This is a genomic window from Halorubrum sp. (assembly GCF_046498025.1).
In the GTDB taxonomy this organism is placed as follows: Archaea; Halobacteriota; Halobacteria; order Halobacteriales; family Haloferacaceae; genus Halorubrum.
On record NZ_JAWOBM010000005.1, the window covers coordinates 1 to 54,719 of the forward strand.

60 protein-coding genes, 1 other RNA gene and 1 pseudogene (1 of these 62 running past the window's edge) are annotated in these 54,719 nt (G+C 70.4%); 28 read left to right on the top strand and 34 right to left on the bottom strand.

All coding sequences use genetic code 11. The features are described from left to right. Window positions 1-235: 235 nt before the first annotated feature. Complete coding sequence (locus tag R6U01_RS00595) at window positions 236-517, top strand: hypothetical protein (RefSeq protein ID WP_410284518.1); 282 nt, start codon at window positions 236-238, stop codon at window positions 515-517. A 4-nt stretch (window positions 518-521) separates the two neighbouring features. Here the strand turns inward: R6U01_RS00595 and R6U01_RS00600 are convergent, their stop codons facing one another. The 11 genes from R6U01_RS00600 to btuC form a co-directional block, all read right to left on the bottom strand. Beyond that, on the bottom strand, window positions 522-1,061 hold the full coding sequence (locus R6U01_RS00600; protein WP_410284519.1) for a CBS domain-containing protein: 540 nt from the start codon (window positions 1,059-1,061) through the stop codon (window positions 522-524). 86 nt (window positions 1,062-1,147) lie between these two features. Further along, complete coding sequence (locus R6U01_RS00605; protein ID WP_410284520.1) at window positions 1,148-1,522, bottom strand: DUF555 domain-containing protein; 375 nt, start codon at window positions 1,520-1,522, stop codon at window positions 1,148-1,150. A 98-nt stretch (window positions 1,523-1,620) separates the two neighbouring features. Continuing rightward, window positions 1,621-2,619, bottom strand: a complete 999-nt coding sequence (locus tag R6U01_RS00610) for an isocitrate/isopropylmalate family dehydrogenase (RefSeq protein ID WP_410284521.1) — start codon at window positions 2,617-2,619, stop codon at window positions 1,621-1,623. After that, window positions 2,620-3,237 carry a 3-isopropylmalate dehydratase small subunit gene (locus R6U01_RS00615; RefSeq protein WP_410284522.1) on the bottom strand — a complete coding sequence of 206 codons (618 nt, stop codon included), beginning with the start codon at window positions 3,235-3,237 and terminating at the stop codon, window positions 2,620-2,622. It lies immediately after the preceding gene. Then, complete coding sequence (leuC, locus tag R6U01_RS00620; RefSeq protein WP_410284523.1) at window positions 3,237-4,697, bottom strand: 3-isopropylmalate dehydratase large subunit; 1,461 nt, start codon at window positions 4,695-4,697, stop codon at window positions 3,237-3,239. Before leuC ends, R6U01_RS00615 begins: the two co-directional genes overlap by 1 nt. After that, on the bottom strand, window positions 4,697-5,752 hold the full coding sequence (gene ilvC, locus R6U01_RS00625; protein WP_410284524.1) for a ketol-acid reductoisomerase: 1,056 nt from the start codon (window positions 5,750-5,752) through the stop codon (window positions 4,697-4,699). Before ilvC ends, leuC begins: the two co-directional genes overlap by 1 nt. A gap of 21 nt (window positions 5,753-5,773) precedes the next feature. Then, window positions 5,774-6,460, bottom strand: coding sequence for an acetolactate synthase small subunit (ilvN, locus tag R6U01_RS00630; RefSeq protein ID WP_410284525.1), 687 nt, complete (start codon window positions 6,458-6,460; stop codon window positions 5,774-5,776). Beyond that, window positions 6,457-8,283, bottom strand: a complete 1,827-nt coding sequence (ilvB, locus tag R6U01_RS00635; protein WP_410284526.1) for a biosynthetic-type acetolactate synthase large subunit — start codon at window positions 8,281-8,283, stop codon at window positions 6,457-6,459. The genes ilvN and ilvB overlap by 4 nt, the downstream gene beginning before the upstream one ends. A 424-nt stretch (window positions 8,284-8,707) precedes the next feature. Next, window positions 8,708-9,868, bottom strand: a complete 1,161-nt coding sequence (locus R6U01_RS00640; RefSeq protein ID WP_410284579.1) for a LeuA family protein — start codon at window positions 9,866-9,868, stop codon at window positions 8,708-8,710. A gap of 383 nt (window positions 9,869-10,251) precedes the next feature. After that, window positions 10,252-11,616, bottom strand: coding sequence for an ATP-binding cassette domain-containing protein (locus R6U01_RS00645; RefSeq protein WP_410284527.1), 1,365 nt, complete (start codon window positions 11,614-11,616; stop codon window positions 10,252-10,254). Further along, on the bottom strand, window positions 11,613-12,779 hold the full coding sequence (gene btuC / locus R6U01_RS00650; RefSeq protein ID WP_410284528.1) for a vitamin B12 ABC transporter permease BtuC: 1,167 nt from the start codon (window positions 12,777-12,779) through the stop codon (window positions 11,613-11,615). Before btuC ends, R6U01_RS00645 begins: the two co-directional genes overlap by 4 nt. 62 nt (window positions 12,780-12,841) lie before the next feature. Between btuC and R6U01_RS00655 the strand changes: the two genes are divergently transcribed. Beyond that, window positions 12,842-14,005, top strand: coding sequence for a PGF-CTERM-anchored ABC transporter substrate-binding protein (locus R6U01_RS00655; RefSeq protein ID WP_410284529.1), 1,164 nt, complete (start codon window positions 12,842-12,844; stop codon window positions 14,003-14,005). Between the two features lie 63 nt (window positions 14,006-14,068). On the opposite strand, the gene R6U01_RS00660 is transcribed toward R6U01_RS00655, so the two are convergent. The 3 genes from R6U01_RS00660 to ligA form a co-directional block, all read right to left on the bottom strand. After that, window positions 14,069-14,803, bottom strand: a complete 735-nt coding sequence (locus R6U01_RS00660) for an MBL fold metallo-hydrolase (protein ID WP_410284530.1) — start codon at window positions 14,801-14,803, stop codon at window positions 14,069-14,071. 58 nt (window positions 14,804-14,861) lie between these two features. Next, window positions 14,862-15,743, bottom strand: coding sequence for a hypothetical protein (locus tag R6U01_RS00665; protein ID WP_410284531.1), 882 nt, complete (start codon window positions 15,741-15,743; stop codon window positions 14,862-14,864). A 78-nt stretch (window positions 15,744-15,821) separates the two neighbouring features. After that, window positions 15,822-17,681 (bottom strand): ATP-dependent DNA ligase LigA, encoded by a 1,860-nt coding sequence (gene ligA / locus R6U01_RS00670; protein WP_410284532.1) that lies wholly within the window; start codon window positions 17,679-17,681, stop codon window positions 15,822-15,824. 115 nt (window positions 17,682-17,796) lie between these two features. Between ligA and R6U01_RS00675 the strand changes: the two genes are divergently transcribed. Further along, the gene (locus tag R6U01_RS00675) at window positions 17,797-19,365 is read left to right on the top strand and encodes a hypothetical protein (RefSeq protein WP_410284533.1); all 1,569 of its coding nucleotides are present in this window, start codon (window positions 17,797-17,799) and stop codon (window positions 19,363-19,365) included. 36 nt (window positions 19,366-19,401) lie between these two features. On the opposite strand, the gene R6U01_RS00680 is transcribed toward R6U01_RS00675, so the two are convergent. Beyond that, window positions 19,402-19,818: a thiol-disulfide oxidoreductase DCC family protein gene (locus R6U01_RS00680; RefSeq protein ID WP_410284534.1), complete on the bottom strand. Its 417-nt coding sequence runs from the start codon at window positions 19,816-19,818 to the stop codon at window positions 19,402-19,404. A gap of 226 nt (window positions 19,819-20,044) precedes the next feature. Here R6U01_RS00680 and R6U01_RS00685 point away from each other — a divergent pair, with 226 nt between their 5' ends. Next, entirely contained in the window at window positions 20,045-21,673 is a 1,629-nt protein-coding gene (locus tag R6U01_RS00685; protein WP_410284535.1) for an HTTM domain-containing protein, read from the top strand. Window positions 21,674-21,772: 99 nt separating this feature from the next. Here R6U01_RS00685 and ffs read toward each other — a convergent pair. Further along, an RNA gene (ffs, locus tag R6U01_RS00690) (signal recognition particle sRNA) lies at window positions 21,773-22,084 on the bottom strand. Window positions 22,085-22,134: 50 nt separating this feature from the next. Next, entirely contained in the window at window positions 22,135-22,542 is a 408-nt protein-coding gene (locus tag R6U01_RS00695) for a hypothetical protein (RefSeq protein ID WP_410284536.1), read from the bottom strand. A 141-nt stretch (window positions 22,543-22,683) separates the two neighbouring features. Between R6U01_RS00695 and R6U01_RS00700 the strand changes: the two genes are divergently transcribed. After that, window positions 22,684-23,142, top strand: a complete 459-nt coding sequence (locus R6U01_RS00700; RefSeq protein ID WP_410284537.1) for a hypothetical protein — start codon at window positions 22,684-22,686, stop codon at window positions 23,140-23,142. Between the two features lie 51 nt (window positions 23,143-23,193). Here the strand turns inward: R6U01_RS00700 and R6U01_RS00705 are convergent, their stop codons facing one another. Further along, complete coding sequence (locus R6U01_RS00705) at window positions 23,194-24,219, bottom strand: aldo/keto reductase (protein WP_410284538.1); 1,026 nt, start codon at window positions 24,217-24,219, stop codon at window positions 23,194-23,196. A gap of 46 nt (window positions 24,220-24,265) precedes the next feature. Continuing rightward, complete coding sequence (locus tag R6U01_RS00710) at window positions 24,266-24,544, bottom strand: ribonuclease P protein component 4 (protein WP_410284539.1); 279 nt, start codon at window positions 24,542-24,544, stop codon at window positions 24,266-24,268. Between the two features lie 168 nt (window positions 24,545-24,712). Here R6U01_RS00710 and R6U01_RS00715 point away from each other — a divergent pair, with 168 nt between their 5' ends. The 5 genes from R6U01_RS00715 to R6U01_RS00735 all read left to right on the top strand — a co-directional run bounded on the left by R6U01_RS00715 (window position 24,713) and on the right by R6U01_RS00735 (window position 27,889). Next, window positions 24,713-24,907 (top strand): methytransferase partner Trm112, encoded by a 195-nt coding sequence (locus R6U01_RS00715; protein WP_410284540.1) that lies wholly within the window; start codon window positions 24,713-24,715, stop codon window positions 24,905-24,907. Between the two features lie 48 nt (window positions 24,908-24,955). Beyond that, the gene (locus tag R6U01_RS00720; RefSeq protein ID WP_410284541.1) at window positions 24,956-25,537 is read left to right on the top strand and encodes a hypothetical protein; all 582 of its coding nucleotides are present in this window, start codon (window positions 24,956-24,958) and stop codon (window positions 25,535-25,537) included. A 123-nt stretch (window positions 25,538-25,660) separates the two neighbouring features. Beyond that, the gene (locus tag R6U01_RS00725; RefSeq protein ID WP_410284542.1) at window positions 25,661-25,849 is read left to right on the top strand and encodes a DUF1918 domain-containing protein; all 189 of its coding nucleotides are present in this window, start codon (window positions 25,661-25,663) and stop codon (window positions 25,847-25,849) included. A gap of 22 nt (window positions 25,850-25,871) precedes the next feature. After that, window positions 25,872-26,333: an RNA-binding protein gene (locus tag R6U01_RS00730; protein ID WP_410284543.1), complete on the top strand. Its 462-nt coding sequence runs from the start codon at window positions 25,872-25,874 to the stop codon at window positions 26,331-26,333. Between the two features lie 125 nt (window positions 26,334-26,458). Next, a complete protein-coding gene (locus tag R6U01_RS00735; protein ID WP_410284544.1) occupies window positions 26,459-27,889 on the top strand; it encodes an FAD-dependent oxidoreductase in 1,431 nt (476 codons plus the stop codon). Window positions 27,890-27,910: 21 nt separating this feature from the next. Here the strand turns inward: R6U01_RS00735 and R6U01_RS00740 are convergent, their stop codons facing one another. From R6U01_RS00740 to nth, 7 genes are all read right to left on the bottom strand, one after another. Beyond that, window positions 27,911-28,405 (bottom strand): hypothetical protein, encoded by a 495-nt coding sequence (locus R6U01_RS00740; RefSeq protein ID WP_410284545.1) that lies wholly within the window; start codon window positions 28,403-28,405, stop codon window positions 27,911-27,913. Then, a complete protein-coding gene (locus R6U01_RS00745) occupies window positions 28,402-28,896 on the bottom strand; it encodes a phosphopantetheine adenylyltransferase (RefSeq protein ID WP_410284546.1) in 495 nt (164 codons plus the stop codon). Before R6U01_RS00745 ends, R6U01_RS00740 begins: the two co-directional genes overlap by 4 nt. A 100-nt stretch (window positions 28,897-28,996) precedes the next feature. Continuing rightward, a complete protein-coding gene (locus R6U01_RS00750) occupies window positions 28,997-29,740 on the bottom strand; it encodes a winged helix-turn-helix transcriptional regulator (protein ID WP_410284547.1) in 744 nt (247 codons plus the stop codon). A 102-nt stretch (window positions 29,741-29,842) separates the two neighbouring features. Next, the gene (locus R6U01_RS00755) at window positions 29,843-30,922 is read right to left on the bottom strand and encodes a glutamate--cysteine ligase (protein WP_410284548.1); all 1,080 of its coding nucleotides are present in this window, start codon (window positions 30,920-30,922) and stop codon (window positions 29,843-29,845) included. 187 nt (window positions 30,923-31,109) lie between these two features. Continuing rightward, window positions 31,110-31,679 carry a hypothetical protein gene (locus R6U01_RS00760; protein WP_410284549.1) on the bottom strand — a complete coding sequence of 190 codons (570 nt, stop codon included), beginning with the start codon at window positions 31,677-31,679 and terminating at the stop codon, window positions 31,110-31,112. A gap of 210 nt (window positions 31,680-31,889) precedes the next feature. After that, complete coding sequence (locus R6U01_RS00765; protein WP_410284550.1) at window positions 31,890-32,447, bottom strand: DoxX family protein; 558 nt, start codon at window positions 32,445-32,447, stop codon at window positions 31,890-31,892. Between the two features lie 305 nt (window positions 32,448-32,752). Beyond that, window positions 32,753-33,436: an endonuclease III gene (nth, locus tag R6U01_RS00770; protein WP_410284551.1), complete on the bottom strand. Its 684-nt coding sequence runs from the start codon at window positions 33,434-33,436 to the stop codon at window positions 32,753-32,755. A gap of 123 nt (window positions 33,437-33,559) precedes the next feature. On the opposite strand from nth, the gene R6U01_RS00775 reads away from it, so the two are divergent. From R6U01_RS00775 to R6U01_RS00785, 3 genes are all read left to right on the top strand, one after another. Further along, a complete protein-coding gene (locus R6U01_RS00775; RefSeq protein WP_410284552.1) occupies window positions 33,560-33,925 on the top strand; it encodes a hypothetical protein in 366 nt (121 codons plus the stop codon). A gap of 108 nt (window positions 33,926-34,033) precedes the next feature. Next, window positions 34,034-34,582: a DUF2249 domain-containing protein gene (locus R6U01_RS00780; RefSeq protein WP_410284553.1), complete on the top strand. Its 549-nt coding sequence runs from the start codon at window positions 34,034-34,036 to the stop codon at window positions 34,580-34,582. Between the two features lie 55 nt (window positions 34,583-34,637). Next, entirely contained in the window at window positions 34,638-34,931 is a 294-nt protein-coding gene (locus R6U01_RS00785; RefSeq protein WP_410284554.1) for a transcriptional regulator, read from the top strand. Between the two features lie 121 nt (window positions 34,932-35,052). On the opposite strand, the gene R6U01_RS00790 is transcribed toward R6U01_RS00785, so the two are convergent. From R6U01_RS00790 to R6U01_RS00800, 3 genes are all read right to left on the bottom strand, one after another. Continuing rightward, window positions 35,053-37,230, bottom strand: coding sequence for an alkaline phosphatase PhoX (locus tag R6U01_RS00790; protein WP_410284555.1), 2,178 nt, complete (start codon window positions 37,228-37,230; stop codon window positions 35,053-35,055). 248 nt (window positions 37,231-37,478) lie between these two features. Continuing rightward, window positions 37,479-37,898: a hypothetical protein gene (locus R6U01_RS00795; RefSeq protein ID WP_410284556.1), complete on the bottom strand. Its 420-nt coding sequence runs from the start codon at window positions 37,896-37,898 to the stop codon at window positions 37,479-37,481. A gap of 183 nt (window positions 37,899-38,081) precedes the next feature. Further along, window positions 38,082-38,759, bottom strand: a complete 678-nt coding sequence (locus tag R6U01_RS00800) for a type 1 glutamine amidotransferase domain-containing protein (protein ID WP_410284557.1) — start codon at window positions 38,757-38,759, stop codon at window positions 38,082-38,084. A 173-nt stretch (window positions 38,760-38,932) separates the two neighbouring features. On the opposite strand from R6U01_RS00800, the gene tenA reads away from it, so the two are divergent. Genes tenA through R6U01_RS00825 form a run of 5 tightly spaced genes read left to right on the top strand, consistent with a single transcriptional unit; the run spans window position 38,933 to window position 42,216 of the window. Beyond that, a complete protein-coding gene (gene tenA, locus R6U01_RS00805; protein ID WP_410284558.1) occupies window positions 38,933-39,598 on the top strand; it encodes a thiaminase II in 666 nt (221 codons plus the stop codon). Beyond that, window positions 39,595-40,161, top strand: a complete 567-nt coding sequence (locus R6U01_RS00810; protein ID WP_410284559.1) for a TenA family protein — start codon at window positions 39,595-39,597, stop codon at window positions 40,159-40,161. The genes tenA and R6U01_RS00810 overlap by 4 nt, the downstream gene beginning before the upstream one ends. After that, window positions 40,158-40,322, top strand: a complete 165-nt coding sequence (locus tag R6U01_RS00815) for a hypothetical protein (protein WP_410284560.1) — start codon at window positions 40,158-40,160, stop codon at window positions 40,320-40,322. The genes R6U01_RS00810 and R6U01_RS00815 overlap by 4 nt, the downstream gene beginning before the upstream one ends. Then, on the top strand, window positions 40,319-41,644 hold the full coding sequence (locus R6U01_RS00820) for a divalent metal cation transporter (protein WP_410284561.1): 1,326 nt from the start codon (window positions 40,319-40,321) through the stop codon (window positions 41,642-41,644). Before R6U01_RS00815 ends, R6U01_RS00820 begins: the two co-directional genes overlap by 4 nt. Further along, window positions 41,641-42,216, top strand: coding sequence for a hypothetical protein (locus tag R6U01_RS00825; protein WP_410284562.1), 576 nt, complete (start codon window positions 41,641-41,643; stop codon window positions 42,214-42,216). Before R6U01_RS00820 ends, R6U01_RS00825 begins: the two co-directional genes overlap by 4 nt. Window positions 42,217-42,805: 589 nt before the next feature. Here the strand turns inward: R6U01_RS00825 and hpt are convergent. From hpt to R6U01_RS00840, 3 genes are all read right to left on the bottom strand, one after another. Continuing rightward, window positions 42,806-43,375, bottom strand: coding sequence for a hypoxanthine/guanine phosphoribosyltransferase (gene hpt, locus R6U01_RS00830; RefSeq protein ID WP_410284563.1), 570 nt, complete (start codon window positions 43,373-43,375; stop codon window positions 42,806-42,808). Between the two features lie 511 nt (window positions 43,376-43,886). After that, window positions 43,887-44,666 carry an enoyl-CoA hydratase/isomerase family protein gene (locus R6U01_RS00835; RefSeq protein WP_410284564.1) on the bottom strand — a complete coding sequence of 260 codons (780 nt, stop codon included), beginning with the start codon at window positions 44,664-44,666 and terminating at the stop codon, window positions 43,887-43,889. 60 nt (window positions 44,667-44,726) lie between these two features. Beyond that, complete coding sequence (locus R6U01_RS00840) at window positions 44,727-44,948, bottom strand: hypothetical protein (protein ID WP_410284565.1); 222 nt, start codon at window positions 44,946-44,948, stop codon at window positions 44,727-44,729. Window positions 44,949-45,129: 181 nt separating this feature from the next. Between R6U01_RS00840 and R6U01_RS00845 the strand changes: the two genes are divergently transcribed. From R6U01_RS00845 to R6U01_RS00860, 4 genes and pseudogenes are all read left to right on the top strand, one after another. Further along, window positions 45,130-46,260, top strand: a complete 1,131-nt coding sequence (locus tag R6U01_RS00845; RefSeq protein ID WP_410284566.1) for a S1C family serine protease — start codon at window positions 45,130-45,132, stop codon at window positions 46,258-46,260. A gap of 109 nt (window positions 46,261-46,369) precedes the next feature. After that, window positions 46,370-47,557, top strand: coding sequence for a chorismate synthase (aroC, locus tag R6U01_RS00850; protein WP_410284567.1), 1,188 nt, complete (start codon window positions 46,370-46,372; stop codon window positions 47,555-47,557). A 104-nt stretch (window positions 47,558-47,661) separates the two neighbouring features. Then, the gene (locus R6U01_RS00855; RefSeq protein WP_410284568.1) at window positions 47,662-47,985 is read left to right on the top strand and encodes a MarR family transcriptional regulator; all 324 of its coding nucleotides are present in this window, start codon (window positions 47,662-47,664) and stop codon (window positions 47,983-47,985) included. Next, window positions 47,982-48,313: pseudogene (locus tag R6U01_RS00860) on the top strand (hypothetical protein). Before R6U01_RS00855 ends, R6U01_RS00860 begins: the two are co-directional and overlap by 4 nt. A gap of 35 nt (window positions 48,314-48,348) precedes the next feature. Here R6U01_RS00860 and R6U01_RS00865 read toward each other — a convergent pair. Continuing rightward, window positions 48,349-48,558, bottom strand: a complete 210-nt coding sequence (locus tag R6U01_RS00865) for a hypothetical protein (protein WP_410284569.1) — start codon at window positions 48,556-48,558, stop codon at window positions 48,349-48,351. Window positions 48,559-48,707: 149 nt separating this feature from the next. Then, window positions 48,708-49,235, bottom strand: a complete 528-nt coding sequence (locus R6U01_RS00870) for a TIGR04206 family protein (protein ID WP_410284570.1) — start codon at window positions 49,233-49,235, stop codon at window positions 48,708-48,710. 128 nt (window positions 49,236-49,363) lie between these two features. Between R6U01_RS00870 and aglM the strand changes: the two genes are divergently transcribed. From aglM to R6U01_RS00900, 6 genes are all read left to right on the top strand, one after another. Then, window positions 49,364-50,704: a UDP-glucose 6-dehydrogenase AglM gene (gene aglM, locus R6U01_RS00875; protein WP_410284571.1), complete on the top strand. Its 1,341-nt coding sequence runs from the start codon at window positions 49,364-49,366 to the stop codon at window positions 50,702-50,704. 160 nt (window positions 50,705-50,864) lie between these two features. Continuing rightward, the gene (locus R6U01_RS00880; RefSeq protein ID WP_410284572.1) at window positions 50,865-52,268 is read left to right on the top strand and encodes a selenium-binding protein SBP56-related protein; all 1,404 of its coding nucleotides are present in this window, start codon (window positions 50,865-50,867) and stop codon (window positions 52,266-52,268) included. Between the two features lie 6 nt (window positions 52,269-52,274). Next, window positions 52,275-52,604 (top strand): 2Fe-2S iron-sulfur cluster-binding protein, encoded by a 330-nt coding sequence (locus R6U01_RS00885; RefSeq protein WP_410284573.1) that lies wholly within the window; start codon window positions 52,275-52,277, stop codon window positions 52,602-52,604. A 116-nt stretch (window positions 52,605-52,720) separates the two neighbouring features. Continuing rightward, on the top strand, window positions 52,721-53,620 hold the full coding sequence (locus tag R6U01_RS00890) for a hypothetical protein (protein WP_410284574.1): 900 nt from the start codon (window positions 52,721-52,723) through the stop codon (window positions 53,618-53,620). Window positions 53,621-53,705: 85 nt separating this feature from the next. Then, a complete protein-coding gene (locus R6U01_RS00895; protein ID WP_410284575.1) occupies window positions 53,706-54,473 on the top strand; it encodes a hypothetical protein in 768 nt (255 codons plus the stop codon). A gap of 33 nt (window positions 54,474-54,506) precedes the next feature. After that, window positions 54,507-54,719 carry the beginning of a M48 family metalloprotease gene (locus R6U01_RS00900; RefSeq protein ID WP_410284576.1) on the top strand. Its footprint extends 876 nt past the window's final position, so only the first 213 of its 1,089 coding nucleotides appear in the window; it begins with the start codon at window positions 54,507-54,509; its stop codon lies off the right edge, out of view.

The window sequence follows — 54,719 nt, forward strand, 5'->3', positions numbered from 1 at the left end:
ATCTCCGAGTTCACCGAATCTCTCGGTGAATAGGAGTAACGGCTGGTTGGCACAGCCATCGACGTTCCTGTTTGACAAGGAAACTGGTGCGTTTGCACCTCAAGAACAGGTCACGTCGTAAACCACAATATCCCAACCCAGCGGCACGGTGCCGTGGGAATCCTCGCGCTTCAGCGCGGGGAGGATGTCAATCGCGACCGCCGTCTTATGATCGCGAGGGGCGTAACCCACTTCGATGACCGACCGATCCGAGTCGACCGAACCGGGCGTCGCCGAGGGGGACGACGGGAGCGACGCGACCGGTCGCGAGCCGTCGGCCGACGGCGTCGACCGCGAGGTGCCGGCCGACGGCGACCGCGATCCGTCGAGCGACGGCGACGACGAGCCCGAACCCGACGGATCGGACGAGTCGGATCACTTGGCCGGCATCGAGGCCGGCGCGGGCTGTACGGAGATCTGGGAGCACCTCTCGGAGCGGCGGGAGGCCGAACGGAGGCGGACGGAGCGGAGCGAGTAGCCTCCTACGACAGGTGTGCGGCGATGTCCGCTTCGGTGATGATCCCGACCGTCTCGCCGCCGTCGGTGACCATCACGGCCTTGTAGTGGTCCAGCAGGTTCCGCACCTCGTCGACGGTCGCGCTCGGTGCGACCGTGGGGAACGACTCGCTCATCACCTCGCTGACCGGGTGGTCCCCGACGTTCTCGCCCGCGTGGACCACGTCGCCCTGACTGATCGAGCCGACCGGCACCCCGTTCTGCAGCACTGGCAGCTGCGAGTACGCCTCCTCTTCCATCAGGTCGACCGCCTCGCGCACCGCGTCGTCCGGCGCGACGCTGATCACCGTCTCGTTCATCAGGTCGCTCGCGCGCACCACTTCGCCTTCCGCCTCTTGGAGGGCGTTGACGATCCGGCGGAGCGTCGAGAGCCGCGGGTCGACGTCGCCGCCCTCGATCCGGGCGATCAGGGGCTGTGAGACGTCCGCCTCGTCGGCCAGCTCGCTCTGGGTCAGCTCCAGCGTTGTCCGCCGCTCGCGGAGGTCCTGTGGCGTCGGGAGTTCCATACACCGAATAACTCCGGGTTATTAGAAAAGGTTTCGGCGGCGACCGATATCGCGGCGGCGGTCGGGCGCCCCCCGACCCGCAAGCCTTACTCGCCGCCGCGGTCGTCGTCCTCGTCGCTCTCCGTCTCGATGATCTCGATGACCTCGAGGGGGACGTCCCGCAGCGCGCCGCCGACCTCGCTCTTCGCGATCCGCTCCGCGTGTTCCTCGCTGTCGGCGTTGAAGATGTCGATCTCCAAGAGGAGGCCGACCAGCGCCGTGTTCGCGGCGAGGAACGCCGCGTCGAACGGCTCGCCGCAGGCCGGACAGCCGGTGACGCCGGGTTCGACCTCGACGTACTGCTTGTCCGTCTCGTTGAGTCGCTTGCCGGCTTCGCTGACCGCGACGCCGATGGCGTCGTCGGTCTCCTCGACGTCACGGACCAACCAGGCTGCTTCCATCGCGACTTCGTAGTTGCTCATGTCCGGACGGACGGGCCGCAGGGTTTCCTTTCTTGTGGTTTGCGGACGATCGCTCGGGGCGGATCCTCGACTCGACCGGACGCGCGACGTGCTCGCGCCTACACCCGGTCGACGATCGCCGCGGTGACCTCCTCGGTCGTCGCCGACCCGCCGAGATCTCCGGTGCGGGGGCCGTCCGAGAGCACGCCCTCCACGGCGTCCCGGACCCGACCGCCCTCGTCGTCGTACCCGAGGTACTCCAACAGCATGGCCGCCGACAGGATCGCCGCCGTCGGGTTCGCGACTCCCTGGCCGGCGATGTCGGGCGCGGTGCCGTGAACCGGCTCGAACAGCGCGTTCTCGTGTCCGACGTTCGCCGACGGGAGCAGGCCGAGCCCGCCGACGAGCCCGGCCGCCAGGTCCGAGAGCACGTCGCCGGCGAGGTTCGGGCAGACGATCACGCCGTACTGGCTCGGGTCCAGCGGGAGCTTCGTCGCGAACGCGTCCATCAGCTCCTCGTCGGCGTCGACGCCGCGCTCTTGGGCGACAGAAAGCACCTCCGCTCGGAACCGCCCGTCCGTCTCGCGCATCACGTTCGCCTTGTGTGCGACCGTGAACCCGTCCTCGGGGCCGCCGGCGGGACCGCGTCCGTCCTCGACGAACTCGCAGGCGTACTCCGCCAGCTCGCGCGAGGCGGAGGACGTGACGACGCGCGTCAGCGTCGAGAGGTCCGCGGAGAGCCGGTCCTCGTGGCCGGAGTAGACCCCCTCGGTGTTCTCGCGCAGGAACACAACGTCCGTCTCCGGACGGAGCGCGTCGACGCCGGGATACGCCGTGGCGGGCCGCACGTTGACGAACGAGTCGACGGCGTCCCGCAGCGGGAGGATGACGTCGGCGGCGGTCTCCCCGGCCGCGCCGAACAGGGTGGCGTCGGCGTCTGCGGCCGCTTCGTACGTCTCCGCCGGAAGCGCCTCGCCGGTCGCCTCCTCCGTCGCGTCGCCGGCGTCGGCCGCGACGAACTCGAAGCCGAGGTCGAACGCCTCCAGCACTTCGACGGCCGCGGGGACGACCTCCCGGCCGATTCCGTCGCCCTCGATGACGGCGATCGCCTCGCCCATTCAGTCGTCACCCTCGACGTACGGGAGCCCGTCGACGGTCGCGTCGACCTTGCTCCGATTCGAGTACATCAGCGCGGTCGTGTCCCAGATTCCGTCGACCAGCGCCTCCCGCATCGCGTCGTCGACGTCGACGTCGATCGTCTCGCCGCCGTAGGTGACGGTCTTCGCCTCGACGTCGATCTCGATGTCGCCGTCGGGGTTGTCCTCGATCCACTTTTGCAGCGCCGTGACCGTCTCGTGGTCGGCGGTGACCGCCGGGATCCCGAGCGACTTGCAGTTGTCGCGGAAGATCTCGGCGTACGACTCGCCGACGACGCCGTCTATCCCCCACCGCATCATCGCCTGCGGCGCGTGCTCACGCGAGGAGCCGCAGCCGAAGTTGGAGTTGACGACCGCGATCGACGCGCCCTCGAAGCGGTTGAGCGGGTGGTCGTTGAACTCGCCGTCGTCGTCCCGCCGGGCGTCGAAGAAGAGGTAGTCCGCCATGTTGTCGAACGTGACCTCCTTCATGAACTTCGCCGGCAGGATCTGGTCGGTGTCGACGTCGTCGCCGGGGATCGGCACCCCGGTACCGGAGACCGCGGTGATGTGCTGTTCGCCCGCGTCGTTCGCGCTCATCAGTCCGCCACCTCCTCGACGCCGCCGGCGCCCCCCGTCGGCCCGTCGTTCAGGTACTCGCGGGCGTCGGCGACCTCGCCCTCGACGGCCGCGGCCGCGACCATCGCGGGACTCATCAGGACGGTGCGACCGTCCTTCGACCCCTGCCGCCCGATGAAGTTCCGGTTCGAGGAGGACGCACAGACTTCGTCGCCCTCCAGGGCGTCGTCGTTCATCGCGAGGCACATCGAGCAGCCGGCGCGACGCCACTGGAAGCCGGCGTTGATGAACACCTCGTCGATGCCGCGCTCCTCGCACTGCTGGCGCACGGTCTCGGAGCCGGGGACGGCCAGCGCGCGGACGCCCTCGTCGACCGTGTTCCCCTCCAGCACCTTCGCGGCCTCCTCGAAGTCGGAGAGGCGGCCGTTCGTGCAGGTGCCGAGGAAGGCCACGTCGACGTCGTAGCCGAGCATCGACTGGCCGGGTTCGATCTCCATGTGCTCGAGCGCCTGTTCGGCCGCCTCGCGGTCCGTCCGGGCGTCGAAGTCGTCCGGGTGCGGGACCGCCTCCGAGATCTCGATCACCTGTCCCGGGTTGATCCCCCAGGTAACCAGGGGGTCGATCCCGTCGGCGTCGATGGTGACGACGTCGTCGTACTCGGCGTCCTCGTCCGACGCGACCGACTCCCAGTACGCCTTCCGCTCCTCGAACGCGTCGCCCTCGGGGACGTACTCTCGGCCCTTCAGGTACCCGTAGGTCGTCTCGTCCGGGTTGATGTAGCCGGCGCGGGCGCCGCCCTCGATGGACATGTTACACACCGCGAGCCGGCCCTCCATGTCGAGCGCCTCGATCGCGGGGCCGCCGTACTCGTACACGTGGCCGACGCCGCCGTCGACGCCGAGCTCCTGGATCACCTTCAGAATCACGTCCTTCGCGTAGACGCCGTCGCCGAGCTCGCCCTCGACGTTGACGCGGCGGACCTTCTGTTTGTCCGCCGCGATACAGCCCGTCGCGAGCACGTCGCGGATCTGGCTCGTCCCGATGCCGACGCCGATGGAGCCGAACGCGCCGTGCGTCGCCGTGTGGCTGTCGCCGCAGGCGACGGTCATCCCGGGCTGGGAGAGCCCCAGCTCCGGGGCGACGACGTGGGTGATCCCCTGCTTGCCGGACTCGAAGCCGAAGAAGGTGATCCCGCTCTCGCTCACGTTGCGTTCGAGCGCGGAGAGCATCTCCTCGGCCTGGTCGTCGGCCAGCGGTCGCTCGCGCTTGTCGGCCTCCGTGGGCGCGATGTGGTCGGTCGTCGCGAACGTCTGGTCCGGATACGCGACGTCGAGCTCGCGCTCGCGCAGCATGCCGAACGCCTGCGGGCTCGTCACCTCGTGGACGAGGTGCAGGCCGATGAACAGCTGGTCCTGGCCGTTCGGGAGCTCGGTGACCTTGTGGCGCTCCCACACCTTGTCGTACAGCGTCCCCTCGCTCATCAGGCCGTCACCTCGGCCGACTCCTCTTCGTCGCCTTCTTCCTCCTGCCACGCGAACAGGCCGCGCAGCTCCTCGCCGACGGCCTCGATCTCGTGGTTCTTCTCGGCGTTGCGCAGCTGGGTGTACGCCGGCCGGCCGGCCTGGTTCTCGGAGATCCACTCTCGGGCGAAGGTGCCGTTCTGGACCCCTTCGAGGACCTCTTCCATGTTCGCGCGAACCTGATCGTCGATGATCTCGTCGCCGCGGGTGAGCCCGCCGTACTCCGCGGTGTGTGAGACGGAGTCCCACATGGCGCCGAGCCCGCCCTCGTACATCAGGTCGACGATGAGCTTCATCTCGTTCATGCACTCGAAGTACGCCATCTCCGGGGAGTACCCCGCCTCGACGAGCGTCTCGTACCCCTGCTTGATCAGCGAGGCGATGCCGCCGCAGAGGACGGCCTGCTCGCCGAACAGGTCGGTCTCGGTCTCCTCCCGGAACGTCGTCTCGACGACGCCGGCGCGGGTGCAACCGATCGCGGCCGCGTACGCGAGCGCCTCGTCGTGGGCCTCGCCCGTGGCGTCCTGGTACACCGCCAGCAGCCCGGGCGTCCCCTGGTCGTTCTCGTAGTTCCGGCGGACGATGTGGCCCGGCGACTTCGGCGCGATCATCGTCACGTCGACGTCCTCAGGCGGCTGGATCTGGTTGTAGTGGATGTTGAACCCGTGCGCGAACTGGAGCGTGTCGCCGGGTTCGAGGTTCGGTTCGATCGCGTTCTCGTAGACGTCCGCCTGGACCGTGTCGGGGAGGAGGACGCTCACGATGTCGGCGGTCTCGGCGGCCTCGGCGGGCGTCGCCACCTCGAGCCCGTCGCTCCGGGCGGCCTCGCGCGAGGAGCTGTCCTCGCGGAGCCCGACGATCACGTCGATCCCGCTCTCGTTGAGGTTCTGGGCGTGCGCGTGTCCCTGCGAGCCGTAGCCGAGCACGGCCACGACCTTCTGGGCGATCGCTTCGCCGTCCGCGTCTTCGTCGTAGTATACGTTGGATTCGACCGTCTGCATGTCGTTGTCGCTCATTGTGTATCGTGTGTAACTGCGTCAGCTGTCGTGGGTCGTCGGTTCGCCGGCCGTTCCGGGTTTCTCTCCTGGCGCGGTCGGGGTGTTCCCGCGCGCGAGCGCGGTCGGCCCCGTCCGCGCGATCTCGACGATGCCGAACCGCTCGAAGGCGGCGATCGCGTTGTCGATCGCGGACTTGTGTCCGGTGAGTTCGACGGTGACCGTCTCGGAGCCGGCGTCGACCGTCCGGCCGTCGTACATCTCCGTGACCGCCTGCACCGCGGCCGGGTCCTCGCCCCGCACTTTGAGGAGCACGAGCTCCGAGGTGACCGCGTCGCCGGCGACCTCGCCGACGGAGATGACCGGCTTCAGCTTCGCCATCTGCTTCTCGATCTGGTCGATGCCGGGGTCGGTCTCCTCGACGACCATCGTGATCCGCGAGTGGCTCTCGACGGTCGTCGGCCCGACGGTGAGGCTCTCGATGTTGAACTGCCGGCGGGAGACGAGTCCCGAGACGCGCGCGAGCACGCCCGGCTCGTCCTCGACGAGCGCCGAGATGACGGCGCGCCGCGAGTCGTGTTCGGCCTCGACGACGGGGTCGATCCGTATCCCCTCGAGGTTCCGGCGCCCCTCGGGGTGCGTCCGCTCCTCGGGGCCGGGCTGCTCGCTCGGCGCGGGCCGCGAGTCGGGCTCGGGCGCGCCGCCGGAGGCGGTGGAGTCACCGCTCATAGCTGGTCCTCCGCGGTGGCGAACTTGCCGTTCGCACCGCCGCTCGGCACCATCGGCAGGACGTTCTCCTCGGGGTCGATGTGGAAGTCGATCACCGCGGGGCCGTCGTATTCGAGGGCCTCCTCGACGGCGGGGGCGACCTCGTCGTAGTCGTCGACACGGAGCCCGAGGGCGCCGAACGCCTCGGCGAGCTTGTCGAACTCGGGCATCCACGTGTAGTCGGAGGCCATGTGCCGCCCCTCGTAGAAGGCGTCCTGCCACTGGCGCACCATGCCGATGTATTCGTTATTGAGCACGGCGATGGTGATATCGAGGTCCTCGCGGACGGCCACGGACAGCTCTTGCATCGTCATCAGGAAGGAGCCGTCGCCGTCGAAACAGACCACGTCGCGGTCGGGCTCGCCCATGTTGTTCGCGGCGACGCGCGCGCCGACCGCGGCGGGCACGCCGTACCCCATCGTCCCCAGACCGTGCGAGGAGACCCACGTCCGGGGCTCCGTGTACGTCCAGAACTGGGAGGCCCACATCTGGTGCTGGCCGACGCCCGTCGTGACGATGGTGTCGTCGTCGGTCGCCTCGTCGAACGCCTCGACGACGAACTGCGGCTTCAGCGGCTCGTCCTCGGGCGCCGTGTACGTGAGCGGGTACGTCTCCTTCCACTCCGCGCACCGCTCGCGCCACGACTCGGCGTCGGGCGCCTCGCGGACCGCCGCGGTCAGCTGGTCGAGGACGCGCCCCGCGTCGCCGATCAGCGCGTGGTCCGCGTAGACGTTCTTCGAGATCTCGGCCGGGTCGATGTCGACGTGGACGACCTCGGCCTCGGGCGCGAACGTGTCGATCCCCCCGGTGAGCCGGTCGTCGAACCGAGTGCCGACCGCTATCAGGCAGTCGGTGTGGGTGATCGCCATGTTCGCGTAGCCGGTGCCGTGCATCCCGGCCCACGAGAGGCAGAGGTCGTCGTCCTCGGGGAACGAGCCGATCCCGGGCATCGTCGTCGTCACCGGGATCCCGTACGTCCGCGCGAACGTCCGCGCGGCCTCGCTCGCCTCGGCCTTGATGACGCCGCCGCCGAACAGACACAGGGGCCGCTCGGCGTCCTCGATCGCGCGGGCGGCCGCCTCGACCGCGTCGGCGTCGGCGTTCGGGTCGGGGTCGGTCCCGGCCGGCGGCGCCGCCGGACCCGGCGTCCGGTCGGTCTCGTCCTGCGTGACGTCCTTCGGGAGGTCGACGAGCGTCGGTCCCGGGCGGCCCGCCCGCGACAGCTCGAACGCCTCGCCGACCGTGTCACCGACGGTGTCGGCGCCGCCCGCGAAGTAGTTGTGCTTCGTGATCGGGCGCGTGACGCCGACGGTGTCGGTCTCCTGGAACGCGTCGTTGCCGACGAACTCGGTCGGCACCTGCCCGGTCAACGCGAGCATCGCGTCCGAGTCCATATCGGCGTCGGCGATCCCGGTGACGAGGTTCGTCGCGCCGGGTCCGGACGTCGCCAGGCAGAGCCCCGGTTCCCCGGACACGACGCCGTACGCGTCGGCGGCGTGGGCGGCGCCCTGCTCGTGGGCCATGGTGACGTGGTCGATCGACGAACTGTACAGCGCGTCGTAGACGGGCATGATCGCGCCGCCCTGGACGCCGAAGGCGGTCTCCGCGCCGGCCGCTTCGAGGGCGGCGACGACCGACTCCGCGCCTGTCGAGACCGGTCCCGCGGCGGGCGTCTCGTCGGCCTCGTCGGCCTCGGCGGCGTGGGCGGCGTCGTCGACTCCCTCCGGCGGCTCCTCGGAGCCCTCGGGGTCGTCTTCTCGTGTGTGTGCTGCTGTGTCGCTCATTGTCGTGGTCGTGTTCGATGTGGCATCTCGCGCGCGTTGTGGTTCGGTCCGAACGCCGGCGCGGCGGGCGGACGGCGGTCCGCTCGCTGGCGTTCGTCGGTACGTCGAGTCGGTGAGGAAGGGGTTGTGTAGGGGCTCAGACCCCTACGATGATCGGCGCGGCGGCTCCGGCGACGTCGGCTGTCGTCGGAACTGCGGTGTGCCGTCGCATCTCGCCCGAACCAACGGAGTCGTGGTATAAATCCCTGTCGGGACGCTGACTCCGCCGAACGGCCGAACGTCCTGCACCGGGTCGTAGTCCCGCACCGGGTCCCGGTCGCGTACCGGGTCGTCCCTGACCGGGCCGTGACGAACCGGACCGCGGGGAGCGCCGCCGGTTGAGACGGCGGTCGCTCGGCGGGCTCCCCGGTCAGGGGAACGGCCATCAGACCCGGACCTCCTCCTCGCGGTCGACGCCGACCTCCTCGGCGAAGCGCTCGACGTCGCCGGCGGTCACCTGCCGCTTGCCGGCGCCGTACTCCTTGACGCGTTTGGTGACGTGCCGGACCTCGCCGTCGCTCGGGTCGAAGCCGGCCTCCACCATGTGCTTGCGCACGCTGTGGGTGCCGGTGTGTTTGCCTAAAACGAACTCGCGCTCGGCGCCCACCATCTCCGGGGTCATCACGCCCGTCTCGAAGGTGTCGGCGTTCTCGATGACGCCGGCGGCGTGGATGCCGGACTCGTGCGCGAACGCGTTCCGTCCCGTGATTGGTTTGTTCGCCGGGACCGGGATGTCCGAGGCCTCCTCGACGATCCGGGCCAGCTTCGTGATCTGGGTCGTGTCGATGCCGGTGTCGACGCCGTACACCGACTCGACCGCCATCACGACCTCCTCGTAGGCGGCGTTGCCGGCGCGCTCGCCGATCCCGTTGACCGACACCTGCGCCTGCTCGGCGCCGTTCTCGAAGCCCATGATCGCGTTGGCCGCGGCCATTCCGAAGTCGTCGTGGGTGTGGACGTCGACGCGCGCGTCGGTGGCGTCGACGACGGCCTTCACCGTCTGGCCGAAGCTGCTCGGCATCCCGACGCCGCAGGTGTCGGGGATGTTGATCCAGTCGGTGCCGGCGTCCGAGACCGCCTCGACGATGTCGATCAGGTAGTCGGGGTCGGTCCGGGTGGCGTCCATCGGCGAGAACATGCACTCGACGCCGGCGTCTTTCACCTGCTCGACGGCCTCGACGGCGCGCTCCTTCGCCTCCTTGCGGGTCGCGTGCATCGAGTCCTCCAGCTGCACGTCGCTGGTGGACACGAACACGTGGACCATTCCCACGCCCGAGTCGAGCGCGGCGTCGATGTCGCCCTCGACGACACGCGCCAGCCCGCAGACGGTGGTGTCCGTCGCGGCGGCGATGTCGCTCACGGCCTCGAACTCCGCGTCCGAGTTCACCGGGAACCCCGCCTCGATGACGTGGGTGTTCATGTCGTCCAGCGTCGCCGCTATGCGGCGTTTCTCGTCGTAGCTGAACGACGTCCGTGGTGACTGTTCTCCGTCTCGTAACGTCGTGTCGAAGATCCGTACAGGACCGATTTCGATGTTAGAAGCTATCGTGCCCTGGAAGAACTCGATCCGCCGGGGTGTCCGACGAAGCCTCCGTGATGTCTGTCATCGACTGACGACAGAACGGTCGAGGACTTAACGCTTGTGGAGATCACAAAAACGGTTCCTCGACGACAGGTTTAGCCGACTCCCGACGCCGAAAAATCGCCCGACATCAACGTCCTGGTACATCCTTATATTCATGATATGCACACGAACGCGCGGCGGGGATCTCGTTTCGAAACCACGTTAATAAGGGAAATACACGTTCGTTTCGTTTCGATCGCGGCCGGCGCGCGCCGTCCCGGCGGCGTCGCTTCGCCGGCCGGTCGCCGGAGACCTCGCTCGTCTGAGACCGGGGGCGACCGTCGCCAAATCGATTCCGACCGTTCTCAGTCCTCGCGCTGGCGATCCCGGTCGCCGAGTTCGCCGACCGCGTCGAGCAGATCGTCGGCGTCGACGTCGCCGTTGACCTCGACGAGTCGGTCGGCGGCCGCGAGGACGGCCGCGTTCGGGTCTGTCCGCTCGCCCGCGTCCCGACTCGCGCCGCCGCCGACCGCGACCGCCGCGTCGGCCTCTCGCGCGAGCCGGACGGCGGCCGCGCGCGTCTCCGCCTCGACCGGCTCGAACGCGGGGGCGGCGACGACCGCGGCGTCGGCGTCGCGGGCGGTCTCCGCGGTCGCGTCGCCCTCCGAGACCACGCCGACCGAGAGATCGTGCCCCGCGGCCGCCAGGCGGGCGACCACCCGGGAGCCGCTCCGACCCGTCCCGACGACGTGGAGGCGTTGCGAGTCGGAGTCGTCGCGACCCGCGTCTACGGCGTCGAAGGCGGTCACCGCGGGCGTCCCCGTCGCGGGATTCCGCCCGACGAACGCCTCGGCGTCGAAGGCCGTCCGCAGCGCGTCCGCGGTCAGCACCTCGGGCGGCGGGCCGGCGGCGTGGACGCCGCCGTTCGCGAGGACGACGACCCGGTCGCAGTACCGGGCCGCGGCGTCGAGGTCGTGGATCGCCGCGAGCGCGCCGCGGCCGTCGTCGACGAGGTCGCGGACGAGTTCGAGGGTGCGCACGGCGTGGTTCGCGTCGAGGCTCGCCGTCGGCTCGTCGAGCAGCAGCGCCGGGGTCCCCTGCGCCAGCGCCCGCGCGAGCAGGACGCGCTGGCGCTCCCCGCCCGAGACCTCGGTGATCGAGCGGTCGGCGAAGCGCGCGACGCCCGCCGCGTCCATCGCCTCCCGCACCGCGCGGTCGTCGGCGGCGCCGTGGCCGTCGAACCGCCCGAGGTGCGGGGTCCGCCCCATCTCCACCACGTGGCGCACCCGGAAGTCGAACGCGAGGCCCGTCTCCTGCGGGACGCTGGCGACGCGGCGGCCAGCCTCCCGCGCGGAGAGGTCGACGGCGCGATCGCCGGCGAGTCGGACCTCCCCCGAGTCGGGCGCGAGCGTCCCCTTGATCGCCCGGAGCACCGTCGTCTTCCCCGCGCCGTTCGGACCGACGAGCCCGACGAGCTCGCCGCGCTCGACCCGGAGGTCGACGCCGGAGACGACCGGCACGTCGCCGAACGACACCGACAGACCGCCGACCTCGACGAGGGGGTCGCCGTCGGTATCGGTGGTCGGAGGGCCGACGGTCGAGTCGTCGGCCGGGTCACCGCCCGGATCGCCCGTCGCGTCGTCTCCGCCCGGATCGCCGGTCGCGTCGTCTCCGCCCGGATCGCCGGTCGCGCCGTCCCCGTTTCCCTCCGCGGTCGGGTCCGCGCTCACAGCTCGTGCACCTCCCGGTTCGAGAGCAGGTAGATGAAGAAGGGCGCGCCGACCGCGGCGGTGACGATGCCGACCGGGAGCTCCGTGCTCCCGGCCCGGGCGACCGTGTCGGCGGCGACGAGGAACGACCCGCCCGCGAGCGCCGCGGTCGGCAGCAGCACCCGGTGGTCGGGCCCGACGACCAGTCGGAGCATGTGAGGGACGATCAGGCCGACGAAGCCGATGACGCCGGCGAAGGCGACGCCCGCGGCCGTGATCAGCGCGGAGGCGCCCAGCAGGACCCGCTTGGTGCGCTCGACCGCGATGCCGAGCCCGCGCGCCTCCTCCTCGCCCAAGAGGAGGACGTTGAGGTCACGGGCGTACACCAGCAGCAGGACGAAAAGCGGCGGCACCACGACCGCCGTCGCGGCGACCTCGCTCCACGACGCGCCGGAGAGGTGGCCCATCAGCCACGCGACGATCCGCCGGAGCGACTCGCCGGCCTGTAGTTGGAGGTACGAGATGACCGCACCGAGGAACGTCTGGACCGCGACGCCCGCGAGCAGGAGGGTCGCCACCGGCGTCCGGCCGTGCCGCGTCGCGATCGCGTACACGCCGAACGCGGCCGCGAGCGCTCCGACGAACGCGAAGAGGCTGACGCCGGCCCCGTACGAGAGCCCCACGTCGACCGCGCCGATCAGGGGGACGGTCACGGTCGCGGACAGCGCCGCGGGGAAGACGATGAACGCGACGGCGCCGACCGCCGCGCCGGAGGAGACGCCGATGATCGACGGGTCCGCCATCGGGTTCCGGAAGAACCCCTGCATGACGGTGCCGGCCGCCGCCAGCGCGAAGCCGACCAGCGCGGCCATCAGGATCCGGGGCAATCGGACGCCGACGACGATCTGGGCGTGGACGTCGTCGACCGGGTACGCGAACGGCGAGGTGTAGGTGAGATCGACTCCGGGCAGGGTCAGCGGGCCCACGCCGGGGAGTCGGAGGGTACCGACCGCGGCGCTCGTCGTCTCCACGCCGGCCGGCACGCTCACCGCGTTCAACACCGCCTTCGCGACTTCCGCGGGCGGGATCCGGACGGGACCGATCCCGGCGCTTACCACGATCACGCCGACGAGCGCGGCCGCTAGCCCCGCAGACCAGAGGGACGCCCGTGTCCAGGCACTCATTCGTTCTCCAACAAAACTTGTAGTAGGTAAATACTTATTGGACGAGATGCGTGGTCGATCCGATGCGAACCAGGTACGTGATCGCGGTGGCCCTGCTCGTGACGACCGCCCTCGTGGGCGGCGTCGCGGGCCCGGCCGCGGGCGCACAGCCGACGACCGAATCGCCGACGCTCGAGTCCCCGACAGCCGGGTCGAGCGTCCACCAGACGGACGACGCGTGCGGGTTCCCGCTGGAGATCACCGACGCGACCGGGACGACGGTCACGCTCGACGAGCGGCCCGACCGGATCACGACGACGAACCCGTCGGCCGCCCAGACCCTCTGGGAGATCGGCGCGCGCGACCGCGTGGTCGGCCTGACCCAGTACGCCGCGTACCTCGACGGGGCCGACGAGCGGGCGAACGTCTCGGCGGAAGGGTTCGGCGTCAGCGTCGAGCGCGTCGTGGACACCGAGCCGGACCTCGTGCTCGTCCCGAACGCGTCGTCGGCGAGCACGGCCGAGACCCTCCGCGACCAGAACCTCACCGTCTACCACTTCTCCGAGGCGACCTCCATCGAGGACATCGCGGAGAAGACCGAGACCACCGGTCGCCTCGTCGGGAACTGCGAGGATGCCGCCGAGACGAACGAGGAGATGAACGACTCCGTGGCTGCCGCCGAGGAGCGGACCGCCGACCTCGACCGCCCCGACGCGCTGTACCCGCTCGGCGACGGCTACGTCGCCGCGGACAACACCTTCATCAACTCGATCATGGAGGTCGGCGGCACGAACAACGTCGCGGCCGCGGAGGGCGACGGCTACCCGCAGCTCTCGAGCGAAGTGATCCTCCAGACCGACCCCGAGCTGATCCTCGTGACGACGTCCGACGCGGCGATCCTCGAGGAGGAGCCGTACGCCAGCACGACCGCCGGTACCGAGGGGAACTACGTCGTGATGAACGTCAACTACCTCAACCAGCCGTCCCCGCGGAGCGTGATCGAGTCGACGACCACGCTCTCGACCGCCGTCGAGGAGCTCCAGACCGAGAGCGACGGCGAGGACGGTACCGACGACGGAACGAACGAGACCGACACCGACGACGGAACGAACGAGACCGACACCGATGACGGAACGAACGAGACCGACACCGACGACGGGGCGACCGGCGACGAGGCGCCCGGCTTCGGCGTCGTCGCCGCGCTGATCGCCGCGGTCGCGGCGGCGCTGATCGCGCGGCGCCCGTAGCGGGGAGAGGACCCGATAACGCGAGGAACCGGAAACAGAGACCGCGCTCGACGCCGGCGACCCCTACTGGTTCGCCGACCGGGCGTCCAGCGCGACGGGGATCGACCGGGCGGCGACGTCGCCCGCGAACGCCTCCCCGTCCGCTTCCAGCAGTTCGAAGGTGTCGTAGTGGATCGGGACGACCAGGTCCGGGTCCATCCGCTCCGCCAGCTCCGCGCTCGCGTGCCGGTCGGAGACGATGCCGCCGCCGCCGATGTTCGCTAAGAAGATCGAGACGTCCAGCTCCGCGAACGCGTCGAGCGCGTCCGAGTCGCCCGGCCAGAAGACGGTTCGGTCGCCGAGCCCGAGGAGGAACCCGCAGCCGAACCCGGGCGGATGCGTCACCGAGCCGTCGGGACCGGCGTTCGGTCCCTCGGGGTCGTTGTGGGCCGCGACGGACCACACCGCCACGTCACCGGCGGGCGTCGCGACGTCGACGCGCGACTCGTCGTCGACGCGGATCACGTCGAAGTCGTCCGCGAGCGAGTCGATCGACTCCACCTCGCGGTCGATCCCGGCCGGGTCGACCGCCTCGTAGATCACGAGCGTCGCGTCCTCGTCCGCGACCGACCGGATACCGTCGGGGTCGTAGTGGTGGTCGTGGGTGACGACGACGAGGTCGCCGTCGCGCGCCCAGTAGTCGTCGAGGACGCCGTACCGCCCCGGGTCGGTGTACGCGACCGGACCGCCGTCGGGGGCGAGCCGCGCCGTCGCGTAGCCGAGCCACTCAACCGCGAAGTCGTCGTAGCGGACAGTCATGACTCCCGTTCCGGCCGCGGGCGTCTTGAGGGTGGCTATGCGAGGCTGACGACGGGGGCTACGCGGGATCGACCGCGTCGACGTGGATCAGGTCCCACGCGTCGTCGAGGGCGGGTCCGTCTCCCTGGACGTCGCTGGCTTCGCCCTCGCCGCAGACTCCGGCACCCAGATCGGGCGCGAACGCCGGGCCGAGGACGTGCTCCGGCACGATCGGCATGGGGATCGGGACGTACCCCGCGGCGCGCATCGGCGCGAAGCCGCTGGCGCTCTCGACGACCGCGCCGTCGGCGCCGCGCCGCACCCGGAACCGCTTGTCGTCCGGATGCCGGCTGTACGCGTACGGGAACGCCTCGGCCGGCGGGTCACGGAGGCTCTCGACCCCGGCGAGGACCGCGACGACCCGCCCGTCGACCTCGCAGACCAGCCGCGGGACGACCGGGCGACCCGTCTCGTCGACGGCGGCGGCGTCGATCCCCGGCCCCGCGGGCACCGGCCCGACCGGCGTGTCGGTCTCGCGCCACGCGAACGTCGGCTCCCCGAGCCCCTCGAACCGAATACAGGCGTACCCGCCGCCGACGATGGGGATCCGGTCCGGGCCGGCGTGGAACGTCCGGCGGCCGTCTCGCTCGGCGACGAGCAGCGGGGGGTCGGCGAGCAGCGACCGCACCGCCTCGGCGGTCGCGTCGTCGTCGACGACGAAGCAGGCGCGGCGGTCACGGTCGAGCGCGTGCGCGAGCCGCGAGACGATCACCGTCGCCGTCGCGTCGTCCGGCGTGAGCGGCTCGACCGCGAGGGGCGCCCCGCCGCCTCGGGGAGTCGCCACCGCCGGGGGCTCGGCCCGCGTCTCCGGGTGCGCGACCTTGTATCCGTCGTCGTCGAGCCGGGTCGCGGCCGCGTCCGTCAGCCGCCGTCGCGTCGCGTCCCCGAGCGGGCCTGGCATACGACACCGTACGACCCCGAAGGTCAAGGGGTTTCCCGTGAGGCGTCCGCGACCGACCGAGCGAATATACTTAAAAAGTCAGGCCGAGTCGTCGGCGAGCCGCGCGACCCGGTCCAGCGAGTCGGCGTCCGCGACCGACTTGTCCTCGCGGACGCCGACGAACCGGGGGAACCGCAGCGCGTAGCCCGACGTGTACGTCGGCGACGTCTGGATCTCCTCGTAGCCGACCTCGACGACGACCGCCGGGCGGATCGAGAGATCGGTGCCGTCCTCGCTCACCACGTGGGGCTCCAGCCGCTCGGTGAGGTCGGCGAGCGCATCGTCGGTGAGGCCGGTCGCCACCTTCCCGACCGTGGCGAACTCCTCGCCCGCCTCGTCCGCGCGCACGCCGAGCAGGAACGTCCCGAACAGCTCAGCGCGGCGCCCCTCGCCCCACTCCGCCCCGACGACGGCCGCGTCGAGCGTCTCCACGTCGGGCTTGCGCTTCAGCCACTCCCGCCCGCGGTCGCCCGGGGTGTACGCCGCGTCCGGATCCTTCAGCATCACCCCCTCGTGGCCCGCGTCGAGCGCGGCCGCCTCGGCCGCCTCGATCGCCGTCGCGTCGCTCGCGACCTCGAGCGTCGCGGCCGCGTCCGGCAGGACGTCGACGAGGCGGTCGTGACGGGCCCGGAGCGGCTCGTCGAGCAGGTCCGCGCCGTCGGCGTGGAGGCAGTCGAAGGCGTGGAGCCGGAGCGAAACCTCCTCGCGCATCCGGTCGACGTCGTGCTTCCGGCGGAACCGCCGAAGCACCTCCTGGAACGGCAGCGGGTCGCCGTCGTCGTCGACCGCGACGACCTCGCCGTCGAGGATGACCGGGACGTCGACCCGGGCAGCGACGCGCTCGGCGATCTCCGGGAGCGCCTCGGTCACGTCGTCCATGTTGCGGGAGTAGAGCCGCGGGCCGAGCCCCTCGTCGGCGGATCCGTCGCCTCCGTCACCGTGCCCGTCGTCGGCTCCGGGCACGTAGTGTACCTGCACGCGCGCGCCGTCGAACTTCGTCTCGACGGCGACCTCGCTGAACGACTCGACCGCGTCGGTCGCCGTCCCCGCCTGCGCGAGCATCGCCTGCACGGGGCGTCCGACGACGAGCCCCTCCGCGCGGAGGCCGGCGCGACCCTCGTCGCGCGCGCGGGTCGCGACGCGACCGTAGTCGTTCGTCACTTGGAGGGCGCGCTCGACGGCCGCGAGGGCCTCGTCGTCGGCGCGGAGGGTCGGCCCCTCGTCCCGTCCCTCGTCGTCGCCCTCGCCCGCTTCCTCCGACGGCGGCGCGAGGAACGCCTCGGCGACCGCGTCTCGGACGGTCCCCTCGCCGACCCCGACCCGCATCTCGCCGAGCACCAGCCGCGCGAGGTACTTCGCCTCCGTTCGGTCACACCGATTGAAGAGGCCGAACAGCGCGTCGAGCTTGCGCGACTCGCTGCCCTCGCCCGACGCGCCCGCGAGCTCCCGCAGCGACGCGTCGAGCTCGGCGACGGTGAGCGCGTCGCGGCCCTCGCCGAAGGCGGCGAGGCCCCGCTGGCCGCCGAAGTCGTATCCCTCGGCGACCGCGCCGATGTCTCCCGCCGACGCGAGCCGGTCCTCGACCACGCCGGCGGTCACGTTCGGGCCCGCGGCGCGGGCGATCGCCTCCCGGCACAGCGCCGGGCCGACGTCGAGCGTCCGGGTGTCGTGCGCCGGAAAGACGCGGCCGAGCAGGAACCGGGTGACCGTCGCGAGGTCGTCGGTCTCGTTCGGGTCGGCGTCGTCGTCCGGAGCGTCGGTCCCGCCCGGGTCGGCGTCGGTCCCGCCCGCTCCGTCCCCGGCCGCCGCGAGCAGGTCGGCGACGGCGAGCGTCGTCCCGATGTCGCCCGACTCGGCCGCGATCCGCTCGGCCCGCGCGGCGAACGTGGCGAACTCCATGCGCGAGGTCGGCGATCGGCGGGCAAAAGCGCGCCGATACGTCGCCCGTGCCGGTGATCCCCACGCCGCCGATCGGCCGCAGGCCTTTTTACGAGCCCGACGCGTCGACCGACGCATGAGCACGGAGTCCGCCCTCGCAGACGGCGTCCGCGAGGCGCTCGCCGTCGACCCCGACGAGTTCGCCGCGCGCGTCGAGGAGGAGGGTGAGATCGTCAAACAGGAGCTCCGCGACGGCTCCTTCGACAACCACCAGTCGATCGTCGGCTTCGAGTACGAGTTCTACGCGGTCGCCGACGGCCGGTGGAGCGAGGAGTCCCGGGCGGGCGAGTATGCCCTGATGCGCGTCCCGCGGCGACTGCTGGAGCTGATGGGCTTCGAGAAGGAGCTCGGCCTCCACAACGCCGAGATGTCGACGAGCCCGCAGCCGCTCTCCGACCACGGGCTCCGGGCGCAGCTCGCGGAGGTGCGGGCGCGGCTGGAGGCGGCGGAGAACACCGCGGGCGTGGAGGGGATGCGCCTCGTCTCCGACGGGCTCTGGACGATCCCCCCGACCGGCGAGACGGCCCGCGGGTACCTCACTGACAGCGTCGACGTCGACGGCGTCACCGTCGCGGTCAACATGAGCGACGCGGTCCGGTACCACGCGATGGCGAACGCGGACGCCGACGGGCGGCGCGGGACGGTCCTCGAGGCGCCGGGGGTGTCGCTCGAAGCGGACACCGTGATGCCGGAGAGCCTCATCACCTCGATCCAACCGCACTACCAGGTCGCGCAGGCCGAGACGCTCCCGCGGCACTTCCGGTACGCGCTCCGGATCGCGGGGCCCCTGCTCGCGCTCGGCGTCAACTCTCCCTTCTTCCCGCCGGACCTGTACGACGACGGCTGGGACGGCGAGCGCGTCCTCGCGGAGGGCGCGGCCGAGAACCGGATCCACGTGTTCGAGTCGGTGCTCAACGAGCGGACCGACGGCGACAAGGTCCGGTTCCCGCGCGACGTCCGCGACGTCGAGACCGCGATCGACCGGATCGTCGCCGACGAGGCGCTCATCCCCATGCCGGAGCCCGACGGCACCGATCGCTTCGACGACGCGTTCGCCACCTTCCGGACGAAACACGGCAGCTACTGGCGGTGGGTTCGCCCCGTCTTCGAGGGCGCGAGCCGGTCGAGCGCGAACGCCCGGATCGAGTTCCGCCCGATCGCTGCCCAGCCCACCGTCCGCGACTCGATCGCCTTCCAGGCGGCGTTCGCCGGGCTGATGCAGTCGCTCCCGCAGCGGGACCACCCGGTCATCGGCCTCGACTGGGAGACCGCCCGCGACAACTTCTACGCGGCGGTCGCCGACGGGCTCGACGCCCGGATCGAGTGGATCGGTCGCGACGGGGAGCCGACGACCGACACCGACGCGGTGTACGCGGACCTCCTCGATCACGCCGAGGCCGGGCTCCGGACCGCCGGCTGCCCCGAGGAGGAGGCGGCCTCGTGGCTCGCGCCGCTCCGGTGGCGCGTCGCGAACCGGACGACCCCGGCGAGCTGGAAGCGAGCGCGGGTCCGCGCCCGCCTGGACAACGGCGACGACTTCGAGACCGCGGTCCACGACACCCAGCGCGAGTACATCGACCGACAGTCCGAGACGCTCGTCGAGGGCGGCTTCTCCGCGTGGAAGGACAGCGGCGACGCGGCGTAGACGGACCGACAGAGCCGTCCAGCCCCTCGTCGCCGGTCAGTCCAGAAACCGCGACTGGACGTCGCCGGACGGCATCATGCAGCGGTCTTTCTTGCCGAACCACCGGTATCGGTGATCGGCGACGAAGTCGTAGACGCGGTCGCGGACCGACCGCGGGAGGTACCGAAACGGCGAGAGGAGCCGGTAGACGCCACCCAGTCCGGACGCGATCTGGATGATCGCCGCCGACTTCACGTAGCTCTCCCCGTCTTCGATCAGGACGACCGACTCCAGCTCGTCGCTCGGCAGGTCGTGTTCGGCCAGCAGCGCCTGTCCGACGTCGGACTGGAGGGAGGCGAACCGGTACTTCTCGTCCGTGTCGCGCGGGAGAACGAACTGCACGAACCCGCTACAGAGGTTGCAGACGCCGTCGAAGAGGATGACCGCCTCGCCGTCCGGGATCTCCGTGGACATCGGATGCCGTGTGTACAGGCTTGTCACAGTTTACGGTTCCGATCGCGACGTCTCGTCGCCTCGATCCGGTCCGCACGCGGCCAGACGGCACGCGGGCGGTCGGCGTGCGATCAGCGTAGTCTACGGATAAGCGAGGCGAGTGTTTCGGGGCTTGACCCCGAGGCGGTTCACACCAAGCTTATGACAGTCTAGCTGAGATTCGTGCTACGCGACAGATATCGAAATCATGACTCGACAGCCCTCCACCGACACCGCGCGATCGCGACTCTCGGACACTCTCGATCGACTTTCGGCGGCGCTCGCGGCGCGAGTCGCGGTCGACCTGCGCGCGCTCGCGGCCTTTCGGATCGGGCTCGGGGCGCTGTTGCTCGTCGATCTCGCGCTGCGTTCACGTTCGCTGACCGCCTTCTACACCGACTCCGGCGTCCTCCCGCGACGGGCCTTCTACTCGGACTACTCGACGAGCCACACGCTGTACGCGTTCTCCGGCGAGCCGTGGGCCGTCGCGCTGCTGTTTGCCGTCGCGGGCGCGTTCGCTCTCGCGCTGATCGTCGGGTACCGAACCCGCCTCGTGGCGGTCGTCTCCTGGCTGCTTCTGCTCTCGTTGCACGCCCGGAACCCGATGCTGTTGAACGCGGGCGACAGTCTGCTGCGCATGCTGCTCTTCTGGAGCGTCTTCCTCCCGATGGGCGCGCGCTGGTCGGTCGACGCGATCGGTCGGGCCGACGCGTCGAGCGGGGCGGGAACGGCGACCGACTCCCCGACGCCGGGCCCCTCCGTGGCGACCGTCGCGACGATGGCGGTCCTGCTGCAGATGCTAGTGATGTACGCGACCAACGCCGTCCACAAGCGGGGGAGCGAGCTCTGGACGAGCGGCGAGGCGGTCGTGTACATCATGCAGGCCGACCACTTCACGTACCTGTTGGGCAACCACCTCGCCGGGTTCCACGGTCTGCTTCGCGGGATCACCGTCCTGTGGGTCGCGCTGCTTTTCGCGTCGCCGCTTTTGATCTTGCTCACCGGGATTCCGCGCGCCGCGCTCGCCTCGCTGTTCGTCGGAATGCACCTCGGCATGGCGGTCACGATGCCGATCGGCCTCTTTCCGATCGTCGTCGTCGTCGGCTTCCTCCCGTTCTTCCAGACGCCCGTCTGGGACGCCGCCGAGCGCGCCGTCGCCCGCCTGGGCTGGTCGCCGGCACTCGCGCGCTGGCGCGCCCGTCTCGAGTCCCGGGCGAGGGCGTGTTCGTCGCTCGGCGCGTCGCTCCCTCTGCCAACTCTCGCGGGGCGCCTCGACGCCCTCCGCAGCGCCGACCGCGCGACGAGCCTCGCGCGCGGACGCGCCCTCTTCTCGACGGTCCTGCCGTACGTCTTCCTCGTGTTGATCCTCCTCTCGAGCGCGCAGGCGGTCGACTACGCCGAGGCCCCTGACCCGGCCGAAGACGTCCTCGATGTCGTCGAGATGGACCAGTCCTGGCGGATGTTCGCACCCGAGCCGACCCGCACTACCCGGTGGTTCGTCGCGTCCGGGACCCTCGAAGACGGGACCGAACGCGACGTGTTACGCGACGCGTCGGTCGATTTCGACCGCCCGCCGCGGGCGGACGCCACCTACCCCTCCGCGCGCTGGCGGAAGTACCTCTCGAACGTCTACTCGACCGACAACGAAAACCACCGCTCGTACCTGGCGAACCACCTCTGTGACGACTGGAACCGCACCCACGAGACCGGCGTCGAGACCGTCACCGTCTACCGGCTGTACGAGCGGACCGACCCCTACAACGGGACGGTCGAGGCCGAGGGCACGGTCGAGGCGATCGAGTACGAGTGCTCGGGCGAGTTCGTCCAGAACGAGTGAGTAAAACGGGTCCCGCGGCGAGTCGGCGTCGGTCGATTGCCCACGCGGACAGCGGGCGTTCGACGCGGCCGCCGCTCGTCGAATGAAAACGGATATGAATGGCGGACAGGCGGGGTGGCCCGGCGTTCCGGCACGGGGTATCCCGATTGCCTTCTCCACCCCGCGACCCGACGAGCGACGGGCGTTCGGCGGTGGGCTGCTCGCTTCCGCGCCTGACCCGGTGTCGCCGACGAACCGCGACGGACCGCTCCTGCGAGCGGGCGCCACGGACCGCTGTCCCCGGCGGACGAGGCTTCTACGTTGGCTCTCGGGGCCCGCGCCGGTCAGACCGGACGCGCCCGCTGTTCGGTCCCCGCTAAAGACTACCTCACGGGTGGCGAGCGGGGCCTAACCGCCCGACCTAGTCCGTTTGGTACTACTCGGGTGCGCCATAAGGGCCTTTCGTTCGGCGGCTCTTCTCCCTACGACAGCAGCGCCCGGGCGTACACCCCGGCGGAGACGGGAATGGGGATCGACACGGCGACGACGGCGGGCGCGTGCCACCGCAGCCAGCGGTAGTCGGCGAACATCGTCGTCGGCTCCACGGAGAGCGCCCACGTCACCGCAGTGAGCGTCGTGGCGGCGCCGAGGATCACCGCGACCCCCGCGAGCGTTCCGGGGTCGAGGTTCCCCCGTTCGACGGAGGCGACGACGACGGCGCTGAGGAGCGCGAACAGCGCGATCCCGGCGGCGCCGAGCGTTCCGGCGGCGTAGTATCCGGCGAGCTGCGTCGCGTACCCCGACACGAGCGCGTACGGGGCCGCGAGCACGACCACGGTGACGACGCCGGCGGCGATTCCCGTCCGGCGCGAGATATCGCGGAGGTCCATGTCCGAGGGTGATCCGGCACGGCGGTAAAAGGACCGGATCGACGGCGGGGCCGTCCGGCGGTCTCCCCGCGCCGGCGACGGCGCCCTCCCCCCGCGCCCGAGCCCCGTACCGTTTTGGGCCGCGGGCGCGGAGACGGAGGTATGTCTCTCGACGTCGACCCGCCGGAGCCGCCCGAACTCGCAGCCGTGGACCCGAACGAGTACGAGGACGCGGAGGTCGCCGGCGGCGAGTACCGCCGCGACGAGCTCGAAGCCTTCCTCCGCGAGGGCGCGTGGGAGGAGGCGTTCGACGAGTGGGCCGCCGGGAGCGACATGGACGAGGCGGACTGGCGGATCGCCGTCGACCTCGGGCTCGTCTCCCGGTTCGACTTCTTCTGGGACGACTTCGCCGATCGCGTCGGCTACCACGCGCCCGGGCTGCCGGAGGACTGGAAGGAACGGGACCTCCATCCCGACCTCGACTCGTGGGGGACCGTCTCCGCGATCAACGCGGGGCTCACGGAGCTCGGTCAGATCGTCTGTGAAACGCTCAAAGAGGAGTACATCGACTGGGAGGCGGAGTTCGAGGCGCCCGACGACCTGCCTGACTTCGACGAGTAGGGCGCGGCGCGCGCCGGTGCCCGCTCCGCTCGCCGCGCCCGCCGCCCCCGCTCAATGCCCCCAGAGCGTCCCGTCCGGAGCGTAGCGGGCCTCCATGATCCGGTCCCACTGCTCGTCGGAGAGGGCGAGGTCGGTCGCGGCGGCGTTCTCGGCCAGCTGGTCGGTCGTCCGCGCGCCGACGATGGGGACGCAGGTGAACTCGTCCCACCCGGCGAGCCACGCGAGCGCGACCTGCGCCGGGGTCGCGTCGAGCTCGTCGGCGACCTCGCGGACCGCCTCCAACACCTTCCAGCCGCGCTCGGAGAGGTAGAAGCGCTCGAACCGGTCGTCGAAGCTCCCCCGAGAGCCGTCGGGCGCGATCACCTGCTCGGGGTCGTCGGGGTCGGCGCGCTCGTACTTGCCGGTGAGGAACCCGCCCGCGAGCGGGGAGTACGGACAGACGGCGACGTCCTGGTCGATACAGACGTCGAGGTACTCACGCACGTCCTCGTAGTAGCCCGCGTGGTGGAGCGGCTGGACCACGTCGAACCGGGCGTAGTCGTTCGCGTCCGCGGTCCACAGCGCCTTCGTCAGCTGCCACGCCGCCATCGTCGACGCCCCCAGGTAGTGCACTTTCCCCTCCGCGACCAGCTCGTCGAGGACGCGCATCGTCTCCTCGATGGGCGTCTCCTCGTCCCAGCGGTGGATGTAATAGACGTCGAGGTAGTCGGTGTCGAGCCGGTCGAGCGTCCCCTCGACCTGCGCCCGGACGTGCTTGCGGCCGAGCCCGGAGTCGTTGGGGCCGGGCTCGCCGCGCCCGTCGAACGGGAAGTACACCTTCGAGGCGATCACGTAGTCCTCGCGGTCGCGCTCCGCGAGCCACTCGCCGATGTACTCCTCGCTCGTCCCGTTCGGGTTCCCGTACACGTTGGCGGTGTCGATGAAGTTGATCCCGTGGTCCGCGGCCGCGTCGAGCAGCTCGCGGGCCTCCTCGCGGCCCGTCTCGACCACGCCGTTCGTCTCCCGCCCGAATCGCCACGTCCCGAAGCAGAGTTCCGAGACGCTGAGTCCGGTGTCGCCGAGCCGTCGGTAGTCCATACTCGTCGCCTCTCGCGGACGATTGTTAAAGCGTGGTGCCCCGCTGTCAGTCGAACGGGTACCGCGCCGTCGACCCGCACTCGCGGCAGCGGACGACGACGTGCCCCGGACGCAGCCGGACGCGACCCGTCTTCCCGGGCCGGAGGTACACGTCGCAGTCGTCGCAGGTCCGCCGGGAGAACTCGGCCGGGAGCCCGCAGCGGTTCCGCTCCGCGATCCGGCGCGCGAGCGCGACGTACTCCCGGGAGCGGTCGTACTCGTCGTCGACGACCGCCTCGCGGGCGAGCGTCAACAGACGCTCGATCCGTTCCGACGGAATCCCCATGTCTCGCCGGGCGTGACGGATCGGCAAAGTCGTTGTCATCGACGGGCGGTCACGCGATACGACCGGGCCCGCACCCACGGGCCGGACCAGCCCTCTCGGCGCACCGGGATCGCGCGCCGGCGCACCGGACCCGCACGCTTTTTTAACGGGCCACGCGAAACACGCGGTATGAAAGAGTCCCTGATGGACGTCGTCTGCTGTCCGCTCGACAAGGCCGACCTCGAACTCGCGGTCGACGACCGGGACGACGAGGAGATCATCGCCGGCACGCTCACCTGCACCGAGTGCGGGGAGACGTACCCCATCGAGGACGGGATCCCGAACCTCCTGCCGCCGGACATGCGGGAGGAGGCAACCGCGTAGTTCGAATCGTACTGCATCTTTTTTTAGTGTGAGTTCGTCGACCCGTACGTGCCGACACTCGCCGTCGAACTCAACGGGGACGCCGTCCACTCGATCCGGGCACCGGACCGGTTCGCGACGACCGGTCACTTCTCGATCGCCTTCGAGAACCTCGGCCGGTCGACTCACGTCCACCTGCACTTCGACGACGAACTGGACCGGGTCTGCTCGATCGCCGAGACGAACCACTTCGTCGACGATGAGTCGACCAGACGGGTCCACGTCACCGCCCGAGAGGTCGACGAGCCGGTCACCGGGAAGCTGAAGATCGTCACCGGCTACGGGTCGAACACCCGGTACGTCGAGGTCAGGCTCGACCCGCCGCCGGACGCCGGCTCCGACACGGTCACGATCGACGAACGGCTCACGAAACCGCCGGAGCGGCCGCCCGACTTGCCGCCCCGGCAGCGCGTCGCGAACGCGGTCGCCGGGCTCGTTGAACGCGGGGGGTTACCGGCGGCGATCCTCGGGGTCCTGGCCGCCGTCGCCGGCGTCGCGCTGGCGATCGCGCTCGACAGCGTGATCGTCTCGCTCGTGGTCGGAGCCGTCCTGACGGTGTCGATCGCCGTCGTGCTGCTCGCGCTCCTGTGACCGTCGGGCGCGCGTTCGACGGCGGTTCGTCGCGCAGGCCGACCGCGTCCTCTCGCTCGGATTCGACCGCCTCCGTCGATCCGGATCCGCGCGCTTTTAAGCGTCCCACTGGAACGGAACGCCATGAGCTTCGAGAAGGAAGACGAGGTCGTCCTCCACGACAAACACAGCGAGTACGACGGCGAGACGGGCACGATCACGCAGGTAATGGAGACGATGTTCGGCGACGCGACCTACACGATCAGCTTCGAGGACGGCCAGGAGACTGGCGTCCCCGAGGACGCGCTCGACGCCGTCGAGAGCGAGGAGTAACCGGCCCCCCTTCCCGACCCGCATGGCAAAAGTCCCCTTCCACTACGTCGACCTCCGGACGTTCTCGTACGCCACCGAGGACGAGAAGCGGGTCGAAGACGCCCTCCGCACGTTCCTCCCCGAGGACACCGAGCTCGACCGCGTCGAGAACGTCGGCCACCACGGCGACCGGATCGTCGTCCTCTCGGCGCGGATCGAGAACGCCGACGGCATGCGCCACGTCCTCGATCGGCTCGCCGGCCTCGACGACGTCGACCGCGTGATCGACGAGCTCGACCAGCGGGTCGACGACAACTGCGCGCTGTTCCTCCGCGTCGACAAGCAGGCCGCGTTCCGCGGCGACGTCCGCCTCGGCCCCGGGATCACCGTCCGCGCGAAGGTGGAGGCGTACCCGGCCAAGAAGGAGGCGGCCGTCGAGAACGCCCGCGAGACGCTGTCGCGGCTGGCCGACGGCGATTCGGAGTCTCCCGCGGACGACGCCTGATCCCGACGCGGGCCGAACCCACCTGATCCCGACGCGGGCCGGATCCACCCGATCCCGACCCGTACCGGTCGTCCCTCTCGCACCCGCGGCGTGGATTTTTGTACGGTCCCGCCGTCCTCCCGTCCATGAGCGATCCCTTCGTCGTGGTCGGCGGCGACGCGGCCGGACTGAGTGCGGCCAGCAAGTTCCGCCGGGAGGCCCCGGACCGCGAGGTCGTCGTCTTCGAGAAGGGGCGGTGGATCTCGTACGCCTACTGCGGGATGCCGTACTTCATCGAGGGACGCGTCGAACGGCTGTCGAACCTCCTCTCGCTGTCCCCGAGCGAGGTGGCGGAGCGGGGGATCGACCTCCGGCGCGGCCACGAGGTCGTCGCCGTCGACCCGGAAGAAAAGACCGTCAGGGTCGAGACCGCCGACGGCGACTCGTTCGAGCAGCCCTACGGCGACCTCCTCGTCGCGACCGGCGCGCGGGCGGCGACCGGCCCGTTCGACGTGCGCGGGATGGACGGCGCGTTCACTCTCCACAACATGGATACCGCGGCCGCGATCGACGCGTACATCGCCGAGCCCGACGCGTACGACCCGAGCCGCGCCGACGTGAGCGCGGTCGACCGCGAGCGGGTCGAGCGCAACGCCGCGATGCCGGCCCCGGAGACGGCGGCGATCGTCGGCGGCGGGTACGTCGGCGTCGAGATGGCCGAGGCTCTCTCGGGCCGCGACCTCGACGTCCACGTCTTCCAGCGCTCCGACCACCTGCTCCCGCCGTTCGGGGAGGCGGTCGGCGAGCGCGTCGAGGCGGAACTGGTCGACAAGGGGGTGACGGTCCACACGGGGTGCCCCGTCGAGGCGCTCGTCGGCGAGGACCGCATCGAGGGCGTGACGTTCGACGGCGAGACGTTCCCCGCCGAGCTGGCGATCGTCGGTGTCGGGATCCGGCCCAACACGGAACTGCTCGACGGGACCGGCGTCGGGCTCGGCGAGGGCGGCGCGATCTCGGCAGACGAGTACGGCCGGACGACCCTCCCGGACGTGTACGCCGCCGGCGACTGCGCGACCGCGAGACACGCCGTGACCGGCGAAGCCACGTGGGTGCCGCTCGGGCTCACCGCGAACCGCGTCGGTCGGGCGGTCGGCGCGACCGTCGCGGGCGACCCCACGCCGGTCGGCGACACCGCGGGCACCGCGGTCGTGAAGGCGTTCGAGATGGAGGCGGGCCGCGTGGGGCTCGTCGAGGACGAGGCGGCCCGCGCGGTCGGCTTCGACCCGGTTCGCGAGACCATCACCGCCGGCTCTCGGTCGGGGTACTATCCGGGCGCGTCGCCGACCGACGTGACGCTCGTCGCCGACCGCGCCACCCGACGCCTGATCGGCGGGAGCATCGTCGGCGCCGACCGCGCCGCGATCCGGATCGACACGCTCGCGACCGCCCTCGAAGCGGACATGACCGTCCCCGAGGTCGAGCGGCTCGATCTGGCGTACGCGCCCCCCTTCAGCCCGGTGTGGGACCCGGTCCTCGTCGCGGCGAAGGTGCTCGACGGAACGCTCGACGAGGCGTAGCGGTCGAACCGGGCGCCGCCGTCAGTCGGCGGCGTCGGTGTCCCCGCCGGCGGTCGTGCCCGTCGACTCCTCGTCGCCGCCGTCGCTCCCGAACCCGGCGACGATTCGACCGACGACGTACCCGACCACGCCGACCGCGACAGCGGCCGCGAGAGCGACGCCGAGCGGCTCGGCGACGGCGACCGCGAAGGGGAGCGGGTCCGAGAGGGGGACGACGTAGGGCGGCGGCCCGATCGTCCGGAGAGCCGCGGCGGCGAAGGGGCCGTACGCGAGCACGACCGCGGGGAGCGCGCCGGCGCCGACCGCGGCGAACGCGGCCGTGCCCACGGCCGTCAGTGCCGCGAGGGCCGCTGCGACGCCGAACGCGTCGGGGGTCACGCCCGCGAGCTCGCCCCCGAGCGCGACCGCGTCGAAGGCGACGTACGAGACCGCGAAGCCGACCGCGCACCAGACGGCCGCGCGCTCGAACCCCGTCTCGCCGACGGCGACTCGGCCGAGGCGGCTATCGGTCGTCATTCCGGGCGAGTCGCCCCGCGTCCCTCGCGGTCGGGGGTGAGGTTGCCGTGCTCGTCTATCTCGCCCGCGACGATGCGCGTCGAGGAGATGCGCTCGCCGTCCTCGGCCGACACGTGGCCAACGACGATCAGGTCGAGCGGGTCGTGGCCGTGCTCACGGCGGATCTCGTTGATCCGTTCGCCGCCCGCCTTCGTCTCGGGCGAAACGATCAGCGCGTCGAACTGCGGTTCGACGGCGATGCCGGTCGGGTCGGTGAGCTCGCGGACCGCGAACTCGCGGTCGTGCGCCTCGGCGCGCGACGCGAGCTCCGCTTCCAGGTCGCGCTTGCGGCGGTCGTACGGACGGACGTAGCGCTCGACGTGCCGGGTCTTCGGGGCGAGTTCGTCGGACGTGAGGCCGACGGTGACGTCCCCCAGCTCGAACGCCCGTTCGAACAGCTTTCGGTGGCCGTCGTGGACGGGGTCGAAGGTGCCACCAAGCGCGACGTTCATGTCGGTCGGTTGCGCGGGCGGGACTTAAATTGTCCCGAAGCCAGAATCGCCGATCGGACGCCCCGGTGCGGCAGTCGGCAACGTCAGTGTCGGTCCGACGCTATCGGTCGATGGCGTCGGCCGCGTCGTCGGCCTCGTCGGGCCGTTCCGCCTCGCTCTCGTGGTCCGGTTCGGGCTCGTGGTCCGCCTCGCTCTCGTGGTCCGGTTCGGGCTCGTGGTCCACCTCGCTCTCGTGGTCCGGTTCGGGCTCGTGATCCGCCTCACTCTCGTGATCCGCCTCGGGCTCGTGATCCGCCTCGGGCTCGTCGTCGTCGACGGAGATCCGGACCGGCTCCGCGTCGCCGTCGGGGGACTCGCCGCCGAGCCGGCGGTCGAGGTTGAAGACGGCGTTCAGCTCGCGCTGGACGTCGCCGACGACGCCTCTGACCAGCTCGCTCGGCGCGATCGCCTCGTACTCGTAGGGGTTGTTGCCGGCGCCGCTCGCCTCGCGCTTGTCCCGCTCGACTTTCGCCTCGTCGTGGAGCTCCGCGAGCGCCTCGCGGACCGTGCTCGGGTAGAGCCCGGTGCCGTCGGCGACCTCGTCGCTCGTGCTCCTCGGGTTGTCCCGCAGGTAGACGTAGATTCGGGCGCGGGTCTCGGTGTCGAGCAGCCACGCCAGCAGGTCGACGACGTTGTCGTCGAACCCCTTCACCGCCTTGTCGGCCCCCTCGCCGATCCGCTCTTTGGTCTTGCGGAGCTCCTCGCGGGTCCGCTCGGTCGGCGACTCGTCTGTCCCTCCCTCGTCGAGGGCGGTACCGCCGTCGGGATCGTCGGCAGGGTCGTCATCGAACTCGTCGCTCGTCATAGCCGAGAGTGCGGTCCGCGCGCTCAAAAGGGTTTCTCGTCGCTTTTGTTCCGACGGAACCGCGCCGGTCGGAACGTCCCGCCGGGGTCGTAGCCCGGGACTCTACGGCGACAGGAGCAGATCGTCACACAGCGCGCCGAGTCCGGACTCCTCGCGGAGCCGCCGCTGGCGCTCGCTGCCGCTCTCGGCGTCGTACACCTCGCGGATTCCGTCGACCCCGAGCCGATCGCATTCGCGGTCGACGACCTCGCCGAGCGACACCGTCTCCTCGCCGTTTCGGGCGACGAACGAGGCGTCGTGGCCGTGGCGCATCGCGCGCCACTTGTTCTCGTCTAACAGCTCGCGGCGGAGCGTCGGTGGCGACTCGCCGTCGGCGTAGCGCTTGGCGTACTCGACCACGAGCGCGTGGACGTACTCGACCAGCGCGAGGGTGACCGCGGGGTCGCGCTGGGCGTCGGGCGCGCGCACCTCGACCGTGCCGTGGCCGGTGTGCGGGCGGACGTCGAACCAGAGCTCGCCGCGGTCGGCGATGGAGCCCTGCTCGACCATCCGGCGTTCGTACCGCCGGAAGTCGTCGAAGTCGGTGAACGCGGAGGGGATCCCCGTGTTCGGGAGGTTCTCGAAGACCTTCGCGCGGGCCGACGCGAGCCCGGTGTCGAAGCCGTTCCAGAACGGGGAGTTCGCCGACAGCGCGAGCAACACCGCGCAGTGCCACCGCAGGCGGTTGGCGATCCACACCGCCTTGTCCGCGTCGTCGACGCCCACGTGGACGTGCAGGCCGGCCGTGGTGTTGCGGTGTTGGGGATACTGGATTCGGTCGAGCTGCGACTTGTACCGGGGCTTCTCGACGTGATCCAGCTCGCGCCACTTCGCGGCCGGGTGGAGCCCGGCGGCGGCGATTCGGTAGCCGTCTGCGGCGGCGTGCTCGACGAGCGCCTCCCGCACCGTCGCGAGGGCGTCCGCGGCGTCGGCTGGGTCTTCGATCCGCGGCGTCTGCGCCTCGATGGTGCACTTGAACAGCTCGTGGTCGAACCCCTCGGGTACCTCGCTCGGCGGGTCGCGGCCGTACACGAGGTCGTCGGTTCCGGACGTCGGGCGACCGTCGGCATCCGCGATGTAGAACTCCTCTTCGATGCCGAGCGTTCCCATGCTGGCGAACGCGTCCCGCGAACCGAGATCCATTACCCCTCCGTTCCGCCCCCGCGTTCTTATATGAATTGGAACCCGAAACGACGCGCCGGCGCCGTCGTCGGACACGGACCGCGCCGTGAGTCCGTTCCGCGGGCACGCTCTCGGGCCGGATCGGCGCGCCGAACACGGCGCCGCCCGCCGCGACTACGCGGGCGACCGGTCTCGTCGACAGGACCCGTTAGTTCTCCGGCAGGATATCACCGATAGAGGCACCGACGCTCATCACGATAGCGATCAGTAGCGTCTGTCCGCCCGCGATCGTCGGCTCGCTCCATGAGACCCGGCCCCACCCGGTCAACAGCGCGGCGGCCAACCCTCCCGCGATGGTAACGATCGCGACGGGGCGGAGGGGAACAATCCCGAAGATCCGGTCTTCGGCGACCCGTCCGAATTCGCCGGCGCGCAGTATCCCGAAGACGACGGCCGCGCCGAACAGGAGCGTGAATACGAGCGCCAGCGGACGCCCGGCGATGAAGCGACCGATCTCGAGCGCGCCGTCCTCGACGATCATCGGCATCCCGAAGGCGAAACTCCCCACCAGCGCTTCGCCGGCGTCACGGGAACCAAACTGCGTCTGAAACCGGCCGATGACTCCTTTGGGACGGACCTTCCGCGCGGTTCGCATGGTCTCGCGGACTTGTTGTAGCTCCTCCTCTCGGTCGACGAGCTCCTCGAGTTCGTCCAATTCGGTGAGCACGTCATCGATGTCCGCGTCCCGATCGGTCCGAGGAGAGTCAGTACGGGCCATTTCGTCGTACCGTCTGCCCCTCGAGTTAAGTTCCTACCTATTACTCTCAGTGCGTCGACACCAAGCGCGGCTGCGAGCCCGGTGCATACGCACGGTTCAGTACCGACGCTTACAGCGGCCGGCGTCCGCTGGACGCGGTGTCGACGCTCGAAAACGAGCCGGCAGCAGGCGGTCGCGCACCCGGTACGCCCCGCGCCGCGCCGTCCCCGTTCAGCCGAGGACGTAGCGGAGCGCCGGGACCCGCTCGGTCAGGGCCTCGCCGCCGACCTCCAGCTTCTCGATGTAGGCGTCCACCCCGAGGACGCGGCCCGCGCCGAACGCGGCGACCGTGAGGAACACGATCGCGTACACCAGCGTCGAGTCGAACAGCGCGAGGATCTCGCCCTCCCACCCGCCGAGGTAGAACAGCATCATCTGCATCGCGCCGCCGAGCGCGGCCAGGCGGACGAACGCGCCCAGGATGAGCGCCGCGCCGATGAGCAGCTGCGTCGCGGGCACGAACACGTTCGCGAACTCGACGAACCACGGCGTCGAGCCCATCGCGGCGTACAGTCCGCTGACCGGGCTCGCCGCGTCGGGCGCGTGTACGAGGTATCCGCTGGCGTCGAACGCCTCACCGGTCACCTTCCCGAGCCCCGCGAACAGGATCATCCCGCCGATCGTCACCCGGAGCATGACGATGAACAGCGCCGACAGCGAGTGCGCCTTCCCCAGTAGCGTGATCCCGCCGAACTCTCCGCCGAACTCGTTTGTCGTTGTGGTGGACATTGTGTCTCTCCTCACTTGCGAGTATTCCGGTAGGAGAGTTATACCCGACAGCGAGTTCCTTCTCGCGTGGAAGAATTTCTGTGATCCCCCGATCGGTTGGGTCTTTAAATAGTCGAACCGAACAGATTACGGAACCGAACCGAACGCGCGGACGGCTGCGGCGGGTCGAACCGCCCGCCGGAGCCCTTCGCGCCGCCCGATCTCCGCGTCTCGCCGCTCGCTCCCGACACCGCGGCGCCCGCTCCCGACGCCTCGCCGCTCGCTCCCGACGCCTCACCGCCCGATCTCCGCGTCTCGCCGTCTCGTCACCACGCCTCGCCGCTGGCGAGGTCCACCCCGGCGTCGCCCTTCTCCGAGGGACAGACGTCCGCGAGCACGCAGTCGGCGCAGTCCGGGTTGAGAGCGGTGCACGTGGCCCGCCCGTGATCGATCATGAGGTGCGTGAACTGTTGCCAGTCATCCTCGGGGACGACGTCGAGGAGGTCCTGCTCGATCGCCGCGGGCCGCTTCATCTCCGTGATTCCGAGCCGCCGCGTGAGCCGCTGGACGTGGGTGTCGACGACGATCCCCTCGACGACGTCGTGGCCGTGCTGGAGGACGACGTTCGCGGTCTTGCGGCCGACGCCGGCGAGATCGGTCAGCTCGGACATCGTGTCGGGCACCTCGCCGTCGTGTTTTTCGACGATGTCCGCGCACGCCGACCGGATGTACTTCGCCTTGTTGTTGTAGTAGGTGATGGAGTTGATCGCCTCGGCCAGTTCCTCTTGGGTCGCGTTCGCGTACTCCTCGGGCGTCTCGTACGTCTCGAACAGCTCCGCGCAGACCTTGTTCACGCGCTCGTCGGTGCACTGCGCGGAGAGGATCACGGCGATGAGCAGCTCCAGCCGGTTCGAGTAGTTCAGCGATATCGTCGAGTCGGGGTACTCCTCGTACAGCCGATCGAGGACCTCCGCGACCTGCGCCTCCCGTGGCTCCAGTGGCGTGCCCATGGCGATCCCTCCGGCCGGCCGACATTGAACGATCCGGAAGCGGCGCGACTGATCGCCGCGGCGGGAGCGCGAAGCGAGACGCGGGACCGGCAGATTCACGTCGTCGCCCGGACACGTCGAGTCGTGTCTCGGTCCCGCGATCGACGGCGGCGACGCCCGGCGTACAGCCGTCGGCCGCAGGAGTTCTACTGGCTGTGGATCGCCGCGACGGTGACGTACGGCGTCGGAGACATCGTCTCGACGATCGCCTTTCTGGAGTACGTGCCGACGGTCGAGGAGGCGAACCCGGTCGTCGCGTTCGCGCTCGACGCCGTCGGTCTCTCCGGGCTCGTCGTCTTGAAGAGCGTCGTCTACCTCGTGATGGTGTGGATCTGCGTCTCCGGCGCCCGCGACGGCGACGCGCTCCTCTACTACTTCCCGCCCGTCCTCCTCACGGTCGTCGGCACCTACCTCACCGCGAGTAACGTCCGGCTGCTGTGGCTGGCGTAGGGGAGCCGCGACGGACCGCCGGAGTCCGACCGACGCGCGAACGACGGCCCCACCCGAACGTGTTCGCGACACCGGACTTGGGAGTCGCGGCCGCACCGCTGCGGTACGATGACCGAACTCGACGTACGAGCGCTCCCGCCGAGCGAGCGACACGGCCGGGTCCGCGGCGCCTTCGAGGAGCTGGCGCCGGGCGAGACGCTGACGATCGTCAACGACCACGACCCCAAACCGCTCTACCGCGAGATGGCGGCCGAGGTGCCGGCGTTCGACGCGGACGGTTACGCGGTGGAGCGAGAGGGCCCCGAGGAGTTCGTCGCCGAGTTCCCGAAGGCGGATGCAGCCGACTTCGACGCGGCGGAGCGGACTCGCATCGCCGACCTCGACGGCGAGCCGCACGCGGACGCGTTCCCCGGACGGGAGCCGAAGACGATCCGGCTCTCGCTGGAGTTGGGCGAGCGCGTGCCCGAACACGGGCACCCCGACCGGACCGTGCTGTTCCACGTGCTGGAGGGCGCGGTCGACGTCGCCCTCGACGGCGACCCACATCGAGTCGAGGCCGGCGAGGTCCTCCGGTTCGAGGGTGCCTCGGCGGTCGAACCAACCGCGCGCGAGGACAGTACCGCGCTGGTGGTGTCGGCGCCGCGGGCGGCGGAGTGAGGGCGGTCGCGAACTCCGCCGTCGGCGTTTTATATACCGCCGTCGAACGACCGGCATGGAGACGACGCGCCAGCGGATCACCGAGGTCCTCCGCGAGGGTCCGGCGACCGCGAGCGAGCTCGGCGAGTCGCTGTCGCTGCCGACGCCGGTCGTGTACGAGCACCTTGAACACGTTTCGCGGTCGGTCGCCGACGGCAACGGCGCCGGTGCCGACGACCAGTTCCTCGTCGCGCCGCCCGAGTGCCGCGACTGCGGCTTCGACGGCTTCGACGACCCGCTCAACGAGCCGTCGCGGTGTCCGGAGTGCAAGAGCGAACGGGTCGGAGAGCCGGCGTTCGTGATCCGGTAGCTCGACCGGAGAACGGCGGGCCCGTGGCCGAAATGGCGCGATACCCACGCCGCGACCGACGCGTCAGCCGCCGCCGCGCCGTGGGTAAGCGACCCCTCCTCGGGCAGTCGCGGTATCGAACCTATCCACCGCTTCCGTTGCCGTTCCCGTTACCGCTACCGCTCTCGTTCCCGCTGCCGTTGCCCGGTGGATCTCCGCCGGGCGGCCCGCGCCGGTCGCCTGCTTCCGGCTCGTAGACGTACATCCCGTCGTTCGGGTAACTGCGGTTGCCGCCCCGCCAGCCGTCCTCGCAGAGGAGGACGCGGCCGTCGCGCATCGCGTAGACGTTGTCGACGTTTCGCAGCGAATCGTCGACGTCTTTCATGGCCTCCTCGCTGGTGAAGTCGGGCCCGACGACGACCGGTTCGAGCGTCGAGACGTCGTACCGCGGCCCGAGTTCGGCGCGGTAGACGACGCCGCCGTCGACGCGGTCGAGCGCGATGTCGCCGCCGTCGTTGGTTGGGCCGGCCAAGTCGTCGTTGAACTCGGAGACGCCGAAGTAGACGTAGTCCCCCGGTTTGGCGTCGTCGACGCTGTCGACGCCCTCGGCCTTGTTGAACTCGATCGTGGCGCCGATCTCCTTGGCCGCGGCGCGCGTCTCGATGAAGGGCACCCGCCGGAGCTCCTCGTCGACGCCGTCCGGACCCCGGTCCGCGTACTGCTCGGCCCACTCTACGATATCCTCGTCGGAGACGTAGTCGCTGTTGCCGTTTTCGACGACCTCGAGGTCGGCCTGCTTGAGGGCCGCCTCGGTGACCTCGTCGCCCTCGCTCCAGTCCGCGTGGCTCTCGAGATAATCGACTTGGGTGACGCCGTCGTACTCGGCGATCCACGACTCGACCTCCCGGTTCGAGGCGTGGCCCATCGGCAGCCACTCGACCTCGAGCGACACTTCGGCCGGCGACTTCCCGGAGGCGGCCTCGTCGTTGGTGATCTTCGGCGCGTAGAGCGTCCCCGCGACGTCCATCGGGTCCCGGTAGCTCGGGATCGGTCGGTCTGCAACGAACTTGTAGATACCTTTGCTGTCGCCGTCGGAGCAGCCGTAGACCGTCCGTTCGTTCGGCAGGACGTCCGGCGCTTCCCACGCGGCCCGACCCATGACGTAGTACTTGACGGGCTCGAGATCCTCCGGATCGCCCGTCGGATTCCGGATGTCGACGTGGTAGCCGTAGCGGTAGGGGTTGGGGTACTCGTCCCCGATCGGGTCGAGCGGATTCCCGTCGCCCGCCTCCACGGGTTCCGCGCCGAGGTAGTAGGCGAGGTGTTCGACGCCGGTCATGTTCCAGTAGCCCTGGACGTACCAGCCGTCGATCTCGTCGTAGTCGTTGACCGCCGTCTGGATCTCAGAGGGGTTCGGCCGGTTCCAGAAGTAGGCCGCTCCGCGCAGCCCTTCGCCGTCGCCGGCCTCGATAATATCGCCGATCGTCCCCGTGAGGTTCGCGCGCGGATGGGCGTAGTTCTCCTCGGATGACAGCGGCGTGTTCCACGGGCTGAGGTCGCCGTAGCAGTTGATACGGGTCCCCCCGATATCGCGGAATGCGTCCGTGTTGACCGTGTTGACCGCGTTCTCGGCATCGGCCTCCCACTCGCCGTCCTCGTTCTGGGAGAGTGGGGTCCGCATGACGTTGCCGGGGCTGTTCTCGTCGTTCGTGAAGAGGTACCCCTCTGTCCCGTCGTCGTCCGCGGCGACGAAGTGGTTGGCGTCGGGGTTGTAACCGGAGTCACCGTAAGTCGTCCCCGCGAAGGTGTCGGTCGTGACGTTCACACCGTCGGGGGTCTGGGTGATTCCCCAGCGCTCGGAGCCGCCGTTGATCAGATCGCCCTCCTGGATCAGGTACTCGAAGTCGCCGGCGGCGGCGAAGGCCCCGTCCTGCTGTTCTTCGACGGGCGCCGGCGACTCCAGGAAGTCGTCGTTCGTCCCTTCGAACTCGAAGTGGAAGTTCCGGTAGTACCCGACCCCGGCCCTGTCGTACGGTGTGGGGTTGTCGCGGCTCGGGTGCTGGATGCTGTGGAGCAACGTTCCGTCCTCGAAGACGAACGGGCCGGTCATCTCCGCGCCGAAGGCCGTCGTCGAGAAGCGCTTGAGGTCGCCGACGACGCTCGGTGCCCCCGAGGTCTGCGTGTCGTCGTCGTCCGTCGAGTCCGCGGGGCTGTATCCCCGGTAGCTGTCCTCCGCTCCGCTCGCGGCGCCCGAGACCCCCGCACCGACCAGGGCGGCAACGGAGGCTTTCATCAGGTGCCGTTTGGATTGGTTAACCATCCACATGAGGTCCCGTGTCCTAGCGTAAAACCCGTTTATAATAGGTCAACACCCCAGACCAGAGCAGTTACCGTCGATATATAGCCGACGGCAGCGAACGGACCGCTCCCCTACGGTCGTGACCTGTCACGTCCGCCCTCCCCCTGCCGTACCGCTACTCGTTCCGCCGAGACTTCGACCGTCGCGGCGCTGGCCCTCCATCCCAAGGGCCCGTACGTCCCGTCGAAAACAGGCCGCGTTCGTCCCTCTCAGAGATCGGTCTCCGCGTCCTCCAGGTCCGCGACCTTCCGGCGGATGGTGGTCGCCCGCTTCCGGACCCGCGAGGCGTACCGCTCGATCTTCCCGGGCTGGACGCCCATGAACGAGCCGACCCACTGCCGGTCCGCGTACGGCTGGGTGAGGAGGTACGCCGCGAGCGTGTCTCGGCCGGCCTGAATGATGATCGGCGGGACGCCTCGGTCGCCGGTGCCGGCCTCCTCGAACCCGTTGACGTCGAAGTAAACGTCGGCGTAGAGCTCGGCGGTCTCGGTGTCTTCGAACTCGATCCCCTCGTGGCGCGGCGCCTCGAACCGGTAGCGTCCGCCGTCCAGTTCGGCGATCCGGACGTCCATGACGTACTCCCGGTGGATCCCGATCGACGTCTCGTCGACCCGCTCAGTCGAGGCCATGGGCGCGAGTCGCCGCCGCCGATAATAAACCTCGGTAATAGCCGTCTATAGCCGTAAAGAGACCTCCACTCGGACACGTAGCCCTCCGAAACGTACCCGGTCCGGCGCGGACGAGCACGGCGGGAAACGGCTCGTCGGGGGAGTGCGACCTCGGAGCCCCCCGCGGTAACGCGGGCGCGAGGGCTAGAGCTCGTCCAGCAGCGTCGTCGCCGCGTCGGCCGAGGACTCCGGCCCGCGGGCGGTGATCAGGTCGCCGTCGACCGTGACGCTGGCGTCGGCGTCGAGCTCGGCGTCCCAGTCGGCGCCGGCGAGGACGACCTCGTCTTCCACCCAGTACGGGAGCTTCCGGCCGTCCGGCATCAGGTCCTCGTCGTCGACGATGCCCTCCTCCCACTCGTTCGGGAACCCGGTGACGGAGCGGCCCTCCACGAGGGGCGTCCCGTCGGCCTCGCGGGTGAACGCCAGGATACCGACCGCGTGGCAGACGACGAGCGCGACGCCGTCCTCGCCGGCGACCGCGTCGAGCAGCAGCTGACGGGCGTGTCGGTCCTGGTTCACGTCCCAGACGGTGCCGTGGCCGCCGGGGAAGACGACCGCGTCGTACCCCGCGGCGTCGACGGTCGCGATCGGCTCCGGATCGTTGAGCTTCGGGTGTTCCTCGTCGATCTCGCGGAGCTCCGCGGCCCGCGCTTCACCGCCCGCGGCCTCCGGGTCGAGCGAGCGTTCGTCGACGACCGGCGGCGAGCCCGACGGCGTCGCGACCGTCACGTCGACGCCCTCCGACTCGAGGGTCGTCAGCGGTTCGATGCACTCCTCGGCCCAGTACCCCTCCTCGCTCACGACGAACAGCGCGCTACTCATGTGTACCCCTCACTTCACGTCCACGGCATAAAAGACGCCCGTGCCCGGCAGCGACGGGGGGCGCAGGAAGAAGGTGCCCCCCGCCGACTGCGTCCGCGGCGACGCGGACGCGCCGATGTAATAACCCAGTGGTATTACCAAGATATATGGCCGTCCGACCACAGCGTTCGCTCATGAGATTCACCGACGGCCTCGAGGACGTGGCCGATCCGATCTGGCGGGCCATCGTCGATCACCCCATGGTCGTCGAGCTCGGCCAGGGGACGCTGGACGAGGCGCCGTTTCGCCGCTGGGTCAGACAGGACTACTACTACCTGACGGAGTACGCGCGGGTGTTCGCGTACGGCGCGGCGAAGGCGCCCGACCTCGACCGGATGGGCACCTTCGCGGAGCTGCTCGGCTCGACGATCGACACCGAAATGGACCTCCACCGAGCCTACGCCGCCGAGTTCGGTATCTCGGAAGCCGAGCTCGAGGCGACGGCGCCGTCCCCGACCACGCGGGCGTACACCGACTTCCTCGTTCGCGCCGCCGCGGCGGGGACGTTCGGCGATCTCGTCGCCGCGCTGCTCCCCTGCATGTGGGGGTTCAACGAGACCGGGACGCGGCTCGCCGCCGAGGGCGTGCCCGAGGACGACCGCTACGCCGAGTGGATCGAGACGTACGCGGGCGAGGAGTTCACCGAGCTCACGGCGTGGTGTAAGGAGCTGATGGACGACGTCGCGGCGGACGCGACCGCCGAGACGCGGGACCGCTACCGCGAGCTGTTCCGCACGTCGGCGCGCTACGAGTACCGGTTCTGGGACGCCGCCTGGCGACGGGAGGAGTGGTCGGTGTGAGCGACGCCGGCGGCGCCGACACCGTCGTGTCCGCGTCATTCGGCCCCTACGCCGCGGACCGCGAGGACCCGCGGTTCACCGAGTGGCTCCGCGAGCGCGCCGAACCCGACTGGACGGCGGCGGGTACTCACCGGTTCGCTCGGGAGCTCGGCGACGGCGCGCTCGACGACGAGGTGTTCCGGCGCTACTTGATCCGGGACGACGCCTTCCTCGAGACGCTCATCGGGACGTTCGGCCACGCGGTCGGCGAGGCGCCCACGATGGAGGCGAAGGCGTCGCTCGTCGACTTCCTCGCCGTGCTCGTCCCCGCGGAGTGGGTCTACCTCGAGTGGGCGTCCCGCGTCGCCGATCGGGACCCGGACCGGCCCTACCTCGCGGCGTGGATCGACCTCCACGCCGTCGACGCCTTTGCAGACTTTGTCGGGTGGCTCCGCCGCGAACTCGACCGGGAGGGCGCCGCCGCCTCGCCGCGTCGGCGGGAGCGACTGGACCGGCTCTTCCGGCGCACCGTCGAGTCCGACGGCGGGCGCGTCGACGCCGACGAGGAGGTGGACGGGTCGTGACGGTCGTCGGCCCGACGGCGTTCGCCGTCCTCCTCTGGGGAACGCTGCTCACGGTCTCGCCGGTCTTCGTTTACGAGGCGGACGCGATCGCCGGCGAGTCCGGCCGGACCGGGCACGGCGGTCGACCGGCGACCCGGTCGAACCGAGGTGAGGACGCGTGAGCAACCGACGGACCAACGTCTCGGCGGTGACCGGCGGCGCGGTCCGCCGGGCGCTCGGCGAGACGGGCCCGTCGTGGGTGGCGGGCGCGATCGCCGCCGGGCCGGCGACGATGGCGGGCCTGATCGCCGCCGGCGCGAGCTTCGATTACGCCCTGCTCTGGGTCGTCGTCCTGTCGGCGGCGGCGGGCGCGCTCGCGCAGTACCTCGCGATGCGGCTCGGCCTGCTCACCGAACGGGGGATCGCGAGTGTCGTTGAGGACCACCTCGGCGAGACGTGGGCGTGGGTCCTCGTCGCCGACGTGGTGATCGCGGCGGGCGTCGCCCAGCTCGTGATCATGAACACCGTCGCGTCGGTCTCGGCGACGCTGACCGGGCTGGACGCCCGCCTCTGGGGGCTGGTCTGGGCCCTCGTCCTCGCGGTCGGGATCGCCGGGCGCGGCTACCGGTTCGTCGAGCTCCTCGCGAAGGTCCTCGTGACGGCCGTCGTGCTCGCGTTCGTCGCCTCGCTCTCCGTCGTCCCCGTCGACTACGGCGCCGCCGCGAGCGGTCTCGTCCCGTCGCTGCCGGCGGGCGGCGCGCTGCTCGCGGCGGGGATCCTCGGCGGCGCGGTCCACATCACGCTCATCACGATGCACTCCTACACGATGCGGGCACGGGGGTGGACCGCCCGGGACTACGGGGTGGCCACCGTCGACGTCGGCGTCTCGATGCTCGTGGCTTTCAGCGTCTACAGCGTCGCGATCTTCCTCGTGGCAGCGAGCGTCCTCGCGGACCCCGAGCTGACGACGGTCGGGGCCGCGGAGGCGCTCGGGCCGCTGGTCGGCGCGAACGCCCGGCTGCTGTTCCTCTTAGGGCTGGGCGGGGCCGCCGTCTCCACCCTCGGCGGGAACACGGTCGTGCCGCCGTTTCTCGTCGCCGACAAGCTCGGCTGGGGGACGTCCGTCGACGACGCGCGGTACCGGGCCCTGCTCGCCGCGTTCGCGCTCGGCTCCGGGCTCGGCGCCTTCATCGGCGGCGAGGTCATCGGCCAGCTCGTGCTCGTGCTCGCGCTGGGGACCGTCGGGACGCCGTTCGCCGTCGCGCTCGTGCTCTACCTGCTCAACAGCGACGCGGTCTCCGAGCCGACCCCCCCGCTCGCGAACGCCGGCGGGATCGCCCTGCTCGTCGTCTCGGGGACGCTCGCAGCGAACTTCGTCCGCGAGCAGGTCGGCGGCGGCGTCGACGCGCTCTCGGGCGCCGTGCTCGCGTTCGCGCTCGCGCTCGGGGTCGCCACGCTCGCCCTGTTCGTCACGTACGCCCGGGAGGAGGCGTCGCCCGCGTGACCGACCGGCAGGTCCCCCGAACCGGCTCGACGCTGGTCGTCGGCCCCTCGGGCGCCGGTAAGACGACGCTGACTGCGGGAGCCCTCGCGGACTGGCTCGCCGACCGCGACCCGTCCGAGGCGGCCGTCTTCGAGTTCGGTCCGGAGTTGGAGCGGGAGGACCGCGTCGTCGGCGGTCGGCTGGACCGGTTCGTCTCGGTCCCCGAGGGCGTCTGGGTCGGTGTCGTCGACGCCGTCGCGCCGCGCTCACAGGGCGACACGGCGGCGGAGACGCTCTCGCTCGCCCGCGAGAACGCCGAGCGGGCGAACCGGCGGTTCGCCGCCGCGCCCCCCGACCCCGGGGCCGTCTTCGTCAACGACGCCACGATCGCCTTCCAGCACGAGTCGGGAGAGCTCGACCGCCTCCTCGCGTACTGCGCCGGCGCGGAGCTCGTCGTGGTGAACGCTTTCGAGGGGACGGAGTTCGGCAGCGACGACCCCGTGTCGCGGCGCGAGCGCGCGGTCCTCTGGCGGCTCCGGGACTGGGCCGACCGGACGATCGAGCTCGACCGATCCGAACGCGCCCCGGACTGAGCGCCGCCGTCGCGTCGCGCGCACTCGACCGCGCGGACGGACGACTCCGGTTATACATGCGACCAGATAGAACGGTGCGATCGGCGGTTATACATGCGACCGGGTAGAACGGTGCGATCGGCGTGCCCCGGTGAGCGCCCGTTAGGGCGCGAGCCCGAGCGCGGGGGAGTCGGTGGTCCGGAGCGACGCGGAGGACCACCGACAGGACGAGAGCGAAGCTCTCGCTTGCAGCCGGACGTAGTCCGGCGACAGCGTGACGCGTGGCGCCACGGGCAGCCGGCGGCGGAGCCGCCGGCGACGAGGCTGGGGAGGCGTGAGGCGCGGTTGCTGTACGGGTAGGGCTTTGGCGGTAGTCACCAACGGTTCGGCACTTCCCGCGTATCGCCTCGCGGCTGGGGCTTTGGAAGTGGTCACTACGGTTCGGTAGTAATCGCGTTTAGCCGAGCGGCTTGGGCTCTGGCGGTGTAGTCCGGCGACCCGCGGTCAATTGCTTATAAGTGAGCGGCTCGATCTTTATCAGTGGTCTCCGAGTCACAGCCGGCAACGAACCGCGAGTCCAGCTCCCTCCCTGAAAAAAAGCCCGAAAGTGTTATTCGTCGCCCTGCGCGCTGACGATCACGACCTCGCCGTCCTCGACGCTGACGTTGATCAGCGTCTTCACGTTGTAGTCTGTGTCGTCGAGCTCGTTCTCGCCGGCCTTCTTGATCACGGCGACGACGTCGACGACCTCGGCGCCGACCTCGTTCGTCAGCGCGTCGAGGATCGCCTTCATCGTCCCGCCCGTCGAGAGCACGTCGTCGAGCACGAGCACGCGGTCGCCCTCCTCGACGTCGTTGATGTACATCTCCGACTCGGAGTAGCCGGTCTCCTGGAACAGCGGGACCTCGCCCTCGAGCCCGTACTGGCGCTTGCGGATGACGACCAGCGGGATGTCGGTCATCAAGGAGAGCGCGGTGGAGATGTGGATCCCCATCGCCGCGGGGGTGACGATCTTGTCGACGTTCTCCAGCTCCGCCTTCCGGATGATCCGGATGACGATCTCCCGGAGGAGCTCCGGTTCGAGCATGGGGACGCCGTCGCTGATCGGGTGGACGAAGTACTGGTACTCGCCTTTCTCGATGATCGGCGCGTCGAGGAGCGACTGCCGCAACTGGTCCATGTCGCCGGTACTCGGGCGGATTAATAAAGCGTGGCGGTTGCGTCGCTCGATGCGGGCCGGTGGCACGGCGATCGGGTCCCGACCGCGGTCGCGTTCGCGCTCTCGACAGAGGCTTCTGACGCCCCAGCCGATCGGCAATACGTGATCACTGCCAGCCCAACAGCGAACACTCCCGAAGCTCCAACCGCTCGGTCGGACGCGGTCGACGGCGGATTGACGCTGAAAGCCTCCAAAGCCCCAGCCGCGAGGGCTCGCGCACCTCGTTGCGCTCCTCGCTCGTTCGCTCCGCTCACTCGCTGCGGTGCTTACGTCGGTGGGCTTCGCCCTCGCGGCTGCCCCTTCGAGTCCCGCCTCGCACAGCACCCGCACCTCACGTCTCCCCAGCCTCGCGGCTCCCTCCGGTCGCCGCGGCCCTCGCGGACTCCTCGCGCCCGCTGGGCGCTCGGAGGCGCGCCACCGCACCGCAGTACGATTTATAAGCCGACCGCGGCTGGTTTAACGGACTTGCCGGTCACTCGAACTCGGGCTCGCGCTTTTCGAGGAACGCCCGCATCCCCTCCCGCTGGTCGTGGGTGCCGAACAGGCCGGACCACGCCCGACGCTCCAAGGCAAGCCCGCCCCGCTGAGTGCCGTCGTGGACCGCGTTGAGCGCCTCCTTCGCGGCGCGCATGGCGAACGCCGGCTTCGCGGCCAGCTCCCCCGCCAGCTCGTCGATCCGGTCGTCGAACGCGTCGTCGTCGACGACCTCGCCCACGACGCCGACCTCGGCGGCCTCCGCCGCGTCGATCCGCTCGCCGAGGAAGACGAGCCGTTTCGCCGTCTCGTCGCCGACCAGCCGCGAGAGCCGCTGGGTGCCGCCCCACCCCGGCACGATGCCGAGGTCGATCTCCGTCTGTCCGAGGACGGCGCTTTCCGCGGCGACCCGGAGGTCACACGCCAACGCCAGCTCGCAGCCGCCCCCGAACGCGTACCCGTCGATCGCCGCGACCGTCGGCGCCGGAAACGACTCGATCTTGTCGGCGACGCGGTGGCCCAGTTCGGCGTACGCCTGCGCTTCGGGCGTCGACAGCTCGACCATGTAGGAGATGTCCGCGCCCGCGACGAACGCGTCGTCGCCCGCGCCGGCCAGCACCAGCGCGCGGACGCCCGCCGCCTCCGCCTCGGCGAGCGCGTCTTCGATCGCTTCGAGCGTGTCCACGGTGAGCGCGTTCAGCTGTTCCGGGCGGTCGACGGTGAGCGTCGCGACGTCGCTCTCGGCGTCGACGTCGAGCGTGATCGTGTCCCAGGTCATACCGGCCCGTCACGGGGCGGCGTGAAAACCGTTCGGCAGGCAGGTGACCGACGGCGGGTCCTACATCTCCTCGCGGCTGTCGATCTCTCTGTACATGAACCACGCGACGGTGTAGACGCCGAGGAACAGCAGGTACCCGACCACGAGTCCGACGAGCTGGCGGGAGCCGAGCCCGCCCGGTAGCGCCCGCGAGAGGACCGCCAGCGCCACGCCGAACACGACGAGCGAGAACAGACCCGAGAGGGCGTACACGCCCAGATCGGAGGTGAAACGATCGCGCACGCCCCCACCAACGGCGTCGGCTTATAAACTCCCGTCGGTCGCGGCGAGGCGTCGGCGTCCCGGACGCGGCGAGGCGTCGGCGTCCCGGACGCGGCGAGGCGTCGGCATCGTCGGTCACGAACCGCCTCTATTTCACGGGCTCACCCGGTCGTTTAACCCGATTCGGGCCGTAACCCGCTCCATGAAGCGCACCCGACGCGAGGTCCTCGGCGCGGGAACGGCACTGCTGACCGGTGCGGCGGCCGGCTGTCTCGCCGCGAACGGCACGCCGCCCGACGGCGACGAGACCCCTGCGGCGCAGCCGCAGACCGACTCGCAGCTCGGCGACGCCGACGGGGCCGGCTACGACGAGGTGTACGAGGCGGTCGCGCCCTCCGTGGCGCGCGTCCGAACGTACGTGGAGAGCCGCGACACCGCCTTCGGGCCGGCGGAGGGCGGGCCGGCCGGACAGGGATCGGGCTTCCTGTACGACGCCGATCACCTGATCACGAACGACCACGTCATCGGCGATCCGGACACGATCCGCGTGCAGGCGGCCGACGAGACGTGGCTCGACGCCGCGGTCGTCGGCCGCGACCCGTACAGCGACCTCGCGGTCGTCGAGCTCGACGGCGAGCTCCCCGGCGATCCCCTCCCGGTGGCGACGGACCTCCCGCCCATCGGCACGGAAGTGCTCGTCGTCGGGGCGCCGCTCGGCCTGGAGGGCACCGCGACGCAGGGGATCCTCAGCGGCCGGAACCGGACGATCCCCGCCTCGTCGACGGCGCGCGGTCGGTTCTCGATCGCCGACGCGATCCAGACTGACGCCGCGCTGAATCCGGGCAACAGCGGCGGCCCGATCGTCACCCTCGACGGCACCGTGATCGGCGTCGCGACCGCGACCCGGGGGGAGAACCTCGGCTTCGGCGTCTCCGCGCGCCTCGCGAACGAGGTGGTTCCGCGACTGATCGAGACGGGGAGCTACGAGCACTCCTACCTCGGCGTGAGCGTGTTGGCGGTCGACCCGCTGCTGGCGGCGGGCAACGACCTCCCCGAGGCCCGCGGCGTCTACGTCGCCGAGGTCGTCGACGGGGGCCCGGCCGACGGCGCGCTCCGCGACACCGACAGCGAGACGACCGTCGAGGGCGCGACGGTGCCGACCGGCGGCGACACCATCGTGGCGCTCGACGACGCGCCGGTCGTCGAGAGCGCCGACCTCTCGCAGTACCTCGCCCTGGAGACGCGCCCGGGCGATACGATCGCGGTCACGGTCGTCCGCGACGGCGACGAGGAGACCGTCGACGTGACGCTCGGCACGCGCCCCGAGCTCTGATTCCGGCTGACCGCACGGCCGCACCGTCCGAGCGGTGACGGGCCCCTCGCGCCGAGCGCTCGGTTGCGCGGATTGCAACCCCTATATGCCCCCGGCCATACGTGATGGTATGAACGGGAACCGGTTCGGTCGGCTCTTCCAGCTGACGACGTACGGCGAGAGCCACGGCGACGCGATGGGCGTGACGGTCTCCGGCGTCCCCGCCGGCGTCGAGCTCGACGAGGAGGCGATCCAGGCGCAGCTCGACCGGCGCAAGCCGGGTCAGTCGATGATCACCACCTCCCGGGGCGAGCCCGACGAGGTCGTCGTCAACTCCGGCGTCCAGGACGGCTACACCACGGGCACGCCGATCGGCATGGTGATCCAGAACAAGGACGCGCGCTCGGGGAAGTACGAGCCGTACGTCACGGCGCCGCGCCCCTCGCACGGCGACTACACCTACTCCGCGAAGTTCGGCACGCGCAACTGGGGCGGCGGCGGGCGCTCCTCTGCGCGCGAGACGGTGAACTGGGTCGCGGCCGGGGCGGTCGCCGAGCAGGTGCTCGACGCCTCCGACTACGACGTCGAGATCAAAGCGCACGTCAACCGCATCGGCGACGTCGAGGCCGACGACGTGAGCTTCGAGCAGCTGCTCGCACACAGCGAGGAGAACGACGTGCGCTGCGCCGACCCCGAGGCGGCCGCCGAGATGCAGGCGCTTATCGAACGGTACCAGGAGCGCGGCGACTCCATCGGCGGCTCCATCTACTTCGAGTGCCGCGGGGTCCCTCGCGGGCTCGGCGCGCCGCGGTTCGACAGCTTCCCCGCCCGGCTCGGGCAGGCGATGTTCTCCATTCCGGCGACGACCGGCGTCGAGTACGGGCTCGGCACGGGCGCGAGCGACGTCACCGGCAGCGAGCGCAACGAGGACTGGACGTTCGACGACGGCGCGTCCTTCGACCACGTCGAGAGCGAGGCGGGCGACCCGGTCCCCGTCGGCAACGACCACGGCGGGCTTCAGGGCGGGATCACCACCGGCGAGCCCGTCTACGGCGAGGCGACCTGGCACGCGCCCACCTCGATCCCCAAGAAGCAGCGCTCCGCCGACTGGGAGACGGGCGAGGAGAAGGAGGTGCAGGTCGTCGGCCGACACGACCCCGTCCTCCCGCCGCGAGCCGTCCCCGTCGTCGAGGCGATGCTGTACTGCACCGTCCTCGACTTCATGCTGCTCGCCGGCCGGATCAACCCCGACCGCGTCGACGGCAACCCGGGCCAGTACGACACCGACTACCACCCGAGCAGTCCGCGAAACGAGTAGCGGACGACGCGGATCCGAGACGGATCTCATTGGCGCTGGCTTCGACGCTCGTCGGACTCTGTCTCGACCGCACATTTATTACAGAATATTACATACTATGTCACATGCCGATCGGTATCGACGCGTTCGACGACGAGCCGGAGGCGGCACTCGACGTCGCTCCCGGAACGCAACCGTATCGCATCCTCGCGTTCCTCGCCGACCACGACGATCAGGCGTTCACGCAGACCGAGCTCCACGAGCGAACGGGGATCAAACGCGGGAGCGTCGGCGCCGTCTTGTCCCGACTCGATGACCGCGGACTCGTCCGTCACCGGGGTCGATACTGGGCGGTCGCCGAGGACGACCGGCTCGCGTCTTTCGCCGCACAGCAGGCGGCGAGTTCGGCGTCGACGACGGACGACTACTACGGCGAGGACGAAGCGTGACCGCCGAACGCGGCACGGTGGTCAAGGGGCCGGATCTGTTCTCGGACAACGACTTTCGACCGTATATCCGGATAAACGACGACACGCATCCGTTCGCGGAGGAAGAGGCCGTCTACGTCGCCGCGACGACGACGCGTCGGTCGGCTGCGATCCCGCTCACGGATAGCGATTTCGTCGCGGGGGGGGGCTCCCGCGCGAAACGTACGTCAACCCGTGGACCGTCGTGACGATACGACATGCGGATATCCGCGGCGAGGAAGGGCAACTGACCGACGAAACGACCGGGGCGATCGCGAGAGCGACGGCGGGATATCTGGGCGTTCGGTGACCCCGCGCGAGCCGAACGACTGCGCCCTGATCACGTCACTCCTCCGGCGACCACCCGCAGGCGTTCCCCGCGGTGAGGTCGTTCTCGTCGACGTGCGCCGCGAGGCGGGCGTAGTTGCAGAAGTACGCGGGCGAACCGCAGCCGTCGTCGCAGTCCCGGACGCAGATCGGGTCGTGCTCGAAGATCCGCGAGCCGCAGTAGGCGCACGTCTCGTCGGCGTCGGGCGTCGACACGGTCGTGGACATGTCCGGACGCAGGGCGTGCCGGGTTGAAAAGCCGGTGCGGTCCCGTGCGGGTCACACCACGACGAGCTGCACGAACCCCGCGAGAAACGCTCCCGTCGCGGCGTGGCCGCCTCCCCGTCAGCGGCGCCGGTTCACGGTCGCCGACCCCCTCACTGCACGACGACCGCGCGGAGGTCGCGCCCGTACGCGGCGACGGCGACCGCGAGCGTCGCGGCGGCGCCGACCGGGATCACGGTGAGTAACCCCGACGTGGTCCCGACCCCGAACCGCGTCGCGAGTCCGACCGAGACCCAGAGGCTCGCCGCGGCCGCCAGCACGAGCAGCCCACCGGTGAGGCGGCGGTCCTCGCGGCCGAACGCCACGCCTGCGACGGCGCTGGCCGCGGCGAGCAGGTGGAAGCCGACCGCCAGCGGCCACGCGCGGATCGACGCCGGGAGCGACGCGAACGGCCGCGACTGGTCGAGGAAGTACGACCACACGGGGTACCCGCCGAGACCCGAGCCGGACGCGCCCGCGTTGAGGAATCCCCAGAGGGTGACGACCGTGAGGTCGCCGGCGGCGGGGATGACGGCCATCGGCACCGCGAGCAGCACGAGGACGAGCGCCCACCCGGCTCGCGCGACCGGCCCGCGTCCGCTCGCGGTCGGGTCCTCTACGGGTCGTTCGGGCTCGGACATATCGACGTCTCGGAGTCGCGCCGGTAAGAATCGTCCGGGACCGGGCCGTCCCGTCTCACTCCTCTGCGACGGACGTCTCGATGTGGAGACGCGCAACGCTCTTTGGGTCGGGGGTCGCTTGCTTCGACATGCGAGTCACCGTCGTCGGTAGCGGGTACGTCGGAACCACCCTCGCGGCCTGCCTCGCGGACGCGGGCCACGACGTCACCGCGATCGACATCGATCCCGACATCGTCGCCGCGTTGAACGACGGCCACGCCGCGATCCACGAGCCGGGTCTCGACGACCTCCTGGCCGAACACGCGGGCGACCGGCTTCGCGCGACCACCGAGTACGACGGCGTCCCCGACGCCGACGTGACGTTCTTGGCGATCGGCACCCCCTCGCGCGAGGACGGCAGCATCGACCTCGGCCCCCTCACGGCGGCCGCCGAGATGACGGGCGAGGCGCTGGCGAGCGCCGAAGGCACCGTCGCCTCCGATGACGGCGACGCCGCGTCCGCCCCCGACGCCGACCGCCACCTCGTCGTCGTCAAGAGCACGATCACGCCCCCAGGCGTCGGCGCGGTCCGCGAGACGCTCACCGCGGGCGCCGGCGACGCGGCCGACCGCGTCGAGCTCGCGACCAACCCGGAGTTCCTCCGTGAGGGCACCGCCGTCGACGACTTCCAGCACCCGGACAAGCTCGTCTTCGGCACCGAGTCTGACCGGGCAACCGAGCGATTGGAGGCCCTCTACGAGCCGCTGCTCGCCGCGACCGACGGGGACGTCCCGGTCATCCGGACCGACCCCGAGACGGCCGTGATGATCAAGTACGCGAACAACGCGTTCCTCGCGTCGAAGATCTCGCTGGCGAACGACCTCGGAAACATCTGCAAGCGGTTCGGGATCGACGCCTACGAGGTGATGGACGCGGTGGGTCTCGACGACCGAATCGGGGCGCAGTTCCTCCGCTCGGGGGTGGGGTGGGGTGGGAGTTGTTTTCCCAAAGATGTCGATGCAATTAGGGCTGCGGCCCGCGAGGCGGGCTACGAGCCCGCCCTCCTCGACGCCGCGGTCGCGGTGAACGACGGCCAGCCGAAACGCATGCTCGAACTCCTCGACTCCCACGCCGACGTCGCGGGCGAGCGCGTCGCCGTACTCGGCCTCGCTTTTAAGCCAGGAACCGACGACGTCCGGAACTCGCGGGCGATCCCGGTCATCGAGGAGCTGCAGGCGCGCGGCGCCGAGGTCGCGGCGTACGACCCGGTCGCGACCGACAATATGCGCGAGCGCTTCTCCGACGTCACATATGCGGACTCCGCGGCCGCCGCGCTGAAGGGCGCGACCGCCGCGCTCGTCGTCACCGACTGGGACGAGTTCGCGGCGCTCGACGACGCGTTCGACGCCATGAGCGAGCCGATCGTCATCGACGGCCGACGGATAATCGATCGACGCGACGGGCTGACGTACGAGGGACTCACCTGGTAGCGCCGCCGTCCACCCACGTTTGCGAACTAGAGGCGGGTGGTGACCGTCCAGACACCACCGCGCTCAGTGAGCTCTGCCGTCACCTTCGATAATTGAAAGCGCTGAGAGTACAAATAATAGTACATTATTAATAGTGCTTAATATCAACTGACGATTTGGGATGAGCACTGACAGGCCCGGTCACGATGCAGAACAGAGCGGTCACGAGCATGAAGAAGTCGAGGGGCCGGGGTATCCGACGCCGGCCGCGATGCGGACCGAGAGCGGTCGCGAAGAAACGGCGTACGTGATGGCGCCGCGAGTGGGCATGGAGAACGAGGGTCCGGACATGATCGGCGTCGTCGACCTCGACCCCGCGTCGGACACCTACTGCGAACTGATCGACACGGTCGAGATGCCCAACAAGGGGGACGAGCTCCACCACTTCGGCTGGAACGCCTGTTCGTCGTCGTGTCACGCCGAGGGACTCGCTCGACAGTATCTGGTCGTTCCGGGCCAGCGGTCCTCACGCATTCACGTCATCGACGCCGAGGACCCGCGCGATCCCGAGATGGTGAAAGTCATCGAACCGGAGGAGGTGTTCGAACACGACCTGTCCGCGCCGCACACGGTCCACTGCGTCCCCGGCGGGAAGATCGTCATCAGCATGCTCGGCGACGCGAACGGCGAGCTCCCCGGCGGGTTCCTCCAGTTGGACCAGGAGGACTTCAGCATCGAGGGCAGCTGGGAGGCCGACCGCGGCGACATGGAGATGAACTACGATTACTGGTACCAGCCCCGCCACGACGTCATGATCTCGAGCGAGTGGGCCGCGCCGAACACCTACTATCCGGGGTTCGACCTCGACGACGTCGAGGCGGGCAAGTACGGCGACAGCGTCCACATCTGGTCGTGGGACGACCGCGAGCACCTCCAGACGCTCGAATTCGGGGAACAGGGACGGATTCCGCTCGAGGTTCGGATGAGCCACAACCCCGAGGAGACGCAGGGGTACGTCGGCGCAGCGCTCTCCTCGAACATCATCCGGTTCTACGAGAAAAGCGACGGCGCGTGGGACTGGGACGTCGTCATCGACGAGGACCCGCGCGAACACGAGGACTGGGACATGCCGGTGCCGCCGCTCATCACGGACATCCTGCTGTCGCTGGACGACCAGTACCTGTTCTTCTCGAACTGGCTTCACGGCGACGTGCGGATGTACGACGTGAGCGACGCGGGCGATCCGCGACTGGTCGATCGGATATGGGCCGGCGGCCTCTTCGGCGACCGGCAGACGGTGCAGGGCGAGGAGATCCGCGGGTCGCCGCAGATGCTCCAGCTCTCCCGGGACGGCGAGCGGCTCTACTGGACGACGTCGCTGTTCTCGTCGTGGGACAACCAGTTCTTCCCGGACATCGCCACGGAGGGTTCGCTGATGTTCAAAGCCGACGTCTACCCCGACGAGGGGCGGATGGAACTGGACGAGGAGTTCCTCGTCGACTTCGGTGACGCGCCCGGGGGACCGGCGCGGGCTCACGAGATCCGCTGGCCGGGCGGCGACTGCACGAGCGACGTCTGGCAGTGATCGGTCGTGACGGACGCGACGACCCACGCCGTCGAACTGGTCCGCCCGAACGGGCGGACCGAGACGATCCGCGTCGAGGAGGGTGAGACGGTCGTCGACGCGGTGGAACGGGCCGACGAAGCCCTTCCGTACGGCTGTCTGTACGGAGCGTGCGGCACCTGCACCGCGGAACTGCTCGACGGGGAGATGTGCCACCAGACGGCACCGCGGGCACTGAAACCGTCCTCCCTCGAGGCCGGGTACGTCCTCCCCTGTGTCGCCACGCCCGAGTCCGACTGCCGACTGCGCGTCGGCCACGGGATCCAAGCCGAGGTGGTCGGTACTCCGTGGAAGTGAGGGCCCCTCGGCGACGAGCGTATTTTCGGTGCCGGACGGGGGGATCCGGACTGCGTCTCCCGCTGAGGGTATCGACGAGGCAGTCATTTTATATCTGTCGGCCGAAACGTGAGGCCATGGCGGCCCTCCACGCCCTCCGTCCGGCAGTCGGCGGTATCGCTCGCAACCCGGTCCTCCTGCTCGTCACGGCGCTGTACGGGCTCGCGCAGGTCCCGAGTTTCATCGTCCCCTCGACGCGGCCGGTTCTGGCGGCGCTCGTCTCGCTCGCCACGTTCGGCGTCCTCGTCCTCGCCCTCCCCTTCTTCCAGGGCGGGCTGCTCGGGATGGCGAGCGAGGCGATCGCCGGGCGGACCGGTCTCCGCACGCTCGTCGCCGCCGGGAAGGACAACTACGTGTCGCTGCTGCTCGCGTACCTCGTGCTCCTCGCGATCAACTTCGCCTTCGGGTTCGTCGCGTTCATCGGCGGGCTCATCGTCGTCGTCGGCGGCGTGGCGTCGATGCCCACCGGCGCGCCGGGCGTCGGCGTCGATCCGACGCTGCTCGCGCTCCTCGCGGTCGTCGGGGGCGGCTTCCTCCTCGCGTACCTCCTCGTCACCTTCGCCGTCCAGTTCTACGCTCACGCGATCGTCCTCGACGACGCGGATCTCGTCGACGGGTTCCGGCGCAGCGTCGGACTCGTCCGATCGAACCTGGTGAGCGTCGTCGGCTACACGCTGGTCCTCCTCGCCGGGAGCGTCGCCCTCGGGACGCTGGCCGCGGCCGCGTCGATCGTCCTCGGTCCGCAGTCCGCGGGGGCGGCCGCGACGCCGCTCGCCGACCTCGTGCCGGTCGAACCGACGCTTCCCGTGCTCGTCGTCGCCGGCGTCGGGTACCTCCTCCTGACGAGCGTGTTCGCCGCGTTCTACGCGACGTACTCGGTCGCGTTCTACGAGTCCGTCCGTCCCGCGCCGGCGACCGAGCGGGAACCGACCGCTCCCGCCGCCGACGGAGGCGCCGCGTTCGCCCCCGAGCGCTGACGCTCGACCGTCGCGCCGTTGCTCGCCCGGGCCTCGGTCCCGCGGCGACCGTCACACGCAACTCGGTCCGGCCCCTGTATCCGGTATGAACACGCAGGACGGCGGCCACCACGACGCCGCGGTCGACGCGCTCGCGGCCCGCGAGTACGAGACGGCCGGGAACCGGTACACGCGCGGCGGGCGCCGGGTGCTCGCCGACCCCCGCGAGGGTCTCGACCCCTTCGCCCCCGACGAGAAGGGGTGGATCGGACAGGGACTTCAACAGCTGCTCGCGGCGGCCGTCGCGTACCGGGTCGCCGGCGTCGACCCGCGGGCCACCCGGCGAGCGGTCGAGGGGATCGCCGCGACGCGCGACTTCCAGCGGGTCCTCGACGCGCCCGGTCAGGGCGCCTGCCTCGCGGAGTTCGTCGCCGACTTCAAGATCGCCGGGGGGCTCGACGGCGCCGGGGCGGCGTACGACGACGCCGCGGCGCGCTACGCGGCCGCCGGCGACGCGATCGACTCGCCGCAGGCGCTCGCGACGACGCCGCTGTTCGGGGCCGCCGCCGCGACGATCAAGCAAGTCGCCCGGGGACAAGCGAACGGCGAGATCGCGATCCGGTGGGAGGACCTCCACGGGTCCGACCCCTCGCGGCCGGGCGACTTCCTCGCGCACCGCGCCCGGATTAAAAAGCAGCGCTTCGCGGGGCTCGTCGAGAAGGCGGTCGCGGACGGCCACCTCGCGGCGCCGCGCGGGACGACGGAGTACGGTAACGAGACGCACCGGTGCCCGGACTGCGGGTCGAACGACGTCAACTGGGCCGGCACCGACGTGCTCTGTATGCGGTGTTCGACACCGACCGAACGGATTTAACTCGCCGCCGACCAAACGCGCCGGTCGAACACGATGTCGCCCTCCATCGCAGACCGGCTCCGATCCCTCCGCCCGCTTCGCGCGCTCGCGCCGTCGAACCGGCTCGACCGGGACCGCCAGCTACGCCTCCGGATGCTGATCGCGGTCGGGCTGGTGATCGCGCTCCCGTTCGCGTTCGCGTACACGTTCGTCTTCCTCGTCAACGCGGTCGGGCTCCCGCTCTTGGAGTGGGCGAACGAACGCCCC

Bases quoted from the DNA above. Each gene is read 5' to 3' on its own strand.
- R6U01_RS00715 (WP_410284540.1), top strand. From the start codon at position 24,713: ATGAAAGAGTCCCTGATGGACGTCGTCTGCTGTCCGCTCGACAAGGCC.
- R6U01_RS00600 (WP_410284519.1), bottom strand. From the start codon at position 1,061: ATGGAACTCCCGACGCCACAGGACCTCCGCGAGCGGCGGACAACGCTG.
- R6U01_RS00695 (WP_410284536.1), bottom strand. From the start codon at position 22,542: ATGGACCTCCGCGATATCTCGCGCCGGACGGGAATCGCCGCCGGCGTC.
- hpt (WP_410284563.1), bottom strand. From the start codon at position 43,375: ATGGACCAGTTGCGGCAGTCGCTCCTCGACGCGCCGATCATCGAGAAA.
- R6U01_RS00780 (WP_410284553.1), top strand. From the start codon at position 34,034: ATGACCGAACTCGACGTACGAGCGCTCCCGCCGAGCGAGCGACACGGC.
- R6U01_RS00785 (WP_410284554.1), top strand. From the start codon at position 34,638: ATGGAGACGACGCGCCAGCGGATCACCGAGGTCCTCCGCGAGGGTCCG.
- tenA (WP_410284558.1), top strand. From the start codon at position 38,933: ATGAGATTCACCGACGGCCTCGAGGACGTGGCCGATCCGATCTGGCGG.
- R6U01_RS00660 (WP_410284530.1), bottom strand. From the start codon at position 14,803: ATGACTGTCCGCTACGACGACTTCGCGGTTGAGTGGCTCGGCTACGCG.
- R6U01_RS00655 (WP_410284529.1), top strand. From the start codon at position 12,842: ATGCGAACCAGGTACGTGATCGCGGTGGCCCTGCTCGTGACGACCGCC.
- R6U01_RS00870 (WP_410284570.1), bottom strand. From the start codon at position 49,235: ATGTCCGAGCCCGAACGACCCGTAGAGGACCCGACCGCGAGCGGACGC.
- R6U01_RS00610 (WP_410284521.1), bottom strand. From the start codon at position 2,619: ATGGGCGAGGCGATCGCCGTCATCGAGGGCGACGGAATCGGCCGGGAG.
- R6U01_RS00665 (WP_410284531.1), bottom strand. From the start codon at position 15,743: ATGCCAGGCCCGCTCGGGGACGCGACGCGACGGCGGCTGACGGACGCG.
- R6U01_RS00795 (WP_410284556.1), bottom strand. From the start codon at position 37,898: ATGGCCTCGACTGAGCGGGTCGACGAGACGTCGATCGGGATCCACCGG.
- R6U01_RS00855 (WP_410284568.1), top strand. From the start codon at position 47,662: ATGCCGATCGGTATCGACGCGTTCGACGACGAGCCGGAGGCGGCACTC.
- R6U01_RS00710 (WP_410284539.1), bottom strand. From the start codon at position 24,544: ATGGGGATTCCGTCGGAACGGATCGAGCGTCTGTTGACGCTCGCCCGC.
- R6U01_RS00735 (WP_410284544.1), top strand. From the start codon at position 26,459: ATGAGCGATCCCTTCGTCGTGGTCGGCGGCGACGCGGCCGGACTGAGT.
- R6U01_RS00790 (WP_410284555.1), bottom strand. From the start codon at position 37,230: ATGGTTAACCAATCCAAACGGCACCTGATGAAAGCCTCCGTTGCCGCC.
- R6U01_RS00765 (WP_410284550.1), bottom strand. From the start codon at position 32,447: ATGTCCACCACAACGACAAACGAGTTCGGCGGAGAGTTCGGCGGGATC.
- aroC (WP_410284567.1), top strand. From the start codon at position 46,370: ATGAACGGGAACCGGTTCGGTCGGCTCTTCCAGCTGACGACGTACGGC.
- R6U01_RS00800 (WP_410284557.1), bottom strand. From the start codon at position 38,759: ATGAGTAGCGCGCTGTTCGTCGTGAGCGAGGAGGGGTACTGGGCCGAG.
- ilvB (WP_410284526.1), bottom strand. From the start codon at position 8,283: ATGAGCGACACAGCAGCACACACACGAGAAGACGACCCCGAGGGCTCC.
- ilvC (WP_410284524.1), bottom strand. From the start codon at position 5,752: ATGAGCGACAACGACATGCAGACGGTCGAATCCAACGTATACTACGAC.
- ilvN (WP_410284525.1), bottom strand. From the start codon at position 6,460: ATGAGCGGTGACTCCACCGCCTCCGGCGGCGCGCCCGAGCCCGACTCG.
- R6U01_RS00595 (WP_410284518.1), top strand. From the start codon at position 236: ATGACCGACCGATCCGAGTCGACCGAACCGGGCGTCGCCGAGGGGGAC.
- R6U01_RS00845 (WP_410284566.1), top strand. From the start codon at position 45,130: ATGAAGCGCACCCGACGCGAGGTCCTCGGCGCGGGAACGGCACTGCTG.
- R6U01_RS00755 (WP_410284548.1), bottom strand. From the start codon at position 30,922: ATGGATCTCGGTTCGCGGGACGCGTTCGCCAGCATGGGAACGCTCGGC.
- R6U01_RS00865 (WP_410284569.1), bottom strand. From the start codon at position 48,558: ATGTCCACGACCGTGTCGACGCCCGACGCCGACGAGACGTGCGCCTAC.
- R6U01_RS00730 (WP_410284543.1), top strand. From the start codon at position 25,872: ATGGCAAAAGTCCCCTTCCACTACGTCGACCTCCGGACGTTCTCGTAC.
- btuC (WP_410284528.1), bottom strand. From the start codon at position 12,779: ATGAGTGCCTGGACACGGGCGTCCCTCTGGTCTGCGGGGCTAGCGGCC.
- R6U01_RS00835 (WP_410284564.1), bottom strand. From the start codon at position 44,666: ATGACCTGGGACACGATCACGCTCGACGTCGACGCCGAGAGCGACGTC.
- R6U01_RS00750 (WP_410284547.1), bottom strand. From the start codon at position 29,740: ATGACGAGCGACGAGTTCGATGACGACCCTGCCGACGATCCCGACGGC.
- R6U01_RS00740 (WP_410284545.1), bottom strand. From the start codon at position 28,405: ATGACGACCGATAGCCGCCTCGGCCGAGTCGCCGTCGGCGAGACGGGG.
- ligA (WP_410284532.1), bottom strand. From the start codon at position 17,681: ATGGAGTTCGCCACGTTCGCCGCGCGGGCCGAGCGGATCGCGGCCGAG.
- R6U01_RS00705 (WP_410284538.1), bottom strand. From the start codon at position 24,219: ATGGACTACCGACGGCTCGGCGACACCGGACTCAGCGTCTCGGAACTC.
- R6U01_RS00675 (WP_410284533.1), top strand. From the start codon at position 17,797: ATGAGCACGGAGTCCGCCCTCGCAGACGGCGTCCGCGAGGCGCTCGCC.
- nth (WP_410284551.1), bottom strand. From the start codon at position 33,436: ATGGGCACGCCACTGGAGCCACGGGAGGCGCAGGTCGCGGAGGTCCTC.
- R6U01_RS00605 (WP_410284520.1), bottom strand. From the start codon at position 1,522: ATGAGCAACTACGAAGTCGCGATGGAAGCAGCCTGGTTGGTCCGTGAC.
- aglM (WP_410284571.1), top strand. From the start codon at position 49,364: ATGCGAGTCACCGTCGTCGGTAGCGGGTACGTCGGAACCACCCTCGCG.
- leuC (WP_410284523.1), bottom strand. From the start codon at position 4,697: ATGAGCGAGGGGACGCTGTACGACAAGGTGTGGGAGCGCCACAAGGTC.
- R6U01_RS00880 (WP_410284572.1), top strand. From the start codon at position 50,865: ATGAGCACTGACAGGCCCGGTCACGATGCAGAACAGAGCGGTCACGAG.
- R6U01_RS00680 (WP_410284534.1), bottom strand. From the start codon at position 19,818: ATGTCCACGGAGATCCCGGACGGCGAGGCGGTCATCCTCTTCGACGGC.
- R6U01_RS00760 (WP_410284549.1), bottom strand. From the start codon at position 31,679: ATGGCCCGTACTGACTCTCCTCGGACCGATCGGGACGCGGACATCGAT.
- R6U01_RS00725 (WP_410284542.1), top strand. From the start codon at position 25,661: ATGAGCTTCGAGAAGGAAGACGAGGTCGTCCTCCACGACAAACACAGC.
- R6U01_RS00895 (WP_410284575.1), top strand. From the start codon at position 53,706: ATGAACACGCAGGACGGCGGCCACCACGACGCCGCGGTCGACGCGCTC.
- R6U01_RS00685 (WP_410284535.1), top strand. From the start codon at position 20,045: ATGACTCGACAGCCCTCCACCGACACCGCGCGATCGCGACTCTCGGAC.
- R6U01_RS00890 (WP_410284574.1), top strand. From the start codon at position 52,721: ATGGCGGCCCTCCACGCCCTCCGTCCGGCAGTCGGCGGTATCGCTCGC.
- R6U01_RS00615 (WP_410284522.1), bottom strand. From the start codon at position 3,237: ATGAGCGCGAACGACGCGGGCGAACAGCACATCACCGCGGTCTCCGGT.
- R6U01_RS00700 (WP_410284537.1), top strand. From the start codon at position 22,684: ATGTCTCTCGACGTCGACCCGCCGGAGCCGCCCGAACTCGCAGCCGTG.
- R6U01_RS00745 (WP_410284546.1), bottom strand. From the start codon at position 28,896: ATGAACGTCGCGCTTGGTGGCACCTTCGACCCCGTCCACGACGGCCAC.